Genomic DNA, 56834 nt, shown 5'->3' on the forward strand with positions numbered 1-56834 from the left:
GGGATGACGCGGGACGACCTGCGCTCGGCGATCGAGCAGCCGGCCCGGATGGCCGCGTTGACGGTCGAGCCCGGCCTCACCGATCTCGTAGTCAACGAGGTGGCAGATCAACCCGGCGCCCTGCCGTTGATGTCGCACGCGTTGGCGGAGACGTGGAAACGGCGAGAGGGCCGGACGCTCACGGTCGCCGGCTACAACGCCTCCGGCGGGATCCGCGGCGCGGTCGCGCAGTCGGCCGAGCAGATCTACGAGCAGACGCCGCCCGAGCAACGGACGGTACTGCGGGATCTCCTGCTCAGACTGGTCACGCCAGGACCGGACGGCGAGCCGATCCGCAGCCGGCTCCCACGCCGCGTTGTCATCACCGGCGCCGACGACGACGCGATGGTCGACCGGCTCGTCGCCTCGCGCCTTGTCACGAGCGACGACGGTGTCGTTGGCCTGGCCCACGAGTCGCTGGCCCGGGCCTGGCCGCGGTTGCGGGACTGGCTCGACGACGACCTCGAAGGCCAGCGCATCCTGCACCATCTCGCGGTCGCGGCCGACGCCTGGGACGACCTCGGCCGCCCGGACAGCGAGCTCTACCGCGGCAGCCGGCTCGCCAAGGCGACCGACTGGCAGGAGCACACGAGTTCGACCCTGACCACGACCGAGCAAGAGTTCCTGGCCGCGAGCCGGCGAGCGTCACAGGCCGAACTGCGCGCCGCCGAAGAACAGGCCCGCCACCAACTCAGCATCAACCGCCGCCTCCGCATCGCCCTCGCCACCGGCGCCCTCCTGCTCGTCGGAGCCCTCATCGCCGGCTTCATCGCCGCCGGCCAAGCCAACCGAGCCGACCAAGCCGCCACCAGCGAACTGGCCCGCCGACTGGGCGCCCGAGCCCAACTCACCGAAGGCATCAGCCACTCCCTCCTCCTGGCCACCCACGGCGCCCGCCTCCAGTCCAGCCCCGAGACCCGCGCCAACCTGGTTGCCGCCATCAACAAACGCCCCACCCTCCTCCGCTCCTGGCCCGCCCCCCACGGCCGGATCGAAAACCTCGAGGTCTCCCCGGACGGGCGCCGCATCGTCTCCGGCGACGACAAAGCCACCTTCCACCTGTACGACGCAAGCACCGGCCAGGTCCTGAAGTCGTACACCTTCGGCGCCATCCACGTCGACGAAGCCAAACTCACCACGCCCCGCTTCAGCCCGGACGGCCAACTGGTCGCCGCGATCTCGGCGAGCCAGATCGGGGAACCTCTCGACCCGCAGTGGCCGATCCGCCTGTTCCGGGCAGACACGCTGGAGCCCATCGACCGGCAACCTGTGCTGCCGGAACCAGGAGGGCTGGCCTTCCACAGCCTCGCCTTCAGTGCCGATGGCAACCATCTTGCGGCCGGCGTGACCTACGGCACCGGAGAGCCCGGTGACGCCGCCTTCGCCCTGGTCTGGAACCTCCGGACGACCGATCCGCCGCGTCGACTGTCGTTGCCGACTGGGTGGCAGGAGATCGCTCTCAACCCGAACGGCCAGGTCGTCTACAGTTCCTGGCCGCTCACGGCGTACGACGTACCGAGTGGACGGAAACTGTGGCAACGTGCGGACGTGGTCGGCGAAGGCAGTATCGAGGTCAGCTCGGGCGGCCGTCTTCTCGCGGCCCAGCAGTTGTCCTCGACCAGTGTCAGCCAGGCCGCAACCGTTCTGTTCGACGCCGCAACAGGCAAGACGGTCAGGGCACTGCACACCGAGGACGACTCCGCCAGGAATTTCGCCTTCTCTGCCGACGGATCGACGATCGCGACGGCGGAGCTCGGCGGGCAGGTCGTGGTCTGGGACGTGGCCACCGGCGCGCTGCTCGAACGGATCAAGACCGCCGAGGTGTCCTGGGCCGTCGACTTCAGCCCCGACGGCCGGACGTTGTACACCGGCGGGGACGAAGGGGTCGTGAGGTCCTACGACCGCACTGGTCAGCGGCAGTACCTCCGCCGAACGCCGTCCGCCCCTGCCCGCGACTACCTGCACGTCATCCCCTCCGACGACGGCCGGCGCACTGCTTACCTCTGGCGAGATGCCCGCGGCTCGTGGGCGAGCATCTCCGACACGGCCACCGGTCGCACGACGCCGCCGGCGAACCTCGGGTTCACCTTGAACGCAGGGTTCTACCGCCCACCTGCCGCCTGGCGTCCGGACGGCGCCCGCCTCGCGGTCTCCAACTCGACTGCGATCACGGTCCTCGACACCACCAGCGGGAAGGTGCTCGAGCAGGCCACGACCCCGCAGATCACGTCGATGGCGTACGTCGGGGACCAGTTGATGGTCGGCAGCTACCTGGGATACCGGTTGTTGGGCGCCGGGCTGGCGGACGAAGGGGTCGCGTTCGACCGGTACTCGGATTGCTGTACGGCGCCGGCGCCGGACGGGCAGACCGCCGTGATCTTCCAGGACACCGTCGATTTCGCCAGCGAGCAGTGGTGGCGGATCCGGGTCGCCACCGGCGAGATCCTCTCCGAGGGCGCCCTTCCGCTCGCCCTCAACCACGCGGCCTTCGCGCCGGACCGCAACGTCGTCGCGGTCACCGGCGGAAGCGGCGAGGTGATGCTCATCGACCTGGAGAAGAGCGAGGAGACGATCGCCCCGACGATCACCCACTCCGCCCGCGGTCTGTACGTCCGGTTCTCGCCGGACGGCTCCAAGCTGGTTTCCGGGGCCCAGGACGGGACGGTGAGTCTGTGGGACGCGCGGACGCTGGAGTTGCTCGGAACGGTGTCGATTGCGGATGGGGTGCATCCGCCGGTGGCTGCGATTCCGAGTTTCGTCCGGGGCAACGACGTGGTCCGGATCGCGGCGTACGACGGGAAGGTCTACGAGTGGGACACGCGGGTGGAGTACGCGATGGCGCGGGCGTGTGCGATGGCTGGGCGGGATTTGACGGCTGACGAGTGGAGTCAGGCGTTCGGGGATCGGCCGTACGAGAAGACCTGTTCCTGATCGAGCCAGTCGGTGATGGTGTTCAGGATGATCGGGTCGGTGGTGTCGTCGAGACCGCTGCTGCGGTGGTCCAGGTCGTTGAACTCGATGTACGTGCAGCCGATGCCTTCTAGGACTGGGCGGAGGCGGCGCAGGCGGTTGATGGCCTTGTCGGCGGTGCCGATGTAGATGAGCGTCGGGGCGTCGAGGGTGCGGAGCACGTGGTGCCAGTCGACGGCGACGTACGCGCGCCAGAACTTCAGGTTGGCGTGCGGGAGCCGAGGTTCGCGTTCCAGTCGGCGCATCTCGGCGTCGGTGGGGGAGCCGATCGGTGGGCGGCCACCCATCACGAGGGCGGTGGCTCGAGTGGTCTGGTGGGCGACCAGAGCAGCCATCGCGCCCGTCTGCGAGAAACCCCAGACGGCAAACCGGTCGACGCCCTCGTGGTCGCAAACCGCCAGCACCTGGTCGCCGATGCTGCCGAAGTCGTACTCGTCCGGCCGATCACTCGCCCCGAAGCCGACCGGATGAATCTGCAGGACCCGGAACCGTTGCGACAGGTCGGCCACCACGGGCAGATCCACCGGTCGCCGGTTGTTCCGCATCAGCACGATCGCCGGCCCGTCGCCACTGACCCGATACGCGATCCGCGCGCCGTCCAGGCTCAGCTCGCTCACGAGCGGCCGAAGACGCTCGTCAGCGTGGTGGTGAGGGTACGGCGGGCAGTCGCCGACAGACCCGCGGTCAGCGCCTCGATCCGACTCGTGAACGCGTCATGGGCATCGTGAGCCAAACTCAGGCCGGCGCTGGTGAGCTCGATCTGGAAGGCGCGGCGGTCGGTCGGGTTGGGGATCCGGGCGACCAGGTCGCGGCGTTCTAGGCGGTCGACCATGCTGGTCAGGCTGGAGCGCTCGATGCTCAGGATCCGGCTCAGATCGGTCATCCCGAGCGGTCCGGCCAGTAGGACGCAGAGCAGGTGCGCCTGCTGCGGGGTGAGGCCTAGTGGCCGGCTCGTCTCGGCGTACAGATCCTGCAGGACGTGCATCGTCTGGACGAGCGCGCCCGCCAGCCCGGTGTCGGTCGCCTGCGCTGTCGTGGTCGCCATACCTCCACTGTAGTCCGCAGCGCGGACAGTTTGCGTGCCTGATAGTTCGTAGGGCTACTATTTAGGTGTACGAAGCATCTGAAGGGGAGACCAGACCAATGAACGTACGTTTCGGCTACGGCTCACCCGACAAGGTCCGCGACGTCGACCGGATCCTCCGGCTGGCCGCGCAGGCCGACCGGGACGGCCTCGACCACGTCAGCCTGTCGGACCACCCGTACGTCGCCGACCTGCTGGACGGCTACGCCGCGATCGCCTTCGTCCTCGGCCGGACCGAGCGGCTGTCGGCGTTCGTCAACGTGACCAACCTGCCGCTGCGCCCGGCCCCGGTCCTGGCGCGTACGGCGTCCGCGCTGTCGGCACTGTCCGGCGGCCGGTTCATCCTCGGCCTCGGCGCCGGCGGCGCCTGGAACCACATCACCACGATGGGCGTGCCCGAGCTGCGCCCCGCGCAGGCGGTCCAGGCCTTCGAGGAGGCGATGCAGCTTGTCCGGTCCATGTCCGACGGCGGCCGGCCAACGCCGACCAAGCACTACCCGATCGGGCACCTCCAGCCGGCGAAGGTCGCCGCACCGCTGATCTGGACCGGGTCGAACGGCCCGAAGTCGCTCGCAGCGACCGGGCGGCAGGCCGACGGCTGGATCCCCGGCCACGCGGCGGACTGGCTGAGCGACCGCTACCGCTGGTCCCGCCCGATCATCGACGAGGCGGCCCTCGCGGTCGGCCGCAAACCGTCCGACATCGCCACCGTCTACAACTTCCCGGGCGCGATCACCTCGACGCCGGTACGCCGTACCCGAGACGACGACGGCCGCTGGATCGGCGGCTCCCCGGCTCAATGGGTCGAGGAGCTCACCGACGCCGTCCTGAACCACGGCGCAGCCGGCTTCACGCTGTTCCCAACGGGCCCGGACTCCTACGACGTCCAACTCGCCCGCTGGGGCCAGGAGATCGCGCCCGCGGTCCGCGCCGCGGTCAACTGACGGCAGTCACTCCTCGATGGCGCCGCGGACTGCGCGGAGGTGTTGGCGGAAGGTCAAACTCGGGTTGGTTGCGCGGGCGGTGAGGTAGGCGGCGAACTGCACTTGTTCGCGCAGGGACCGGCCGGAGCGGATCGCGGCGGCTTGGGTGTGCTCGGTGTCGCGGATGGACTCGGCAAGGTCGAACACCTCGTCGAGGCGGTCGGCCGGGACGAACACGACCCCGTCCTCATCACCCAGTACGACGTCGTCGCGGGTGACTGTCCAGTCGCCGATGGTTGCTGTGGACAACGCGTCGGCCGGTTGGGGGTCGAGTCGCAACGGCCCGGTCGGCAACGCGCCGAGGCTGAACACCGGCAACCCGATCGCGGTGATGTCCACGGTGTCGCGATGCAGTCCCCACACCACGAGCCCCGCGATCCCGGCTGCCTGGGCCTCCAGCGCGACCAGGTCGCCCACGCAGGCCTCGTCGCGCCGACCGCCGTTGTCGACGACCAGTACGTCGCCCTCGTCGGCCGACTCGAACGCCTCGAGGAAGACATCGACGCTGCCCACGTGCTGAGCCGGCAGCACCCGCCCGGCGACACGACCACCGGCGACGGCGGTCAGTGAAACGGTGCGTACCGGCACGCCGGCCCGGATGCAGGCGTCCGCGACGTGCGCGGTGGTGAGCTCCTCGAATCGCTTCATGCCTTGACTCTAGGCAGGCCCAGCGGTGCAGAAGTCAGCGCGACAGAAAGTTGAGGATTTCTGGCAGTGCCGGGTAGTAGACGTCGGTCGACGTGTCGACGGTGAGGGTCGGCACCGGCAGGTCGACCGACTGGAACGCGTTGTGCGTGCGGAGCCGGGCGTCGTCGTCGATCTGAGCGTCCTCGTGCGCGCGCCGGTTCGCGTCCGAGGCGGTCCGGGCGTGGATCCGGGCCAGCGCGAGGTCGGCCGGGATCACACAGTGGATGATCCGGACGTCGGCCTGGTTGAGCAACGGCGTCAGGCCGGGACTCCACAGCCGGTCCTGGAACGCGGCCTCGGCGACGATCGACGTACCGCGGCCGACCAGCAGGCCGATCACGTCGAAGAACGTCGACAGCGTTCGCATCGTCAGCGGATCGCCCGGCCCGGGGACGAAACCCGGGGTCGCGTGCGCCATCCCCTCCTTGATCTCGTCCCGGCAGATCGCCGGGCATCCGATCGCGGCCGCCACGCGGTGCGCCAGCGTCGTCTTCCCGGTCCCCGGCGGGCCGCTCACCACAACCACCATCGGCTTCGACTGCACCGCCGCACCCTAGCCACCACCCAGACCCAGTCGCTACCGAACGTAAGACCCACGTTCAGGCGACCTTCCGCGTCAACAAAGTGTGTCAACATACGAGATGATATGTCTCACGAAACAAGATTGCGGAGTAGCGTGGCAACTGTCGCCGAAGGGCAAAGGAGCCTTTGATGAGCAACGTGTACACGCACGGGCACCATGAGTCGGTGCTGCGGTCGCACACCTGGCGGACCGCGGAGAACTCGGCCGGCTACCTGCTTCCGCACCTGCGGCCCGGGATGTCGTTGCTCGACGTCGGCGCCGGCCCCGGGACTATCACCGCGGACCTGGCCCGGCTGGTCGATCCCGGGCGGGTGACCGCCCTCGAAGCGACCGAGGCCGCGCTCGACATCACCAAGGCGACGTTCGCCGAGCTCGACCTCCGCGTGCAGTTCGTGGTCGGCGACGTACACAAGCTGGACCTACCCGACGACACGTACGACGTCGTGCACGCGCATCAGGTCCTGCAACACGTGGCGGATCCAGTGCAGGCGCTGCGAGAGATGCGGCGGGTCTGCAAGCCGGGCGGGATCGTCGCGGTCCGGGACTCCGACTACCACGGCTTCACCTGGTACCCGGAGCTTCCCGAGCTGGACGAGTGGATGGATCTCTACCAGCGGATGGCGCGGGCCAATCAGGGCGAACCGGACGCCGGGCGACGGCTGTTGTCGTGGGCTGTTGAGGCCGGCTTCGAGAAGGTCGACGCGACCGCGAGCAACTGGGCGTTCGCCGATGAGGACTCGCGCGCGTTCTGGGGCGGCATGTGGGCGGACCGCGTCCTGCAGTCGGCGATGGCGGATCAGGCTCGCCGGGCCGGCGTACCCGAGGAAACCCTCGAACGGATCTCAGCCGCCTGGCGCACCTGGGCCGCCAGTCCCGACGGATGGATCTCCATCCTGCACGGCGAACTCCTCTGCACGGCCTGATCAAACGGACGCGAGCACGACCAGGTAGTCGTCCGGATCCCGCAGCCAGATCTCGTGATGGTCGGCGTTGGGGTTGTAGTGGATCTCGGTCTGGACGGTGGCGCCGAGTGCACGAGCTTGCTCGGCAGCCGCCTCCAGCCCGTCGGTCTCGAACCAGATCGCGACGCCGTTCCCCAGCGGATGCGCGCGATCCCCGAACCTCCCGTGGTGATGCTCGACCTCCAACTGATGCAGCTGCATCACGAGAACGCCGTCCACGACGAGCCTCTCGTAGTCCGGTCCGCCGTGACCGCTGGTCGCTCCGAGCACCTCGCAGTACCAGGCGCTGCTCTTCTCGACGTCGCTGACTGCGATCAAGGTTTGTGGTCTCATGCGAACGACGGTAGAAGCGCGGGACCTACCCAGTCTTGGATGAATGGGAACGCTGGCGGGAGATCTCGTAGCGGACGGCCGTCGCCGCGTTGGCGGCGCGCCCGGTGACGATCACGCCGTGCGCGCCGAAGGGCTGACCCGGGGCCGCCTGCTGCCTAGCATGTGAAGCGGGGAGGCGTCGGATGGAGCGACGGGTGATGGTGGGTCGGGCCGGGCCGCTGGCTGACCTCGGCCACCTGCTGGCGGCGGCCTTCGACGGTCGCGGCCGGTCCGCGGTCGTGCTGGGCGAGCCGGGGATGGGCAAGACGACGCTGGCCGAGGCGCTCGCGGACCAGGCGACGGACGCCGGTGCGACCGTTGCCTGGGGCTGGTGTTCGGCTGCCGGTGTGCCGCCGTTCTGGCCGTGGCGAACGATCTTCCGGGAGTTGGCGCCGCAGCATCGGCTTGCGGCCGAGCGGCAGGCCGGTACGGCGGCGGACGGGTTGGGCGTGTTGCGCGGTGACGCCGGAGCCCGCGCCCGCCTGTTCGTCACGGTCGTCGACACCTTGCAGCAGGTCTCCGCCGACCGGCCCGTCGTCATCGTCATGGAAGACCTCCAGTGGGTGGACAGCGCGTCCTTGTTGCTGCTCCGGCAGGTCGTCGACGCGTTGCCGGGGCTTCGTGTGCTGCTGGTCGCCACGTGTCGTGACGAGCCGGTCGAGAGCGGTGACGAGGTGCTGGCCGTCGTCCGTGAGCTCCCGACCGCGGTCCAGCGGATCCGGCTCGACGGTCTCGAGCTCGACGAGGTCGCGGAGCTCGTCGCGCGCGGACTCGGCCACGCGGCCACCGACGAGCTGGCCGCGATGGTGCACGGCCGGACCGGCGGCAACCCGTTCTTCGTCCGTGAGGTCTCCCGCTTGCTCGCGGCCCGGCCGCCGACGGCCGGCGTACCCGAGGGGGTGCGTGAGGTGCTGGCGCGGCGGATCGCGCGCGTCAGCCAGGACTGTCAGCGGGTCCTGGAGATCGCCGCGGTGGCTGGGAACGGCGCCGAGGTGACACTCGTCTCGGCCGTGTCCGAGGCTCCGGTCGGTGTCGAGCTGCTCGAAGAAGCGGCGACGGCGCGATTGCTGGCCGGTCCGCCGGTCGACGGCCGGATGTACTTCACGCACGACCTTGTCCGCGAGGTGCTGGACGCATCACTCGGTGCGGCACGACGAGCGGCGCTGCATCGAGCACTGGCCGAGCAGCTCGAGACGACCACCACGGACGAGGACGACGCGGCGGGTGAGATTGCCCGGCACTGGTCCGCCGCCTTCGGGCCGGACGCGACTGAACGGGCGGCGACCTGGGCGCTCCGAGCGGCACGGGCAGCGCGGTCGCGCATGGGGTACGAGCAGGCGGCCGACTCCTATCGGATCGCCTTGCGTGGCAAGGACATCGAGCGGACGAAGGTGATGCTCGAGCTGGGTGAGGCACAGATGTACGCCGGAGACCTGGACGGCGCCCGCCAGACGTTCGCGCAGACCGCGGACGTTGCCCGGCGCAACGGTCGGGCGAGCCACCTCGCCATGGCCGCGCTCGGGTTGGGCACCGGCCTCGGCGGCTTCGAGGTTCCGCAGTACGACGAGCTGCAGCTCGACCTGCTGTCGGAGGCCCTGGCGTCCTTGCCGGATCGTGACGGTGGACTGCGTGCGGCCGTGCTGGGACGGTTGTCGCTCGCCTACGCCGGGACGGACCGGGAGGGTGAGCGGCTCGAGCTGGCCCGGTCCGCGGTGGCGATGGCCGAACGCGTGGGCAATCCCTGTGTCGAGGCGGGCGCGTTGGCCGCGTACTGCGACGCCGTCGCCGGACCCGGTCAGGTCGACGAGCGGTCCGTCGCGGCCGGCCGGATGCTCGCAGTTGCCGAACGCGGCCACGACTCGCCGTGTCAGCTACTTGCCCGCCGGCTGCGCTTGATGGCGCTGATGGAACGCGGCGACTGGCCGGCCGTCGACGCGGAGATCGATGCGTTCTCGCGCACGTCGGACCGCGTGATGCTGCCGTTGTACGCCTGGTACGTCCCGCTCTGGCGTGGCGCGCGGGCGTTGATGTCCGGCGACTTCGAAACGGCGCTGCGGTACGCCGACGACGCCGAGGCGATCGGGCTCCGGGCCGGCAGCGCCAACGCTGTGCTCATGGTTTCCACCCTGCGCTTGTGGACCGACCGTACGGCGGGCGTGCTGCAGGCAAGTCACGTGGCCGCGGTCGAAGAGCTCATCCGGACCGCCTCCGAGTCGACGGTCGCCATGGCGATGGGGGCGAGCTATTTCGCGGCGGCAGGTGACCCGCAGAAGTCCCGGCGCTTCTTCGACCGGCTGATGGGCCGGGGCCTGGATGCGATCCCGGACGACTGTGAGTGGCTCGAGGGGATGTGGCATGCCGGTGATGCGGCCATCGCCCTCGATCGGGCCGACGTGGCGCAGGACGTGGTCCGGCGGCTGGCGCCGTACGAAGAGCTGTGGGTCGTCGACGGTATCGGGGGTGGTGTGATGGGCACGACCGCACACATCCTCGGGCGGCTGGCGGCGTACCTGGGGGACACCGGTGAGGCTCGTCGCCTGCTCGCCAACGCCGTCACGGCGTACGAAGGTGCCAACGCCGTGCCGTGGCGAACGATGGCGGAGAAGGACCTGGCGGCGATCGGCGTGGCGGTGCGACCGGCGACGAGAGTCGAGGGCATGTTCCGTCCGGACGGCCGGACCTGGCGGGTGCGCTGGCGGGACGGCGAGGCCAGCGTGCCGGACTCCAAGGGGATGCACGATTTGTCTGTCCTGCTGCGCCGACCCGGTGAGCCGGTGCATGTGCTCGACTTGGTCGCCGCCGCAGGCGGACCGGCGCGGACGGCGGCCGGTGGTGACACCGGTCCGATGCTCGACAGTACGGCGCGGGCGGCCTACAAGCGTCGAGTGGCCGAATTGGAGGAAGCCGTTGCGGAGGCGGAGCGGGAGGGCGCGTCCGACCGGGTCCCGACGCTGACCGAGGAGCGGGACTTCCTTGTCCGCGAACTCGCCGCGGCCTATGGCCTGGCCGGCCGCGTGCGGACAACCGGAGACCAGGGCGAGCGGGCCCGCAAGGCGGTGGCCATGCGCATCGCCACCGCGATCAAGGCGATCCGCGCCGTTCATCCGGCGCTCGCCCGCCATCTCGAGCTGGCCGTGTCGACTGGACGTTTCTGCGTCTACCGACCCGAGGAGAACGCGACCTGGCACACGTGACCGCGGGGTCGTGTGGCGATGCCACAGTCGACTTGGCGCCTCCCTGGTAGGGGCAGCGCACCGGGCGCTGCCGAACACCAGGGAGCACATCATGAGTACTTTGCTGGAAACCAGCGCACCGTCCGCGGCCGAGGAGCTGTCCGGTCGTCTCTTCCTGCAGACGTTAGGCGCCGTTGAGCTGCTCAACGTGTACTTCGGCGTCGAGCTGGGCTTGTACCGCTCGCTGTCCTTCGACGGCCCGGCGACGGCCGCGGTACTGGCGGAGCGAACCGGCCAGGACCTCCGCTACACGCAGGAATGGCTTGCACAACAGGCTGTTGCCGGGCTGCTGACGGTCGGTCCGGACGCGGAGTTCAGACTGGCCGACGGCGTCCGCGAAGCCTTGGTCGACGAGGTCAGCTCGTTCTACGTGGGCGGTATGGCCTACATCGTGCCGGCGATCGGCCGTGCCCTGCCCGCGCTGGTCTCGGCGTTCCGGACCGGGAACGGCGTGCCCTATCCGGCCTACGGCGCCGACGCGGTGACCGCGCAGGAGGCGCTGAACCGGCCCGCGTACGAGACCGCGCTGATCGAGGACTGGCTGCCGCAGATCCCGGACATCCAGGCCAGGCTCGCCGACAGCACCCGTCCGGCCAGGGTCGCGGACCTCGGCGCCGGGGTGGGCTGGGCAGCGATCCGGCTCGCGGAGGCGTTCCCGCAGGTCCGCGTCGACGGGTACGACCTGGACGAGGAGTCGATCGCACGCGGGCGCCGCTACGTCGCCGATCGCGGCGTGGCCGATCGGGTCGACCTGGCGGTCGCCGACATCACCGAACCGCTGCCGCACGACGGATACGACGTCGCGTTCTTCTTCGAGTGCTTGCACGACCTGCCGCACCCGGTGGCGGCGCTCGAGGCCGCCCGCCGGGCCGTTTCGCCGGGTGGCTCGGTGATCGTCATGGAGGAACGGGTCGCCGAGACCTTCACCGCACCGGGCGACGAGGTCGAGCGCTTCATGGCTGCGGCGGGCACGCTCTGGTGCGTCCCGCAAGGCCGCACCGACGCATCCTCGGACGTCATCGGCCCGCTGGGTATCCGGCCCGCGGTGATGCGGCACCTGGCTGAGTCCGCCGGTTTCCGGACGGTCGAGACGCTCGCCATCGACCACCCGTTCTGGCGCTTCTACCGGCTCGGCTGAGAGCGCTGGCGGGAGATCTCGTAGAGGACGGCTGTTGCTGCGTTGGCGGCGTTCAGGGAGCTGGCTGAGCCGGTGATGGGGATGCGGACCAAGGTGTCGGCGGCCTCTTTCCAGGCGGTGCTGAGGCCGGCGGTTTCGTTGCCGATCAGGAGTAGGGTCGGCTGGGTGAAGTCGTGGTCGTAGACGTCCACCGAGCCGTGCTCGTCGGTTCCCGCGATCACGATCGGTACGGCGGCCGAGCGCCGTACCCACTCGATCACTTCACGATGCGACGGCACGCGTACGGCGGGGACGCCGAAGAGGGACCCGGTCGTCGCCCGCACCGCCTTCGGGTCGTAGACGTCGGCGGCGTGCCCGGTGACGATCACGCCGTGCGCGCCGAAGGCGTCCGCGGACCGGATGATCGACCCGATGTTGCCCGGCCCGGTCGGCCGGTCGAAGACCACGCCGAGGAAGTCGGGCCGGACCGGGATCCGGTCCAGGTCGTCCGGCGGCATCTCAAGCACCGCGACCACCTCGGCGTCCTTCTCGCCGAGCTCGGCCAGCAACTCCGGCTCCATCGCCACCCGCTCGACCCCGGGCAGCCGCTGGTACAGCTCCTGGGCCCAGCGCGACAACGGCCGGGACGCGTCGTGGATCACCGTGTGCACCGGCCATCCGTTGTCGACGGCAACGGAAATCGGACGTACGCCCTGCACCAGGAACTCACCGGCCCGGTGCCGCTTGGTCCGGTTGGTCAGGTAGGACTGCCACACCTGGAACCGGGCGTTCCGAGTCGAGATCCGTTGCACTCGACCACACTACTCAGGCTGGTGGCGCTGCCGTCGACTCCCGGACGATGAGCTCCGGCCGGAACAGCAGCGACTGACCTTGCGTCGGCCCGGAGTCGTCCAGCCGTGCGCGCAGCTGACTGAACGCGGCCGCAGCCATCTCGCGCATCGGCTGCCGGACCGTCGTCAGCGTCGGCGCATACAGGTCGGCGAGCACGATGTCGTCGAACCCGACCACCGACACGTCCTTGCCGACCTCGAGTCCACCGTCGCGCAGTCCCCGGCACACCCCCAGCGCACACATGTCGTTGATGGCGACGATCGCGGTCGGCGGCTCGTCGAGGGCGACCAACTCAGCGGCGGCGGCACGCCCCAACTCGGAGGCCTCGACGTCACCGAAGTCGTCGGCTCCCGTGCCGGTCGGCGCCCGCAAAGCCTCGGCTGGATCGATCCCGGCTTGCTCGAGCCCGGCGACGAACCCGCGGTACCGCTCCTTGCGGTTCACGCTCGCCAGCGCCCCGGAGACGAACGCGAGCCGCCGGTGACCGAGGTCGGTCAGATGCTGCGTGGCGAGCTGGCTGCCGATCGCGTTGTCGACGCTGATGCTCACCAGCGACGCCGGATCGCCGGCTTGCGACGTCCGGTCGAACGCGACCAACTGCAGCCCACGCTCGACCAACGGCAGCACGTGTTCGAGCGACGGCAGCGACGAGCAGAGTACGACGCCGTGCACGCCGTCGGCCCAGAGTTCGTCGATGTAGTCGCGCTCGCGGCGTGGATCGCGCTCGGAGTTGCAGAGCAGCACGTGGTAGCCCTCGGCCAGCGCCGCGGACTCCAGGTGCCGGGCGAGCGCACCCCAGAACGGGTTGCCCACCGACGGGACGACGAGCCCGATCGTCGTATTGCGGCCGGTCCGCAACTGCCGGGCGGCCCGGTTCGGCCGGTAGCCGAGTTTGTCGATGGCGGTCTCGATCCGCTGCCGGGTCTCCGGCAGCATCCGGTGGTTCCGCCCGTTCAGCAGGTTCGACACCGTGCTCGGCGAGACTCCCGCCTCGGTCGCGACCTGCTGGATCGTCACCTCACCCATGCCCACCCGCGCATTCTTCCTCACCCTTCGCCCCGTACCCTGCCGTGTCGCAGTGCAACGATGCATCACTCGCGACTGAAAGTCCAGCAGAACTCCACCGGCGCCGACCTCTTGACTAGCGCGAGAATCCGTTCCTATTGTGCGGTGCATCGTTGCACCAGCCCGCATCAGCAGCGCCGCTCCGGCTGGTAGATCGTTGCACCACTCCACTTCCGCAGCACCACGAAAGGCGCGCCATGGAGTACACCCGTAGATCAGTCCTGTCGGCCCTCGGCCTCGGCGCGTTCGCCGCGGCCACCGGGTGTTCCGCGGCGCCGTCCGGCGACGGCCAGGCGGCCGCCGAGGGACCGGCCGAGGGCGAGATCACGCTGCTCACCCCGATCTTCGAGGGCAGCACCGGCAAGCAGTTGCTGGAGGGCAAGTTGCTGCCCGCGTTCAAGCAGCAGAACCCGAACGTCACGGTCAAGGTCGACTACACGACGTACGCCGCGCTGAACGAGAAGCTCACCACCGGCCTGGCCGGCGGCCTGATGCCGGACGTGGTGATGCTCGGCGTCGGCTGGATCCCGCCGTTCGCACACAAGAAGGTGCTCGCGCCGCTGCCGGACTCGCTGGCCACCCGCTTCGACTACGAGGACCGCGTCCTCGAGCCGTCCCGGTACGACGGCAAGCTGTACGCGCTCCCGTTGGTGCTGGACACCCGGATCGTCACCTACCGCAAAGACATGTTCGCCGAGGCCGGCATCAAGCAGCCGCCGAAGGACTGGGCCGAGCTGCGGGAGATCGCCAAGGAGCTGGCCCGGACGGACGGCTCCGGCAAGCTCACGCGGGTCGGGTTCGACCCGTTCTCGATCGACCTGCGGCAGTGCTGGGAGACGTTCCTGTTCGCCAACGACGGCAACCTGTTCGACGAGGCCGGCCAGGAGGTGCGGTTCAACGACGAGCGCGGGGTCGAGGCGTTGCAGCTGTTCCTGGACGTGCTCAAGGACAAGTCGGGCGACTACTCGTTCAAGACCGCGGCCGGTCAACCGAGCACGCTGGCGCAGGGCCGCTCGGCGATGATGATGTCCAACAACTCCCTGTGGGTGCAGTTGCAGCAGCAGAACCCGGAGCTGCTGAAGGAGGACAAGGTCGGCGCGTTCCTCCTGGCGAACCGGGTGCCCGCGATGCTGCAGGGCGGGACCCTGGTGGCCCGCTCCGCCTCGACCAAGCACGCCGCCGCGGCGCAGAAGCTGGTGGAGTTCATGGGCACGCCGGAGACGATCCTGCCGACTGCTCAGCAGCGCGGCTCGGTGCCGGGCGTCCAGGACCTGCGGACGTCGGACTACGTCAAGAACAACGGCTTCGTGAAGCTTGCCCTCGACAACATGAGCAAGGCCCGCTCTGAAGGCGGTACGGCGGCCTGGATGGAGATCCGGGAGAAGATCAAGACCACTCTGGAGACCGCTGTGGTCGGTCAGCGGACCGCGAAGGAAGCGATCGACGAACTGGCGAACCTGAGCAAGGAAGCGATCTCCCGACTGTGAGCGGAACGATTCTGTCGACGCCGGAGCGGGTGCGCGACGCCGTACCCGGTCCGGCCAACCGACCACCGAGCCCACGGCTGTCCCGGCGGTTGTCGCGCGGCCGGCGCCGGGCCGGCCTGCTGATGGTCGCCCCGGCCCTGCTGCACTCGCTGGTGTGGATCGGCATCCCGCTGGTCGCGGCGGTCGTGCTGAGCTTCACGTCGTACGACGTCCTGACGCCGCCGCGGTTCGTCGGCCTGGAGAACTTCCGCGACCTGCTCGGCGACGACGTGTTCCGGCGCGCGGTGCTGAACACCAGCGTGTACACGTTCTTCACCGTGCCGGTGGCGATGACGATCGCGCTGCTGATCGCGCTGATGCTGAACACGAAGCTGACCGGGCGGGCGATCTTCCGGACCGCGATCTTCATCCCGCAGGTGACCGCGACGATCGCGGTCGCGCTGGTCTGGCTGTGGATCTACGACCCGCGCAGCGGCCTGGCCAACGCGGTGCTGTCGTTCCTCGGCCTGTCCGGGCCGAACTGGCTGTCCTCGACGGACTGGGCGATGCCGGCGGTGATCGTGGTCGGCATCTGGCAGGGGATCGGGCTGAAGATGCTGATCTACCTGGCCGCGCTGCAGAACCTGCCGACCGAGCTCTACGAGGCGGCGTCGGTGGACGGCGCGTCGAAGGTCCGGCAGTTCTTCAGCCTGACCGTGCCGCTGCTGAAGCCGGCCACCTTCTTCGTCTTCGTCACCTCGGTGATCGGCGCCTTCCAGTCCTTCGACCAGGTGTACATCCTGACCGACGGCGGTCCGGCGAACAGCACCACGATGATGACCTACGAGATCTACAAGTCGGCGTTCCGGGAGTTCCGGATGGGGTACGCCTGCGCGCAGAGCCTGGTGCTGTTCGCGCTGCTGCTCGTCCTGACCCTGGCGAACCGGCGGATCACCGGAGGCGACCGTGCCGGCCGTTGACGCTGTCCGGCGGGTCCGGACCGGCCGGATCGCGCTGTACCTGACGCTCACCGCGATCTCGGTGGTGATGATCGTCCCGTTCGTCTGGATGCTGCTCACCTCGGTGAAGACCCCGGCCGACATCGCCGCCACCCCGGTCCGGCTGCTGCCGACGGAATGGGCCTTTGGCAACTATGCGGACGCGCTCGACGCCGCGCCGTTCGCGACGTACGCGCGGAACAGTTTCGTGATCGCGGCCAGTCACACGCTGCTGAACGTGGTGATCGCGTCGATGGCCGGGTACGCGCTGGCGCGGTTGCGGTTCCGCGGCAGCACGCTGATCTTCCTCGGCTTCGTCGGGGCGCTGATGATCCCGACGTACACGAAGATCCTGCCGGAGTTCCTGATCGTGCGGTTCATGCCGCTGTTCGGCGGCAACGACATCACCGGCCAGGGCGGCACCGGATGGCTGGACACCTGGTGGGCGCTGATCATCCCGGGCGCGGTCAGCCCGTTCTCGGTGTTCCTGTTCCGGCAGTTCTACCTCGACCTGCCGGTGGAGCTCGAGGAGGCGGCCCGGCTGGACGGCCTCGGTGAGCTGGGCATCTACGCCCGGATCATGACGCCGCTGGTGAAACCCGCGTTCATCACGGTCGCGCTGCTCACCTTCGAGGGGTCGTGGAACAACTTCCTCTGGCCGCTGCTGGTGACCAAGAGCGACAACCTGCGGGTGATCCAGGTCGGGCTGTCGGTGTTCCGGACCGAGAACGACACCCAATGGGCCTTCCTGATGGCCGGCACCACGCTGGCCACCGTGCCGATGGTGGTGCTGTTCCTGATCGGCCAGCGCTACTTCGTCCAAGGTTTCGCGACTGCGGGCATCAAATGACACTGTCGAAGGAGAGCAACACTATGACCGAGGAACTGCAGGGCACGCGGGCGCTGGTGACCGGGGCCGGACACGGCATCGGCCGCGGGATCGCGCTCGGCCTCGCGGCGGCCGGCGCGGACGTGGTGGTCCACTACGGCAAGTCCGCCGACGCTGCCGCGCAGACCGTCGCGGAGGTCGAGGCGCTCGGCCGGAAGGCGATCGCCGTCGGCGCCGACGTCACGAGTACGGCGGAGGTCGACCGGCTGCTGGACGAGACGATCGCGTTCCTCGGCGGGCTCGACGTCCTGGTGTGCAACGCCGGCCACCTGATCGGCCGGGTCAAGGTCGAGGAGATGACCGACGAGCACTTCCAGCAGGTCGTCGACGTCAACCTCGGCGCGACCTTCCGCACCACCCGGGCGGCGATCCCGCACCTCGCCCAGTCCGCCAATCCGCGGATCGTCACGATGGCCTCGCTGGCCGCGCACAACGGCGGCGGACCGGGGTCGGTGATCTACGCGGCGGCCAAGGCCGGGATCCGCGGCTTCACCAAGGGGCTGGCCAAGGAGCTCGGCGCACAAGGCATCACGGTCAACTCGGTCGCACCGGGGTACATCGCCGAGACGGCGTTCCACCAGACCTTCTCCACCGAGCAGGCGCAGGCGAACATGGTCGCCGCGACCCCGATCGGCCGCCCGGGTCAGGTCGAGGACGTGGCGAACGCGGTTCGCTTCCTCGCGCTGCCGTCGTCGGGCTACCTGACCGGGATCACCATCGACATCGACGGTGGCACATGGCCGCGTTGACCGGGCATCCGCCCACCGAGCGCGGTGGCTGGTGGCACGAGTACGTCTGCCCCGCGCACGGGGTCGAGCTCGAGCACGTCGGGTTCGAAACCGGTGAGTTTCCGGCGGACGGCGTACCGTGCGCGCACGGCTGCCGCGTCGACACCGAGGCGGTGCGCGGTGCCTGGCGGGTGCTTGCGCACCACTGGTGGGCGCGGCGGATCCGGCTGCTCTCGTACGACGGCGGTGGCGCCGAGCTACTGACGTCGTACGCGCGGCTCTACCTGGAACTCACCAAAGCCGGCGAGCACGAGCAGGCGCAAGGCTGGATGCAGCGCGGGCGGCTCTTCCACCAGGCGCTGACCGACGCGGTGTGGGGTGTGCCGATCTCACACGCCATCGCGAATCTCGCCGGTCGCGCCGACCTCGCGGAAACGCTGCCGATGCTCGACGACATGGTCGCCGGGGCGCGCCGGGCCCGCGACGCGATGGTTGCCCAGGACAAATTCTCGTCCAACTACACGGCGTGGTTCAACGCGCTGGGGACGACGGCGAGCCAGGCCGCGGCTGCTGTGCGGGGCGAGGACTGGGACGGCGAGAAGGAGTGGCTGACGGGGGAGCACGGCCAGTTCGCGCACCTCTATGTGTCGACCGGGGACGACGGCTGGGAGTGGGAGGCCAGCACGTACTACCACGGCTTCGTGCTCCGGGCTTACCTGCTGAGTCTTCGGGGCTTTGACCCCGCACAGGTGCCGGATCGCCTCGAAGCGATGATTGGTGCGCTCGCCGGGATTGCCACCGACGGCGGCATCCTGCCGGCGCTGCACGACGGCCCGTATCGCCGGGTGCCGCTCGCCCTCGAGTGGCTGGAGATCGTTGCCCTGGCGCGGCAGTTCACCACCAACCACGGGCTCGACGCAGTAGCTGACCGCGCGCTGGCGGAGGTGGGACCGTCGTACGACGGCCTCGAAGACAGGTTCACCGGATGGTTCGCCGGACCACCGCGAACGGGCCTGGTGCAGTCGCCGGCGCTGACCGGCTGCTACGCGGTGATCCGGACCGGTGGGATCCACGCGATCCTCGACCACGGTCCGCACGGCGGCTCGCACGGCCACCACGACAAGCTCGCGCTCTACCTGTACGGCGCGACGACACCGTGGCAGCCGGATCCGGGTCAGGTTCCGTACGGCCATGCGCAGTGGCGCCGGCACTACAAGTCCGTCGCGGCGCACCCCACGATCCGGATCGACGGTCTGGAACCTGCGGAAGCCACCGGCGTTGTGCGGACCGGGACGTCATCCGTGACCGCCGAGGTCAACGAGTGGTATCCCGGCGTACGGGCAGTGCGGCACATCGAGTCGGGTGACGGCTATCTGGTCGACGTCGTTCGGGTGACGGCGGATCGGGAGCGGGAGATCGTGCTGCAGTTCCGGCCCGATGTCGATCTCGACGTGCAGCTCGGGCCAGGCGTCGTCCGCACCACGTGGACAGGCGATGAGGTCCTACACGGCTACCACTTCGCGGACGCGGTCCCGGTGACGCGACCCGGTCCTGGTCCGGCGGACGACCCGCAGCGGACGCGGATCGCCCTGGATTGGACTGTCGTCGGCACTGACGCGACCTTCTGTTCCGTCTACTCGACCACGCCCGTCGACGTCGAGGTGACCGGCGACGTGATCACCGTCGACGGGCACGAGCATCGGATCGGAGGGCGCTGATGCTGATCGAGCATCGCCTCGACGACCTGCGGGACGGACTCGACGGCCGGCACGCGGCCCGGTGGCGCCGGTTGCGTGAGCAGTGCGACTGGTACCGCATCCAGACTCCGCCGACCGAGCACCCGTCGGCCAGCATCACCTACCTCGGCCCGGCAGCCGCGAACCTGGCCCTGGCCTACCGGCTGACCGGCAATCCCGGCTACCGGGCCGAGGCCGCTCGCTGGATCTCTGCCGCGATCGGCTTCCCGCACTGGGGCAAGGCGCACATGCCGGACCACGACCTCGACGCGGGCTGGCTGCTGCATGGGCTGTCGCTGGCCTCGACCTGGCTCGGTGACGACTTCGAGTACGCCGACCAATTGCGCGCGAAGCTGGAGCTGCAGGGCACCAGGCTGTACGAGTTCGCCGTCGAGTCCGAGGGCTCCTGGTGGAGTTCGTCGTACTGGCAGAACCACAACTGGATCTGCTACACCGGCCTGGCCGCCGTGGGGTATGCGCTCGGCCGGACCGAGTGGACCGAGCGCGCGAAGGCGAACTTCGCGACGGTGATCGACCTGCTGCCGGCCGACGGGTCGGACATGGAGGGCGTCGTCTACTGGCGGTACGGCGTCCCGTGGCTGGCGACGTACCTGGACCTGCTGCAGGACCAGGAGGGCCTGGACTGGTGGGATCGGTGCCGCTTCCTGGCGAACACGTTCTCCTACCGGTTGCAGCAGTGTGCGCCGCGCTTCGAGGAGAACATCGACCACGGCGACTGCCACGACCGCCGCAGCGGGCACAGCGTCGCTCTCTACTACAAGCTCGCATCCGCCTACCGGATCGGCGAAGCGCAATGGCTCGGCGAGTTGGTCGCCGACCGCTTCTTCTGGCGGGAGGCATACGCGAGTGGCGTGAAGCCCGGCGTCATGCCGGAGGCCTATCTGGAGCTGCTCTGGTACGACGAGTCCGTGCAGCCGGTGCCACCGGAGAAGAGCACCCCGCTGTCGGCGTACTTCCCGGACCTCGGCCTGGTGACCGCGCGGACCGGTTGGGACGACGACGCGACGATGGTGTCGTTCAAGGCATCCCCGGGTGGTGGGCACCAGGCCTGGGAGACCTCGCATCGGCTCGACGCCGAGCGTGGGTGGGACACGTTGAGTGCCGGACATCATCATCCGGACGCCGGGTCGTTCGTGCTTACCTCACGGGGCGCTTTCCTGGCTCTCGACGAGGGCTACAGCAACCGGAAGCGGGCCGGTGACCACAACCTGATCCTGGTCGACGGCCAAGGGTTCGCGGACGAGGATCGCTACCACGTCTACAAGTGCGCGCCGTACGAGCGCCAGGCGCGGATGGTCGACGTACTCGCGGCGGACGGCGTGGTGCACGCGACCGCGCAGATCGCCGCGATGTACCCGCCTGAGCTGGGCATCACGCGACTGGATCGCACTCTCGTATTCACGCCGGCCGGCCGATTGGTGCTGCTGGATCGCTGCGCCGCGGAGGAGCCGCGGGACTGGACGTTCCTGCTGCATGCGGACTGGCCGATCGAGTACGGCGACGACATCGTGCTGCGATCCGGATCCGCACAGGCCTGGGTCCGTCTGCACACACCGCTGACCGTCGAGTCCGCCGTGACGGAGGTCGAGGCGAACCCGACCTCGAGCACACCAAGCCTGCGGCTGACCCGAACTCTCCACACCCTCCGAGCCACCGCCGAACGCCGGACGACGGCGACGCTGCTCACCACGATCGAACCGACCTCGGCGCTCCGACCCGTGCCGCCGTCGGCTCGCCGGATCGACCTCACGCGCGGGTTCGGGATCGCGTTCGACGGGGAAACCGTTCTGTTGGCAGACGACGACGGGGTGATCGAAGGCGAGGGCTTCGCGGAGCAGGCGAAGGCCGTGATCCGGTCCGCGAACCTCAGGATCTCGGTATGACCCGGCGGGCGCTCGACTGGCTGGGCTGGCTGGCCAGTCCGGTGCTGGCGGGTGCGGCGTTCTCGATCCTCTGCCTCGGCGTGGTGACGTGGTTGCCCGCTCTGGCGGCGGTCGGGTTCGCGCTGAACCGCTGGCGGACCGACGGCGACACACGCTGCTTCACTGGAGTGTTCACCGGCTGGCGCAGGTACTGGCGTCCGCTGCTGCCGCACTCCGTCGCCGTGACCGTCGCGGCGTTGGTTGCCGCCTGCAACTTGTCGTTCCTGGCCGGCCGCTCCGGGCCGATTGTCCTTGTGTTGTTCATGATTCACCTCGGGCTGATCGCGGCCGCGACCACCTATCACCTGGCGCTGGCCGTCACTGCCGGGCGGGATCCCGGTGGCTCGGCGGCCGCCTGGCGTCGTACCGCGTTCCAGCTTGCTTTCACCTCGGTGCCTCGCGGCACCGCTCTGCTCGGTGCTGCCGTTGCCGCGCCGGTCTTCTCGCTCGTCGTCCCGGCGGGCCCACTACTCCTTGGCGCCACTGTTCCGGTCCTGGTCGGCCTGCTCGTCGCCGACCACGCCGAGCGCGTGGCGCCTAACTCCGCGCCTACTGCGCGGCACTCGGCACCTGCTCGCGACGGCGCGGAGTTAGGCGCCACGCGCTAGTCCGTCCCGCCTTACCGCCCCAACAAGGAGGACCATCATGTCCAGAGCTGTCCCGATCCTGCTGCTCGGCGCCGCGCTGGCGCTCCCCGCCGTACCGGCGCACGCCGCGACCGACTACTACGTCGCGCCCTCCGGCAGCGACTCCAACTCCGGTACGTCGTCCGGAGCGCCGTTCGCCACCATCCAGAAGGCCCTCGACACCGCGCCCCGGGGCGCGACCGTACACCTTGCCTCAGGCACCTATCGCCAGGATGCCGTGACCATCCGCTCCGGGGTCACGATCACCGGCCCGGCGAGCGCGGTGGTGAAGGGCGCAGGCAACTCGCGGATCTTCCAGGTCCGGCACGACGGGGTGACGCTCGACGGCTTCACCATCGACGGGCTGCACGGATCGTCGTCCAGCGCGTCCGGGTACCGGGACAAGTTGATCTACGTGATGAGCACGAGCCCGGGTGACGGGGTCGGCACGTTGACCATCCGCGACATGACGCTGAAGAACGCCGGCGGTGAGTGTGTGCGGCTCCGGTACCTGGTGACCAATGCCGACGTGCACGGCAACACCGTCGGGCCGTGCGGGATATTCGACTTCAAGTTCGCCGCCGGCGGCAAGAACGGCGAAGGCATCTACCTCGGTACGGCGCCCGAACAGCAAGGCGAGAACGGCGCGCCGGACGATCAGCCGGACCGGAGCCGGAACAACCGGATCCACCACAACACGATCGCGACCGCGGGCAACGAGTGCGTGGACGTGAAGGAGAACGCGACCGCGAACATCGTCGAGTACAACGACTGCTCCGGGCAGTTGGACCCGAGCTCGGGTGGGTTGGACGCCCGGGGGAGCGGCAACACCTTCCGCTACAACACGATCCACGGCAACACCGGCGCCGGCGTCCGCCTCGGCGGCGACACCGAGACCGACGGCATCGACAACGACGTCTACGGCAACACCATCACCGGAAACGCCGCCGGCGGCATCAAGTTCATGCGCTCACCGCAGGACGAGATCTGCGGCAACACCATGTCGGGCAACACCGGCGGCAACTCGGTCGGCACGTACGGCGCCGACTTCAACCCAACCGCGGCCTGCTGATGACCACCCCATCCCGCCGGGCAATCCTCGGTGGCGCACTCGGTGGGTTGGTCGGCGGGGCGGTCCTCGGCCAACCGACGGACGCGAGGGCGTCGACCGCCGACCTCACCGGGATGTCGACCGCCGACTTCGCCGAGTCGTCGTCCCGACGCCGGTGGGTCGCCAGTTGGGCGACTGCCCAGACTGCCCCGACTGCCACCGACGTCGACGCGATGGGAGGCTTCACCGACACCACGATCCACAACACCGTCCACCTGTCAGCCGGAACCGGATCGGCTGGACTGCGCTTGCGGTTCGCCAACCCGTTCGGCGTGCAGCCGATCGTGCTTGGTCCGGTGACGGCCAACGGTCAGGCGGTGTTGTTCGGCGGGCAGAAGGACGTGGTGGTGGCCGCCGGAGGGACCGTGGTGAGTGATCCCGTGGATGTGATGGTGCCGGACGGCGGTGACGTGCAAGTGAGCATGTACCTGCCCGGTCCGACCGGTCCGGTGAGCTTTCACCGGAACACGCACGCCACCGGCCTCATCGGGGATCGGCCGACCAAGTCGGTCTTCCTGCTCAACGGTGTCGACGTGCGAGCCGACGGCCGCCGATCGCTAGCGGTGCTCGGCGACTCGATCACCGAAGGCGTCGGCACCCCCGACGACGCGAACCTGCGCTGGCCGGATCAGTACGCCGCCCGCTTCCGCCGCCGCCCAGCGGTCGCGAACCTGGGCGTCAGCGGGAACCGGCTGCTGCTCGACGACGGACGCTTCGGGCCGAGTGGGCAGGCTCGCTTCGACCGGGACATCCTCGCCTTGCCGGGACTCCAAGCAGTGCTGGTGTTTCTGGGCATCAACGACATCCAGCAGCCACCGAGCCAGACCGACCCAGCGCGACTGCTGTCCGGCTACGAGCAGCTCGCCCGCCGTGCCCGCGACCACGACCTCGAGGTGCTCGGCGCGACCATCGGCCCGTTCAAGGGCTGGATCCGCTACACCGACGCCCTCGACCACGTCCGCAACCAGGTGAACGCCGTACTCCGATCCGGGCGCATCTTCGACCGGGTCGTCGACGTCGACGCCGTACTGCGGGATCCGTCCGACCCGGCCCGGTTGCGACCGGCCTTCAACAGCGGCGACGGCCTGCACCCGAACGCCGCCGGGGCGAACGCGATCGCCCTTTCCCTTTGAGAGGACTCCTATGTCAGACCTCACCCTCCGCCGACGCACCGTGCTCGGCGGGATGATCGGCTCGGCGGCGCTGTTCGCCGTACCGGCAACCTCCTGGGCAGCCGGCCCGACCGACGAACTGCGGCTGCGCTGGCACACCTTGCTCACCGGCGGCCCGACCGTCGACCCCGCCGACCCGGACCTCGCTGTCGCGATCGCCCGGATCGACAAGGACGCCCGCTCCGCCCTCACCACCCTCGACCGGTCCGCGACGCGTACGACGCTCTGGCCGGACCTCGCGAGTACGACGCTGTCCAACCACGTCGCCTCCAACTTCCGCCGGATCAAGCAGCTCGCGGTCGCGTGGGCCACGAACGGGTCGGCGTACGAAGGGAACGCGAGCGTCGCCGCGGACATCCTCGGCGCGCTCGAGTGGATGCACACGAACCGCTACAGCCCGACGCTGCCGCGGTACGACAACGACTACGACTGGGAGATCGGCGCGGCCGGCGCCTTCGCGGACACCCTCGTCCTGCTGTACGACGCGATGCCGGCCGACCTGCGGACGACGTACACGACCGCGATCAACCACTACACCCCGGACCCGAACCTCTGGCGGTTCAATCGGCAGATCGCAACCGGGGCCAACCGGGTCTGGATCGCCACCGTGGTCGCGGTCCGCGCGGTGCTGGACGGTGACGCCGCCGCGCTGACCCGCGTCCGGGACGCGATCAGCGATGTCGAGGGCGACGGCGCGAACAGCGTGCTCGCGTTCAACGACGCACCTGATCGGACGGACAACGGCACTGGCGAGGGCTTCTACAGCGACGGCTCGTTCCTGCAGCACTACAAGCACCCGTACAACGGCGGCTACGGCAAGGAACTGCTCGGCACGCTCTCGTCCTTGCTGTACCTGCTCGGCGGCACGCAGTGGACCGTGACCGACCCGGACCTCGACAACATCTACCACTGGATCGACGACGCGTTCGACCCGTTGATGGTGCGTGGCGACCTGATGGGCTCGGTCTGCGGCCGCGAGATCGCCCGGCCGAGCAAGCAGAACCACGCGCCGACCCAGACGATCATCGAGGGCACGCTCCGGCTGATCCCGGCCGCGCCGGCCGACCGCGCGGCCCGGCTCACCGCGCTGGTCAAGCAGTGGATCACCGAGGACACCTTCCGCGACTTCCTGACCGTCACCGACCCGGCCTCGCTGGTGGCGGCCCGGGCCGTCCTGGCGTCGGCCACCCCGGCGCGGGGTGCGCTCGTCGTACACAAGCAGTACCCGCGGATGGACAAGGTGGCGCATCACCGGCCGGCGTTCATCGTCGGGTTGAGCGCCTACTCGTCGCGGATCTACAACTACGAGTCGATCCAGACCGAGAACCTGCACGGCTGGCACCTGTCCGACGGGATGGTGCTGGTGTACGACGACGACCTCGGCCACTACTCGGGCGACTACTGGCCGACGGTCGATCCCTACCGGTTGCCGGGGACAACGGTCGACACGCGACGGCTGGCCGACTCGTACGGTTTCCGCACCACCAGTGACGCCGACTGGGTCGGAGGTACGGCGGTCCCCGTTCGGACGATCGGCGCCTACGGCATGGACCTGCGCGGATACGGGACCGGCCTTACCGCCCTGAAGAGCTGGTTCCTGATCGACGACGTCATGGTCTGCCTCGGCTCCGGTATCACCGGCGAGGGCGCGGTCGAGACGATCGTGGAGAACCGCAAGCTCCGGACCGGAGGCGAGACGTTCACCGCTGCACCCGGCTGGTGTCACCTGGCCGGGACCGGCGGCTACGTCTTCCCGGACCGGACACCGGTGCGCGCCCTCCGGGAGAACCGTACGGCGACCTGGCGCGAAATCAACCTCAAGTACGGCACCGACACGCCGGTGACCCGCCCGTACCAGACTGTCTGGATCGACCACGGCACTGCACCCGTTGCCCAGGGCTACTACTACGTGCAGTTGCCCACGGCCACGCTCGACGCGACCAAGACCTTCGCCAACCGGCTGCCAGTCACCCGGTTGCGCGCGGATGCGACGGCGCACGCGATCCGGCTGCGCAACGTGCTCGCGGCCAACTTCTGGACGGCCGGGACGGTCGCCGAGCTCACCACCGACGGCCCGGCGTCCGTCGTGGTGGCCGCAGGCAAGGTCGCGATCTCGGATCCGACCCAGCGGCGTTCGTCGGTCACCGTCGAGCTCGCCAAACCTGGTCTCCGCCTGGTGTCAGCCGACGACGGGGTCCAGGCGACCCGCATCGCGTCCGGCTGGCGCCTGGTTGTCGACACCGCGAACCGCCACGGCGAAACCCTGACCGCCACCTTCCACTGAGGAGAACCTGATGCTGGTTGACATGCCCCTGGACCGGTTGCGCGAGTACCGGCCGGAGCCGGAGGAGCCCGCGGACTTCGACGCGTTCTGGAAGCAGACGCTGACGGACGCGGCCGGCCGCCCGATCGACGCCAGGTTCGAGCCGTACGACGCGCGGCTGGCGACCGTGGACGTCCAGGACGTGACGTTCAGCGGCTGGGGCGGTCAACCGGTCAAGGCGTGGCTGCTCCTGCCGCGGCACCGCAGCGGACCGTTGCCTGCGGTCGTGCAGTACATCGGCTACAACGGCGGCCGTGGCATCCCCTACGAGTGGCTGACCTGGAGCGCGGCCGGATACGCGCACCTCGTGATGGACAATCGCGGCCAAGGCGGTGGCGGCAAGACCGTGGCGGACACTCCGGACATCGCGCCGGACGGCCACGGCTCGTCGTCACCCGGCTTCCTCACCCGAGGCATCGAGGATCCCCGCAAGCACTACTACCGACGGCTGATCACGGACGCCGTCCGGGCGGTCGACGCCGTGAAGAGCCATCCGGACGTCGACAGTTCTCGCGTCGCCGTTGTCGGTGGCAGCCAGGGCGGTGGACTTGCGCTGACGGTCGCCGGGCTGCGTGACGACCTGTCCGCCGCGATCGCCGACGTACCGTTCCTGTGTCACTACCGGCGCGCGTCGCAGATCACCGACAACGGGCCGTACGCCGAGATCGCCCGCTGGCTCAAGGGGCACCGCACCGGCATCGAGACCGCGATGAGCACGTTGTCGTACTTCGACGCGGTGAACTTCGCCGCCCGGGCAACCTGTCCGGCCTGGTTCTCGGTCGCGCTGATGGACAACATCTGTCCGCCGTCCACAGTCTTCGCGGCATACCACCGGTACGGCGGTCCGGCGCAACTGGAGGTGTTCACGTACAACGGGCACGAGGGTGGCGCGGAGTACGACCTGCCGCGCAAGCTCAGCGCGCTCGGCGGCTCCCTCGGGGCCCTCTGAACCGCACAGCAAGCCACAGGATCAGCGCCGGCAACCAGATCAGCAGCAACCACGGCACCCGCCACCAGCCGGAGTTGCCTCTCAACTCCGGCTGGTCGCTGCCCACGAGCGGTCGTGCGGACAGCGACCAGGCCAGGAAGGCGTCGCCGATCGGCACCTGGCCGAGGGCGTACCGCTTCGTCGTCGGGCCGCTGATCGGCACGCCGAGCAGGTCGCCTTCACGGGCGAGCCGGTCGGCGAACGGATCGTGCGCGACCCTGGCCGCGCCCATCGTGACCACGGTCGCGGACAGGCTGATCCCGAGGATCAGCGGGCCGGAGTCCACGTCACCCGGCCCGGCGACGCCCTTCGGGTACTCGCGAACCCCGAGGCCGGCGACGAACTTGTCCCGGAAGATCTCGTACTGCGCCCGCGCGAAAGCCGGATCGATCTCCACCAGGAACCGCTGGATCATGCTCTGCGACGTCGCCCGCGCCCCGACCGTCTCCGGCTCGACCTGATGCGGCAGTAGTCCGGTCGCCGGGTCGAGTTCGGTCTTCACCGCGGCCACCCAGCGATCCGTGGTCGAGCCGAACCGCGGTGCGACAAGTGCGTCGTACGCGCGCAACGACGCGATCGCGACGGTCGAGTCGACCGGCCACGCCTGGCCCGGGTACGCCGGCAGGAACGGCGTCTTGGCGGTCCGGAACGCGGTCGCGAGCTCCACCGAGGCCCGGGTGAACTCGTCGATCTCGGCCGCGTCGGCGTGCTTGAGAGCGATGAGTCCGCCGCGCAGGTAGTTCGTCCAGCCGGCATGGAAGACGCCGTACTTTGGTCGCAGAGACGCGTCGAAGACTGCGGTCCCGTTCGGGGACTCGAGCCGGTCGAGCGCCCAGCGGGCTTCGGTTGTCGCATCGACCGATTGCGCAGGATCGGCGAGCCCGACCTGGACCCAGGTCAGCCCGTAGAGGGCGTTGAGGAAGAAATAGCCCTCCGGGAACTGTTGCTGTGCGGCGTGGTCGGCGCCGCCCTCGATCTCAGCTCGCAGGAACGCGAGCTGCTTGACGACTCCGCCGGTGGGATCGGTTCGGGGCAGCACCAGGCGCGCGGTGCCCACCCCCGCCACCAGCGTGGCGATCACCGCGAGGCCGATCAGGAGCTTGCGCAGCACCCGGTGAATCTACCGAGTCCAGGCGGACAACGGCGGTCCGCCGAGCAACCATCTGGTGACTCAGGTCCCCAGGGTCGACTCACGGGTCACCAACCGGGTGGCCAGTTCCATCACCCCGGGCTGCGCCGACCCCGCGATCGCGTCGAGCAGGAGATTGGCGGTACGGCGGCCGAGCTCTTCCAACTCGAGATCGACAGTCGTCAGCGGCGGCCGGCTCGCGAGCGCCATCACGGACCAGTTGTCGTAGCCGGTGACCGCGATGTCGTCGGGAACGGACCGGCCGAGCTCGCGAAGCCGGTCGCACACCCCGCGGGCAATCTGGTCGCTGCCACAGGAGATCGCATCCACGTCGGCCGAGGTTCGCAGTAGTACGTCGACAGCGTGCCGGCCCCAGCGTTCACTCCACTCGCCGTGCAGCGGCTCGCCGACCAGGGCGTCACCGGCTGCCTTGACGGTCGCCGCGGCCCGGACCTCGGCGCTGTGGTGGGACGACGGCCCGGTGATGTGCGCGATCCGCCGGCGGCCAAGGCTGAGCAGGTGCTGCACGGTTGACGAAGCGCCGCCATCGTCGTCCACGATCACCGACGTGTCGGCCGGATCCGTGGACGGGCTGAAGGCGTAGACGACGGGAATCGGTACGTCGATCGGCACCCGCGGCTCGGTCCGTCGGCCGGTCACGATGATGCCGTCCACCCGCCGGGACACCAGCGAGCGCAGGTAGTGCTGCTCGCGCAGCGGGTCGTCCCGGGTGTCGCAGAGCAGCAGGCCCATCTCGCCCGCGCTGAGTGCGTCCTCGGCGCCGAGCATGATCGGGATGCTGAACCGTCCCGAGCTGTCGGTGGTGATCAGCCCGACCGTGAAGCTGCGCCCGGACGACAACGCCCGGCCGCGGCTGTCCGGCGTGAACCCGAGCTGCTCGGCGGCTCGCCGTACCCGCTGCCTGGTCTCCTCGCGGAGCTGGCCGGTGTCGTTGAGCGCCTTGGACGCCGTACTCGTGGAGACGCCTGCCAGTGCGGCCACATCGGTGATCCGGGGCAGCGAAGGACCACGTGACGCCATCCGGCAACTCCTTTCCGAACTTTCCGGAAACAGTACAGCACGAATCCCGGCTTGTCCGGATTTAGCCAGGTCTTGGGGGTTGACCAGGTCGCCTCGCGTCTCTAGCTTCGTCAAGGAAAACGTGTTCTGGATTTTCCGCGTTCCCTTCCGTGACCCCCTCAGGAGCTTCCCCCTATGAGTGCTTCCCCGGACGCAGTCACCACCTCCCGGAGTCCCGCCGCGAGCACGCGCGGCCGCTGGCAACCGCTCGGCCTGGGCCAGGCCACGATCACCGGCGGGTTCTGGGCGCCGCGCCAGGCCCGCAACGGCGCGAGCGCGATCCCGAGCGGCCAGGACCAGCTGGAGACGGCCGGCAACCTGCAGAACCTCCGGCTCGCCGCCGGCATCGGCGAGGGCGAGGCGATCGGCCCGGTGTTCGCCGACTCCGACGTCTACAAGTGGCTCGAGGCCGCCGCCTGGGAGTACGGCCGCCACCCGAGCGAGGAGCTGCTGAAGCGCCAGCGCGAGATCACCGCGATCGTGGCCGCCGCGCAACGCGAGGACGGCTACCTCGACTCGGTCGTCCAGCTCCGGTACGGCGACGAGGGTCGCTACAAGCAGCTCGTCTGGAGCCACGAGCACTACTGCGCCGGCCACCTGATCCAGGCGGCGGTCGCGCAGGTCCGCTGCACCGGCGACCGCGAACTGCTCGAGGTCGCGATCAAGATCGCCGACCACCTGGTCGCCACCTTCGGCGACGGGGCGGGACAGACGGTCGACGTCGACGGTCACCCGGTGATCGAGATGGCGCTCGTCGAGTTGTATCGAGAAACCGGTACGGCGGCTTACCTCGACCTGGCCAGGTGGTTCGTCGAGGCACGCGGCCACGGGATCATCAAGGAGCACGGCCACGAGCCGACGTACTTCTCCGACCGGCTCCCGGTCCGCGAGGCGACCACGGTCGAAGGACACTCGGTCCGCGCCGTCTACCTCGCCGCCGGCGCCGCGGACGTCGCGCTCGAGACCGGTGACACCGACCTGCTCGACGCGCTGAAGCGGCAGTTCGAGCACATGTGGTCGACGAAGACCTACGTGACCGGCGGCCTCGGCGCCCGCTGGGAGGGCGAGGCCTTCGGCGACGAGTACGAGCTGCCGCCGGACCGCGCGTACGCCGAGACCTGCGCGGCGATCGGTGGCATCCAGTGGGCCTGGCGGATGCTGCTCGCCACGGGTGAGGCGTCGTACGGCGATGCCATCGAGCGGATGCTCTACAACGGCTTCCTGGCCGGTGTCTCGCTCAAGGGGACCGAGTACTTCTACGTCAACCCGCTGCAGCTGCGCGGCGGGGCGCATCCCGACAACGGCCGCAGTCCGGCGCACGGGCGGCGTGGCTGGTTCGACTGCGCTTGCTGCCCGCCCAACATCATGCGCACCCTGGCCAGCCTCGACGGCTACTTGGCCAGCGCCGGCGACGGCGTGGTTCAGATCCACCAGTACGCCGCCGGTGTGCTCAAGGCTGGTGACGTTGAGCTTCAGGTGGAGACGGCCTATCCCTGGGACGGCGCTGTCCGGATCACGGCTGGTGGACCGGTTGCAGTTGAGCTGCGGATCCCGGCTTGGGCTTCGGGTGCGACCGTCAACGGGAAGCCTGTCGAGGCGGGCGCGTACGCTCGCGTCGAAGCTCAGGAGATCGACCTGCAGTTGCCGCTGGCAACTCGGGTGATCGGGGCCGATCCGCGCGTGGACGCCGTCCGCGGGTATGTCGCGCTGGAACGCGGACCGCTGGTCTACGCGGTCGAGCAGGTGGACAACGCGGCGAACGTCGACGACCTCCACCTGTTGCCGTCGGCATCGGTTGCCAGCAGCCACGAAGACGGTCTGCTGGACGGCGTCACCGTGCTCAAGGCGCGCGGTCAGGTGGGCACCGGTCATCAAGGCGGCTGGCCTTTCACTGGTGAGGCTGCGGATGCGACCGGCGATGAGGTCGACGTCGTCGCGGTGCCGTACTACGCCTGGGCCAACCGCGAGATCGGCGCCATGCGCGTCTGGCTGCCCAGGGCCTGATCATGCTGACCCGGCGGAAGTTCCTCGGTCTGACGGCTGCGGCCACCGCGGCCGCCAGCGTGCCGGGCTGCAGCTCCGTCCTGCCCGAACCCGACGTCCAGGCGGCGGGCTTCGGGCAGGACGCCACCGGCACCGTGCAGGTCTGGTGCCGGGCGGCCACCCAAACCGGTCTGACCGACCTGGTGAAGAAGTTCAACGCGTCCCAGGACCGGCTCACGGTCGAGCTCACTCCGGTGCTCGACGCGCAGTACGTGACCAAGCTGGCGACTGCGATCCGCGGCCGGGAGGTGCCGGACCTGGTCGACATCGACGACATCAACTCGATGCTGTTCATCTACCGGGACGCGTTCACCGATCTGACCGAACCCCTGCAGGCGCTGGACTACCGGGACAAGCTCAGCCCCGGCCACCTGCGGCTGGCAACCAAGGACGACCGGGCGTTCGGCGTGCCGTACCTGGCCGACAACTCGATGTTCTGGTTCAACACCGAGCTGTGCGACCGGGCGGACGTCGACCCGGACGAGGCGATCACGTCGTTCGACAGTCTGCTGGACGCGGCTCGGCGGCTGCGGAAGCTGGGCGACGACATCTACGCGTGGAGCTTCCCGGCGAACAGCCCCGGCGCACTCGGCTTCGTCGTACAGCCGATGATCTGGGCGGCCGACACCGACCTGATCAAGGGCGCGATCGGCGAGCAGTCCGGCGACATCGTCGGGAACGACGCGGTCCGGCAAATGCTCGAGCTGCACCGGCAGCTGTGGGTCGACGGGCTGGTGCCGCGGGCGAACTTCTCCGACGACGCGTCCCGCTGGGGGAGCGACTTCCGGGCCGGCAAGATCGGCATCTTCCCGTCCAACTACAGCGTGGTCGTGTCCGCCTCCGACGAGGCCTTCCACAAGAAGGTGGCTCCCCGGTTGCTGTCCGGTCCGGACGGTGGGGCGGCGTTCTTCGACGGCGGCGACAACATGTGCATCCCGCGCGGGGCCCGCAACGCCTCCGGTGCGTGGGAGTTCGTGCGGTTCGCGCTCGACCTGCCGCAGCAGGTCGAGCTGCCGGCCGGCGGCTACACGCCGGTCCGGTCGGACGCCCGGACACCTGAGTTCGCGGAGAAGTTCCCGCTCGCGACGCTGCCGCTCGAGCGGATCTCGGAGGGCTACGCGCCGACCACGCTGTCCTACAACCTGCTCTACAACCAGCCGGACGGCCCGTGGCTGCAGATGTTCCGCCGGGCAGTGTTCGACGGCGAGCTGGAGGCCGCCATGAAGGAAGCCCAAAGCAACTTCGACCGCATCCTGGCCCAGGGGCAAGCATGAACGAGCGAAGCGAGTTCATCATCAAGCACTGCGCACCTTGTGCCTCATCGGCGCCCGGAGCGAAGCGAGCACGCCGATGAGTACGGCGCTCCGGAGTTCGCATCGGCTTGACCCTGATGCTCGCAAAGCCAGTGCCGCCGCTCGTCGTCGGGTCGGGCAGGGGTCGCTGACCCATCCCTCGCGGACCGGGCTGCTGCTGGTGGCACCCGCCGTACTGTTCGTCGCGGTGTTCGTGCTGGTCCCGCTCGGGTTCGCGCTGGTGATCTCGCTGACCAACTGGCCGTTGATCGGCTCGGTGAAGTTCAGCGGGGTGAAGAACTACACCGCGATCGCGTCCGACGCCGCCTTCGCCAAGTCGGTCCTCTACACGCTGCTCTACACGGTCATCGTGACCGGGCCCATCCTGGTGCTCGGCTATGCACTGGCAGTCCTGGTACGGCGCAAGCGGCGCGGCTCGACCTTGTTGCGAACGATCTTCTTCCTCCCGTTCGTCGTCGGCTTGTCCACGCTGAGCTTCGTCACCGTGCTCGAAGCCCAACCGGACAGCGGCGCGATCAACATCGTGCTCCGCACCCTCGACATCACCGACGGCACGACAGCCTGGCTGGTGGACGGGCCGCTCGCGACCGGGCTCATCTGCGTGCTGGTGATCTGGGGTGTGTCCGGGCTGACCATGATGCTCCTGATGGCCGGCATGCAGGCGATCCCGCGCGAGTTCTACGAGTCGTCCGAGCTGGACGGGGCCACGTGGTGGCAGCAGGAGCGGGAGATCACCATCCCGGTGCTGCGCCGTACGATCGCGATGGCGGTGATCATCTCGGTGGTCGGCTCGCTGCTCGCGTTCACCCAGTTCTACATCCTGACCCGCGGCGGTCCGGGCACGGACACCACCACGGTCGTCCAGTACATCTACAACCGCGCGTTCGTGCAGCTCCAGCTCGGCGCCGCGACCGCACTGTCCATCGTGCTGGTGGTGGTCGTCGGCCTCGTCACCGCCTTCCAGTTCTGGCTGCTCCGCGAGAGGGACTGACCGATGAGGCTGAAGAACGTCCTGTACGTCGTCGGCGGTGGCGGTGCCTTCCTGGTGTTCGCCGTACCGTTGCTGTGGGCCCTTTTCCGATCGGTGCAGCCGAACGACGTGATCGTCGCGGCACCGGACCGGTCCACCTTCTTCCACCTGACTTGGGACAACTTCCGGACGCTGATCGAGGGGCCGGGCAACCTGATTCGTGCTGTGGGCAACAGTTTGGTGGTCGCGTTGAGCACGGCTGCGTTGACCGCCGTACTGGCGACGCTCGCGGGCTACGGCTTCGCGCGATTCCGGTTCCGGAGCGGGCCGTTGTTGTTCGCTTTGGTGGTGGTGTCGATGATGATCCCGTTCCAGGCGATCCTGACTCCGCTCTACCTGGAGCTGAACGTCCTCCGGCTGACCGACAGCCTGCTCGGCCTGGTGCTCTTCTACACCACGGTCAACCTCCCGTTCGGCGTCTTCGTGATGCGAAACTCGTTCGCCTCGGTCCCCGTCGAACTCGAGGACTCCGCCCACGTGGACGGCTGCAACACCCTCCGCATGATCGGCTCCGTCCTCCGCCCCCTCGTCACCCCCGGCGCCGCCACCGTCGCGTTGTATGCGTTCCTCGCCGCGTGGACCGAGTTCCTCGGCGCCCTCACCTTCCTCACCAAGGACGAGCTCTACACCCTCCCCGTGGCCCTCGTGAACGTCCAAGCCGGCGCCTACGGCGAAGTCAACTTCGGCTCGCTCGTCGCCGGCTCAGTCATCGCCATGATCCCCTGCGTAGTCCTCTACGTAGCCCTCCAACGCTTCTACGTCTCCGGCCTAGCCTCAGGCGCCGTCAAAGGCTGACTCCCCCACGCGTCACCAGCTTTCGGTTTGGGGCGCATTGTGCACCCGAACTGATCAGTCAGAGTCCCCAAGTCAGTCCGTAGACCAGCCGCCTAGGGTCGGCGGGCGTGCTTCACGAAGACGATGGCGTCGGTGCTGCTCAGGTGGGCTGGGTCGAGTGGGGAGTAGCCGTACCAAGGGGATACGCGGGGCGTGAGTGTTAGGTCAGCGAGGGCTGTGGAGTCGATGAGGTAGGTGTCTTCTGGGAGTGTGTAGAGGAGGCCTTCGAGAGTGTCTGGCGGTGGGGCGTCGACGCCTTGGTGGGGGATGGTGCCGAGGGCTGTGGCGAGGTAGGCGTAGTCGGTGCCCAGTTGGGCGCTGAGGATTGCGCCGGCGCTCCACCATTCCGGTGAGATGTCGCCCATGCGCATCGAACTCTTGTTGCGTTGGAGGTGGGCATTGTGGGCGCTGACGAGTGTGAGGCCTTGGTCTGCGATGGCCAACAGGTTGGCAGCCATCATCGAATCCCGTACGGCGAGCAGCCACGCCAACCTGCTCGGGGACGAGTCGGCCATCCATCGGTGGTAGCGCAGGAGCCCGGTGGCAGTGCGCGCGTACAGGAGTGCTCGTTCCCAGTCGGCCGGCGTGGATGCCGCGAGCAACTGAGGCGCCTGCGCATCGAGCAAGGCGACCAGGTCGTCGGCAAGCAGCCGCAGCTCCTTGGCCTCGGATGTCTGCCCGACGGATTGAGACGGGTCCCGCATCGCGCCGGGATTGGTCCACTGCTCATCGGCGCCGAGCAGGTGGTCGAGTGCTTCCGCCGTACAGGGCAGCAGGTCGGCATCACCCCAGGCAGCGAGGTAGGCGTGTAGTGCGGTGAGCGCCTGCCGAGGGCTCGCCGCGGCGGTGATCTCCAGCGGACCGTCGAAGCCGGCGAACCGCAGTTGCTCGCCCGCGGGCCGGCCGTCGTTGTACGAGCGCATCCACTTCACCAGCTCGCGGTTGCCCGGGAAGGCGCCCCACTCGTGGCTGAACCCGCGCGCCATGACGTCGTCGAGGGTGCCCCTGCCTGACCTCACGTACTCGTCCACAACCAGACCCATCAGACAGTCGCTCTCGAGCGCGAACGTCCGATAGTCCTCCTGCTCGACGAGCTGTCGAAACAACTCGTTCCGCAGTACAAGCAGAACCTCTTCGCCGTGGGTCGGCTCACCCAAGCCCAACAGCCGCGGCCTGTCTGGAAGCAACGCCATGACGGTGGCAGAGTCGACGGTGGTGGCGGCCTTTTCGATCCCAGCAGTCATACCTTCAACGGTATCGTTGAACCGTTCGATGAAGACTTGCCGTCGGCAGCACGCGGCAGCCAGGCTCAAACCCTCAATGCCGGGGTGAGATCCGTCCGGGTTGGGTCCTAGCATCTGGCCATGGATCAAGAGTTCAGCGGGGTGGTCTTCGAGTGGCGCGGCCCAGCGCCGTACTACTTCGTCTCCGTGCCGGAGCAGGAAGGTCTCGCGATACGGGCGGCGGCATCGGCCGCCAGCTACGGCTGGGGGATGCTCCCGATCCGCGCTCGGATCGGCAGCACCGAGTGGACGACCTCGCTGTGGCCGAAGGGCGGCGGGTATCTGCTCCCGCTGAAGGACGCCGTACGCAAGCCGCAAGGACTGGACGCAGGCGACGCGGTGCACGTACGGCTCACGTTCGACGCGCTCCCTCGTCAGCAGAAGCGGCCGGCGGCCAAGCGGGTGCCTGTTCCTCGTACGGCGGGATCGCGGGAGCCGGTCACCGTCGAGCAGCTCACGATCGTTCCGGCCAACCAGGCGGCTTGGGAGGACCTGCAGGCGATCTTCGGCACCGCCGGCGACACCGCACGATGCTGGTGCCAACGCTTTCGCATGCTACCCAAGGAGTCCTGGGCGTCCGAGGGACCCGAAGAACTCTCCGCCCGGCTCCGCGACCAGACCGCCTGCGGAAACCAGAAGGCGCAGTCGACGAGCGGCCTGGTCGCGTATCTCGACGGCGAGCCCGTCGGCTGGTGCGCCGTCGCGCCGCGCGCAGACCACCCGAGACTCCTCCGCGACTACCGCGTCCCCTGGCTTGGTCGCAATGAAGACAAGACCGACCCCACCGTCTGGTCCGTCACCTGCTTCGTCACCCGCGCCGGCTACCGCCGCCGAGGAATCAGCCACGCCCTGGCCCAAGCCACCGTCCCCTTCGCCCGCGACCATGGCGCCACCGCCATCGAGGGCTACCCCGACCTCGTAGACGGCGGCTCCGTCGGCACCCCCACCACATTCACCAACGCCGGCTACACCGAAGCATCCCGCCCCACCCACCGCCGAGCCGTCATGCGAATCGACTTCTAAGACTCGCTCCCGTTGGACCTATGGCGCCCGGTGTTCGGCGATGCGGATGACTCGTTTGCCTCGGCTGTGGCCGGTTTCGATTGATCGGTGGGCCTCAGCGATGGAGTCCAGTGGGTAGGTCTCGTCGACCACGCTGCGCAGGTCTCCGCGGACTACTGCGGCAGCGAGTTCGTCGAGGTCGGATCGCTTCGGCTTCATGATCGCCATCCGCACCCGCGGCCCGGGCAGTACGGACGACAGCAGCACGTATCCCATGCCCTTCGAGGCCAGCGAGATCATCCTCCCGCCGCCGGCGAGACGCCGGCGGTACTGCGCCGGTGCGGCGCCGTACAGGTCGATGATCGCGTCGAACTTGGGTGCGGCGGTGAGGCTGTCCAGCCGTTGATAGTCGTACGTCGCCTCGGCGCCGAGGCCGGCGCAGAACTCGGAGTTCCGGGCCGCAGCCACTGCGGAGACCCGAGCACCCGCGGCCCTGGCCAACTGGATCGCGACGCTGCCGATCCCACCACTTGCGCCAACGATCAGGACGCGACATCCCGCCCGTACCCGAACTTTGCGCAGGGCTGTCATCGCAGTGAGACCGACGGTCGGCAGTGCCGCGGCCGCGACCAGGTCGTAGCCGGCGGGCGCTTCCGCGGTGAGGGATTCCTTGACCTGGACGTACTCGGCGGCGGTGGCGCTGCCCAGGCCTAGCTTGGTTCCCCAGACCCGGCGTCCGACCGCGGAGGTATCGCCTCCCGTGCCGACGGCAACAATCTCGCCGGTGAAGTCCTGGCCGGTGCCCTTGGGGAACTTGACCCCACTCAGCGGCCGCATCCGACCGGCACGGACCTGAGCCTCGACCGGGTTGACGCTGGTCGCGCTCATCCGCACCAGGACCTCACCGACTCGCGGCTCGGGCACCGGCACCCGGTGGACCTCCAGCACATCCGGCGGCCCGTAGCGCTCGTACCGCACTGCTCGCATCTCGGTCATCCACGTCCTCGTCTCAGTTGACATGCCACATCCGGTGAGACACTCTGTCTCGATCGGGGCAAAGGGTCTCTCGTCCCGAGTGTCGTCAGGTCGCGGCGGTCGCGACAAGGATCGATTGGCCGCAGGCGTCCCGAGTGGGACAAGGAGCCCGAAATGTCGCAGTCGACGGACAACCTGCGGGTCCGGCGGACCCGCAAGCTGCTGCGGGAGGCACTGATCGAGCTCATCGACGAGCGCGACTTCGAACGGCTGACGGTTGGGGAGATCACCGAGCGGGCGATGGTCAGCCGGGCCGCCTTCTACCGGAACTACCGTGACAAGTACGAGTTGGTCGAGCAGATCTTCGACGAGGCGATGGATGCGGTGCTCGGGACGATGGCCGCCGGCACCGCGGATCCACCGCTGGATCGGTGGGTGGCGTTCTTCGAGCACACCGCCGAGTACCACCGGCTGTACGGCGCGCTGCTCGGCCGGCGGGGGAGCCCGTGGTTTGCGAACAGGATGCGCGCCACCCTCGCGGGGATGGTCAGCGAACACCTGGAGGTCCCGGATTCAGCACGGGGATCCGGGCGGGGCGCGACTGATGCCCTCGTGCCCACGGTGCTGGCCGCGATGTTCGTCCAGGCCATCACCTGGTGGCTGGATCAAGGTCGTCCCGTGCCACCCCGAGTGATCGCCACTCAGACCGCAAAACTCGCCGAAGCCGTCATCAACGAAGCCAACCACTGGAGCACGTAGCCCGGACGCTTGCCGGAGGCACCACGCAGCGTTTTGTGGGGTGAGGCGTCTTTCTTGGTGTTGATGTCGACATCAAGGAGTCGTCTGCATGCGTTTGATCCGCCCGATTGCCTTGCTCACCGGCCTGGCGCTGCTGTTGCCCGCATCACCCGGCGCCGGCGCGGGGCCGGTCCTGGAGCCACTCGAACAACCCACCCGATCAACCAGTACGGCGACGGTCACGCTGATTACCGGTGATCGGGTCGAAGTCGAGAGCAGTCCTGGCCAGCCCGAGCGCGTCAGTTTTCGCGGTGGTGGTGGCACCACGGCGGCGGTCATCTCGCGGACCGCCGAGCACACCTATGTCATCCCGACGGACGTGATGAGCGAGGTCGCCATGGGCCGTCTGGACCGGGCCCTGTTCGACGTCAAAGGGCTCATCCGGCAGGGCTACGACGACGCCCACCGCGAGACGCTGCCGGTGATCGTCCAGTACGCCGGAGCCCCGGCAGCCGCGCGTACTCAGGCCAAGACGGACTCGTTCGCCGGCACCACGAAATCCCGGCTCCTCTCCTCGATCGGCGCCCGGGCAGCCCACGTGTCCAAAGGCCCCGCGTTCTGGCGCTCCATCAGCGCCCCGGCTCCCGGGACCAAGAGCCAACTGGTCGAGCCCCAGATCCGCACCATCCGGCTGGACCGCCGGATGAAGGCCGCCCTCGACCAGAACGTCGCCCAGATCGGTGCGCCCGCCTCTTGGCAGCGCGGGTTCACGGGTAAGGGCGTCAAGGTCGCCGTCCTGGACACCGGCATCGACAAGACCCACCCCGATCTCCAAGGCCGGGTTGGTGCCGAGGGCAACTTCTCCGACAGTCCCGACACCGTCGACCGCGTCGGCCACGGCACGCACGTCGCGAGCACGATTGCGGGAACAGGCGCCGCCTCCCAGGGCAAGTACCGCGGCGTCGCCCCGGACACGACCCTGCTCAACGGCAAGGTCCTTGACGACGAAGGCTTCGGTACCGAATCCGGCCTCATCGCCGGCATGGAATGGGCCATCGCCCAGGGTGCGAAGGTGGTCAACCTCAGCCTCGGCGGCGATCCCACCGACGGCACCGACGCAGTGGCGCAGGCGGTCAATACCCTCAGCCGGCAGACCGGCGCACTGTTTGTGGCCGCCGCTGGAAACTGCTTCGACACCACACCTGGCCAGGTCGGCTCGCCTGCCTCTGCCGACGCCGCGCTCGCCGTGGCCAATCTGACCCGAGACGGCGGCGTCAACGAGACTTCCTGCCGCGGACCGCGGCACCGGGACGGTTCGCTCAAGCCCGAGATCTCCGCACCGGGGACCGGGATCGTCGCCGCCCGTGCCGCCGGCACCAGTCTCGGCGAGCCGGTCGACGACAACTACACAGCGGCCAGCGGTACGTCGATGGCGACGCCGCACGTGGCCGGTACCGCAGCACTCCTGGCCCAGCAACACCCTGACTGGAACGGCGAACAGCTCCGCAACCACCTCATCGCCACCGCCGACCCACAGACCGGCAGTAAGGTTCTCGACCAGGGTGCCGGTCGCGTCGACGCCGACCAGGTCACCGAGAGCACCCTGACCCTCGATACTCCGGAGCTGGACTACGGCTTCCTCTCCTGGCCACGCCCGAATCCGGCCCCGGTCACCAAGAAGCTCACCTACCGCAACACCGGCACCACTGCGATCTCCCTGAAGCTGGAGAGCAGAGCCGACGAGGGCAGCGCCCCGGTCCGGATCAGCGCCACCGACCTCCTAGTACCGGCCGGTGGTCAGGCGAGTGTCGACGTCACGGCCGAGTTCGGCGGAGCCAGCGGCTCGCACAGCGGGCGGGTAGTCGCCAGCCCGGCCAACGGCGGCGACCCGCTGATCAGCACCTACGGCTGGTACCTGGAACCGGAGATGTACGACGTCACCGTCACCGCGACCGGCCTCGACGGCAGGCCGACAGACTCGTACGTCCTGGTCGGGCGTCGAGGCGACGACTTCTCCGACATTTTCGACCTCCCAAACGGTAGGGGGACCTTCCGGCTGCCGGCCGGGAGCTATGCGATGTCCACGACAATCGTCCAAGCCGCCACCGACACCACGAGCGACATCGCCACACTGGCCGCGGAATCAAACGTCACCCTGTCCAGCGACCGCACCGTGGCACTGGACGCTCGCAAGGCCAAGCCGGTCCGGATCGAGGTCAAGGACACGCCGGGGCTGCGTCCGCACAATGTGGACATGGTCCTGACCATCAAGGATGCCAAGGGCAATTACCTCGGCCGGGATGGCTTCACTGCGCAGGGACAGTCGTGGGAGCTGCGGGCGACGCCGACGACAATGCCGACGACGGACCGGTCCACGTTCGCCGTCGGCGCTCCACTCGAGGCGCCGCCCTATCAGGTCCGCGTCGCCGCCACCGGTGACGAGGTTGCCGTCAGCGACTTTCTCTACGCGCCACGATTCTCCGGCACGAAGACGCTCGTACCGGTTGATGCCGGCACCGCCGCCGCGGGCGACCTGACCGGTGACCGAGTCAAGGGCAAGCTCGCGCTGGTGCGGCAATCGGTCGGTGCTGAGGCACAGCAGGCGCTCGCCGCCGAGCAATCTGGTGCCGCGGCGGTGATGTTCTTCAATCCGGAGCGGCCCGGTTTGGCCCGCGCGACCTTCCCGCTGCCGGCCGGAGTGACGATCCCAGTGCTCGCCACGGACCGGGTCACGGCCCAGCGGGTTCTCGAACATGCCGAGGCGCTGCGGATCACCGGTGTCGCGTTCGCGTCGTCCGTCTACCAGACTGCCGCGATCTGGCCGGGCCGGATCCCCGCCGATCCGTCCGTACGCAAGGCGCTCTCGGACTTCGCCGCCGTACAGGAAGACTTCGGCGCACAGACCGGTGACGGGAGGTTGCTCTCGAAGCGCATCGGCTACCGCGCGGACCAACTCGAGGGTGCCGTCGGCGAGAGCTGGGATCGGTTGCTCCCGGCACCCGGACGGCACACCACCTACCTGACCGGTGCGCTGACCTGGGTTCACAAGATCATTGCGACCGACCGGAAGTTCACGGGTGGTGCCCGCTGGTTCGGTGAACCGCGGCTCTACCAGGCCGGGGAACAACTGAAGGAGCGGTGGTTCGCACCGGTCGCGACCTCCGCCCTGCCTCGGCATCTGCCCGAGCAGATCCACGGCACCTCCTTCGTCGGCTGGGAGGGCGACATGCTGACCGTCGCGATCCCGCCGTTCGCCCACGGGGCGTCCCGCATCGAGGAGTGGCCGTACTCCGTCGGGGGACTCGTCGGCACCTACGACCTCGTCGTACGGCGCAACGGTTCCGAGATCGGCAGGTCCGACCAGCCGGCGTGGGCGTTCTTCGACGTCCCGACGGATGCGGCGGACTACCAGATCACGCTCGATGCCCAGCGGCAGGAAACCTGGTGGCAGTACTCCACCCGAGTCACCTCGGACTGGATCTTCCGTTCCCGCGGCGGCAATCCCGAATTCATGCCCCTGATCGTCGCCGACCTCGACGTGCCGGGCGCAGACCAGCGCAGCCAGGTCAAGGTGGGGCAGCCGACCCGCATCGATCTCGGTCTGCGCCACCAGACCCGGAGCCAAGGTTCCCGGTTCACGAAGGCCAAACTGGAGTTGTCGTACGACGGGAAGACCTGGGGCGAGCTCCCACTCCGTGCCGGGTCCAACAGCACCTACTCGGCCACAGTCACCCACCCGGCCGAACGAGCCGGCCAGGCTGTGCATCTCCGCCTCGAAGTAGCCGACACAAACGGCGGCCGCCTCACTCAACAGGTGACGCGTGCTTACGGGCTGACCAAGTAGCAAGACCCCATCGCCCGGGTGACGGCGTGCAGCCCCGGCTGCACGCCGTCACTGTCGGTCACCGGTGAACCCGGCCTGGTGATACACAGCGTTTCGGACTCTGGCGCGTCTCTAAGGGTGTGACGAATCTAGTGGTGAGCATCCGGCATCCGCACCGGGCTGCGGCCGCCGACGACGCGCGGACGGCCGTGTCCGAGCTCTACGGCCGGCACTGGCGCGGTCTCGTGCGCCTGGCGGTCCTGGTGATCGATGACAGACAGACAGCCGAAGACATAGTCCAGGAGGCGTTCTCCCAGCTCTACCGGCGGTGGCCACTGAAGGACTCCGACAAGGCCCTCGTGTACCTGCGGACGAGTGTGCTCAACGCGAGCCGCTCGTCCCTGCGGCGACGTAAGGTCTCGCGGCTCTACACTCCGCCGCATCAAGCGCCGCACGACTCCGCCGAGAGCACCGCCGTACTGAACGAGGAACGTCTCGAGGTGCAACGGGCGCTCCAGTCGCTGCCTACCCGGGCGCGCGAGGTCCTCGTACTGCGCTACTACCTCGACCTTCCGTTCGACGAGATCGCACAGATCCTCGGGATCAGCGCCTCCACCGCGCGGGCGACCGCGTCTCGCGGCCTGACGGCCCTGACCAAGAAGCTGAAGGAAGCCCGATGAACGACACCGAGAACCGCCTCCGCGACTACCTGCAGACCAAGGCCGACACGGTCCCGGACACGGCTCAGGGGCCGGGCCCGCAATTGGATGCCCCCAGCAAGCGTGGCTGGGTCCCGATCGCCTTGGCCGCCGCCGCCATCGGCGCCGTCCTGGTCCTGGCCGTCCCCTTCCTCACCCGCCTGACCGACGGGGAGCCCACTGTGGCCGGCTCTCCGGCCGCGCTGCCGACCGGCCCGGTCTCTGCCGGCGCTCCGCGGATCCCGTACGCCGTCACCGTCCACAACAACCCCGACAACCCGCTGGACACCTGGTGGGCCGTCATCCAGGACGGCAAGGAGAAGGTCGAGAATCCGGGCGTCAAGGGCGAGGTGCTGGCCCGGCTGGGCGGCGGCTGGCTGGTCATGACCGGCTACCCCGACCCGAAGACGTCCCAGGCCGCGATCGTCGACCCGAACGGCAACGTCACCCCACTCGGTCCGACCGGCGCCCACAGTCCCGTCATCTCTCCCGACGGTCGGCAGCTGGCCGTCGCGGCCTCGCCGTACGGCGCCAAGGAGAGCCGAGTGGTCGTGGTGAACGTTGACGGCGGCAACGAAACGGCCAGGCTCGACCTCTCGGTGCCGAGCATCAAGCTGATCGGCTGGAACAGGGACGGCATCTGGCTGACGCCGGAGTTGGGGGACTCCCGGCCGGTGTCCGTCTGGCAGCCCGGAGCGGGCCAGCCGCGTGAGGTCGAAGGGCTCGGCGGTGACCTGCAGGTGGTTCGGACCAGCGACGTGGTCGTTCAGCTGACCGCCAACGGCGGCGGCTACTGCGCCAAGGCAGTCACCCTCGGCACGAAGGGCCCCGAACTGAAGCGCGAGTACTGCTTCGAACCCGCCGAGTCGGACCAGGCCGCGGTGTACGTCGCCCTGTCACCGGACGGAAGGACGATGGTCCTCAGCACCCGGGTCGCCGTCGACATCCCCACCGGCAAGACCACCAACCTCGCAATCCCCGCCAGGTACAGCGGCTGGACCTGGAACAGCGCAGTCTTCGAAGACCCGGCAACCGTCATCGCGGTCACCGACACCCGAGGCGTCAAACCCCTGGACCAGAAGATGTTCCGCTGCAGCGTCACCACCGGCGAATGCAAAACCCTCCTGACCGCCAACCCCAACGAATCCCTCTCCCCGGTCCGCCCCTGACCAAGCCACACCTCTTGCAGCGGCGGCCAACCACCGGCTGCCGCTGCGCGGGGCTACAGGCTGGGACGGATTTCGTGTTCTGCGTGGGCGGCGGCGTGGGATTCGGCGGCTCGGCGGCAGAGGTCCATGAGGTCGGACTCGTTCTTGACTTGCTGGCGGGCTTCGGGGCCCAGGGCGATGATGTGGTCGCGGGCGGCCAGGAGGCGGACGAAGATGCGTTCGCGTTCGCCGGCGTCCATGGTGTACTCGGCGTCCAGGTAGGCGGCGGCGTCGCGGCGGATGTGGGCCATGGCCGTCTGGGTTCGGCCGCGGGTGCTGAGCAGGGAAGCCAGGACGGTGGTCACCAGCACGACCAGGATGACCACGAGCGACAGGCCGGTGCTGATCTCGGCCACGTCGACGTGTTCGCCGCCGTTCACGAACGGCAGGTTGTTCTCGTGCAGCGCGTGCAGGATCAGCTTGGCGCCGATGAAGGCGAGGATCGCGGCCAGGCCGAAGGACAGGTAGATCAGCCGGTCCAGCAGGCCGTCGAGCAGGAAGTAGAGCTGGCGGAGGCCGAGCAGGCTGAACGCGGTCGCGGTGAACACGATGAACACGTTCTGGGTCAGCCCGAAGATCGCCGGGATCGAGTCCAGGGCGAACATCAGGTCGGTGCCACCGATCGCGGCCATCACCAGCACCATCGGCGTCATCAGCCGGCGGCCGTCGATCGTGGTGAAGAGCCGGTCGCCGTCGAAGTCGTCGCTGGTGCGGAAGAACCGCCGGGCCAGCCGGACCACGATGTTCTGCGCCGAGTGCGACTCCTCGGTCTCGGGTTTCAGCATGTTTCCCGCGGTCACCAGCAGGGCGATCCCGAACAGGTAGAACACCCAGGAGAACGTGTTCAGCAGCGCGGAGCCGAGGAAGATGAACCCGGCCCGGGCGATCAGCGAGAAGACGATGCCGAACAGCAGCACCTTCTGCTGGTTCTCCCGCGGCACCCGGAAGCTGGTCATGATGATCAGGAACACGAACAGGTTGTCGACCGACAGCGCCTTCTCGGTGATGTACCCGGCGAAGTACTCCGAGCCCATCGCCGTACCGCCGAAAACGAGGCAGCCAAGGCCGAACAGCACCGCGATCCCGACGTACACCGCGGACCAGACCGCCGCCTCGCGCAGCGTCGGCACGTGCGCGGAGCGGACGTGGAAGAAGTAGTCGAACGCGAGCAGCGCCAGGATCGCGGCCAGCGTCAGGACCCAGACCAGCGGTGACACGGACATCGTTCCTCCGTACGGCGCGGGGCAATTGGGGTCAGCCAATCACGCCGGACCCGCCCGTGTCCTTCGGCAACTACGAACGGCCCTTGACCAGCGCGACCAGGTAGCGGCAGGGTGTGCCGGCCGGGTTGTGGAACGTGGTGGCCGACGGCGGGCCGAGTTGGAGGCAGTCGCCGGTGCGCAGGTCGTGGACGACCGGGCCCTCCTGGAAGCGCAGTTGGCCGTCGAGGATCCACAGTTGCTGGTACTTGAAGATGTAGGCGTCGGCCGGATACGAGACCGAGGCGCCGGGTGGGAGCTCGACCTCGACGAGTTCCAGCGGGCCGTCGGTGACCGGCGAGACCGCGCGTCGTTGGTAGCCGGTCGCCGGGTCGGTCCACACCGGCTGGTCGCCCTGGCGGCGGAGGAGGTCGCCGGTCGTCTCGGCGCGGGCGACCAGCTCGGACAGGGTCATCCCGAGGGCGCCGGACAGCCGGCCGAGCAGGACCGCGGTCGGCTGCGCCTCACCGCGCTCGATCTTGCCGATCATCGCCCGGGACACCCCGGAACGCTCGGCCAGCGCGTTCACGGACAGGTCCTGCGCGACCCGGGCGGCCTGCACGGTCGCGGCGAGCGAGGCGGACAGTTGATCCAACATGGTTGCCACTATAGCGGCACCTGTGGCTACTATCGTGGCATGGCAAAAGTCAGAGACGCTTCTCCGCTGGACGGCGAGGCCTGCGCGGCGATCTACGCGCCGTACGTCACCGACACCGCGATCACCTTCGAGATCGAGCCGCCGACCGCGGCCGAGATGGCTCAGCGGATCGCCGACGCCCAGACCACGCATGCCTGGCTGGTGCTCGAGGACGACGACGGCCGGGTGGTCGGCTACGCGTATGCGGGCCAGATGAAGCCGCGAGCGGCGTACCGCTGGTCCTGCGAGGTGAGCGTCTACCTCGAGCTCGGCAGGCGCCGGACCGGTGGCGGGCGGGCTCTGTACGAGGCGTTGTTCGAGCGGCTGGCCGAGCGTGGCTTCCGTACGGCGATCGCCGGTATGACGCTCCCGAACGACGCCAGCGTGGGTCTGCACACCGCGCTCGGCTTCGAGGAGATCGGCACCTATCGCAGGATCGGGTGGAAGCTCGACGCCTGGCACGACGTGCACTGGCGGCAGCGACCGCTCGCCGTACTGCCGGACCCGCCGGAGGAGACGCGTTAGCCCATCGGCGGGCACTTGTCGCCGGGCGTGGTGACCAGCTCGAAGTGCCAGATCTCGTGGGACAGCGTCTGGCACAGGCCGAACCGGGCGCCCTTGCGGATCAGCCAGTAGTCCGCGGCCGTCGGGCCGATGTCGACCGCGTCGCCGGTCACGTGGTGCGAGTCCTCAGGCGTGGCGACGTACTCGAGCGCCTTCTTCTTGCTGCCGTACTTGGCGATCGCGCGGGTGAGCAGTTCCTCCTGGTACTTCTTGCTTCGCCAGCCCGTGTTCACGTGCATGGTGATGCCGTCTTGCCGCATCGCCGTCTCGGCTTTCTGGACGGCGTTCAGCAACTCCGGGTCGAGCTTGGAGATGCCGGGCAGGTCGGTGTCGAAGGCCGAGGTCTTGTCCGGGAGTACGCCGTCAGCCGCGCCGGCCGGCCCGGTCGCCGCTGCCGACGAAGGCGGCTCGCTCTGGGCGTCGACCGACGTACAGGCCGCGACGGCGAACGTGGCCGTCGCGGCCGCGATTGCCAGGGTGCACCGTTTGAGCATGGCAACAGTTCATCCGGGTGCGTGTTGCCGGACCGTCTGCGTTTGCGCATACGTTTTCGATAGGTCCTGGCCCGCAGCGGACCGGACGCAGGACAAGTACTCGTTCCCCGAGGGCGAAGGCGTGCCAGACCGTGACGATCCGGTCGACGGGCAAGCGGTGCGAGGATCTGAGCATGCCTACGTATGTTGCGCCTGACGGGATCGAGCTGGTCTATCACCTGGTAGGGGAGGGGGAGCCGGTTGTTTGTGTGCCTGGCGGGATGTTGGGGAGTGCCTACCTGGGGGAGTTGGGTGGGCTCTCACAGCACCGGCAGTTGGTGATGGTGGATCTTCGGGGGACTGGCGAGTCCGGTGGGGGGAACTGGCGGTGCGATCAGTTGGTGGGGGATCTGGAGGCGTTGCGCGAGCACCTGGAGGTGGAACGGGTGACGCTGTTGGGGCATTCGGCGGGGGCGAGTTTGGTGACGCTGTACGCGGCGGCTTACCCGGAGCGGGTCGAGAAGTTGGTGTTGGCCACGCCGGGGACCCGGTCCTTGGGGATCGAGGTGACGGCGGAGCGGCGGCGGGCTGTGCTCGAGACGCGGAAGGGTGAGGACTGGTATCCCCAGGTGTCGGCGGCGTTCGAGGCGATTCAGACAGGCGAAGGCAGCGACTGGGCAGCGTTGAGTCCGATGGCGTACGCCCGGTGGGACGCCGAAGCGCAGGCGCAGCAGGAGCTGGAGGACGGGCTGGCCAACTACGAGGCGCTTGGCGTCTTCAACTCACCCGAGGCGTTCGACCCCGCGGCGACCAGGGCCGCCTTGAGCACCGTCGAAGCCCCGGCCTTGGTGGTGGCCGGGGCTCTCGACTGGGGTACTGACACTGTTGCGGCGGAGGAGTTCGCCGAGGCGTTCCCCAACGCGCAGTACGTCGTACTGCCTGGCGTCGCGCATCATCCGTGGCTGGACGACGCCGAGGCCTTCGTGACGACGGTGCTGCGGTTTGTCAGGGGTTGACGCCGTGGTCTCGGAGCCAGGGCTCGGGGTCGATTTGGGTTTCGCCGCCGCGGAGGACTTCGAAGTGGACGTGGGGGCCGGTGGTGTTGCCGGTCATGCCGATCGCGCCAACCTGTTCGCCGGCGGAGACCATGTCGCCGACGGAGACGTCGAACTCGGACATGTGGCTGTACGACGTGACCGTGCCGTCGGCGTGGCGGACCTTCACCTGGCGGCCGTAGGCGCCGGCGTACGCGGCCTGGATGACCTCGCCGGCCATCACCGAGCGGACCGGGGTGCCGATGGGGGCGGCGAAGTCGAGGCCGGTGTGGTCGCGGGCCCAGCGGCCGCCGGCCTGGCCGAAGTGGGCGGTCAGGTGGTAGCCGGTGGTCGGCAGGACGACCTTGTTGACGTTCGCCTTCGCGGCGGCCTTGGCCTTGGCGATCGCGGCCGCCTTCGCCGCGGCCAGCGCCCGGGCCTGAGCGGCGGCCTTCTGGGCGGCGGCCTTCTTGGCGGCGGCGAGCGCGGCGGCGCGGCGCTGCGTCAGGGTCGCGTTCGCGGCCAGGCGCGCGGCACGGGCCTGCGCCGCCTTCTCGGCAGCCGCCTTGCGGGTCGCCGCGAGGGACAGGTCGATCCGGGACGCGTCGCGCGACCCGAGGTCGCGCCGGTCGATCCGGGCCGCGGTCAGAGCGTCGGCCTGTGCGGGGCTCAGGCCGGTGCTCGCCGTCGACGGTCCGGAAGCGGAGGAGCTGACGCCGACCGCGGTGGTGCCGGCGGCGGCAGCCAGCGCGGCGGTGATGCCGATCAGTTGGGTACGGCGGTTGCTACTTCGGCGCTTCAGGCGATGTTTGGCGACCCGGCGCGGGGCAGCCGGGACGTCATGCTGAGGAGACACGGGGGAGGGCCTTCCGGGAGGGGCTACCGCTGCGAGGGGTACAGCGGCCCAACGACCATAACGAGGAGGTCACGGGCCTCTCAAACGCCGATTGCGCTCAGATCAACAAAATCGCACACATACGGTGAAGGCGTCCTGCCCCCGTGTAGACACTCAGGCGTGAATCCAACCCGCGGGTAGTTGAATCCACGCGTGACACAGATCACTCCGAAATTGGCGCGTCGCAGGCCTGCTGGACCGGTATAAGCCGTCCACATTATGAGAGGTTTGTCTACTTAGTTACTAACCTTTCACGGTCGACTCATACTGGAATCAGTCAGGGATTCAGGAGTCACTGAGGAGGATGCGAATGACGCGCGAACTGCCGTACTACCGCCTCCACATCGACCTGCTCCGGGTCTCCAGCGCGCTCTGTCTGCGCTGACGAATCCGCTGGCTACAGCACATTCCGTACGACGACGTCCGGCCACCGGACGTCCGCCGCGCCGTGCCCGCATCCACGCCGCCCGAGCGCTGCCGAAGCCTGCCCACCGCCAGGGAGAACTCGTGTCGACTACGTCGCTCACCTCCGCCCTCCTGCAAGTAGTTGCCTGGAGCTACATCTGGACGTTCCGGTCGATCCCGTTGCCGGTATGACCGTGGCTGACCTGAACCCGTGGAAGCAGCCGCCGGCGACTGTGGTGTTCGTCGGCGGCGGCCCGCGGACAGTCGGACTGCTGGAGCGGTTCACGGCCAACGCGGACGAGCTGCTCGGCAGTCGCGAGATGCACATCCACGTCGTGGATCCGTATCCGGCCGGCGGCGGACGGATCTGGCGTCGGGAACAGTCACGGCTGCTCTGGATGAACTCGATGACCTCGGACGTCACGATCTTCACCGACGAGTCGGTCGAGTGCGAAGGCCCGATCACGCCCGGCCCGGACCTCGCCACCTGGGTCGCCGGCGAGGGCGCCGTACGACTGGAGAAGGCTGGGCTGGACCTGCCCGGGCCGATGGACTTCCCGCCGCGACTGGTCCAGGCCGAATACCTCGCGTGGGTCTGGGAGCGTGTGCTCCGCGACCTTCCCGCGCCCGTCACCACTCATCTCGAACGGGCCGTCGAAGTGACCGACGACCGCGTGGTGCTTGCCTCAGGCAAGGAAATCGCGGCCGACGTCGTGGTCCTCGCCCTCGGCTACCTCGACCGGCTCCCGACGCCGGCCGAGGCCGCCTGGGCGACCGACGCGGCCGCGGCCGGCCTGACGTACATCCCACCCGGCTACACCGCCGACGTCGACCTGAGCGACCTGCGACCCGGCGAGGACGTGATCGTCCGCGGCTTCGGCCAGGCGTTCGTCGACCTGATGGTGCTGCTCACCGAAGGACGTGGCGGCTGGTACGACGCGTGCGACGGCCTGCTCAGTTACCGGCCCTGCGGCGACGAGCCGATCCTGTACGTCGGTTCGCGCCGAGGCGTGCCGTATCACGCGAAACTCGGGTACACCGTGGCCGGGACGAAGCCGGTGCCGACCCGCTACCTGACCAAGGCTGCGCTCGACGAACTCGGCGACGGGCTACTCGACTTCACCACCCAGGTGAGTCCGTTGATCGAGAAGGAGCTCACGTTCGCCCACTACCAGCAGCTGTTCACAGCGCATCCGGAGCGAACCCGGTGGTCCTGGCAGGACTTCGCCGAGGTCCTGGACCGGTGGTCGCCGTCGGAGTTCGAGGCCGCGGTGGCGGACGCCGTACCGGATCCTGCAGATCGGTTTGTGCGGGCGGAAGTGGATCGGCCATTGGCCGGGCGGTTCTTCGAGGATCGGGAGCGGTTCGAGGAGTTCCTCACCGGGCTGATCGAGACCGATCTGCTGCGTCGAGCGGATCCGGAGTACTCCGCGGATCTTGCGGTCTTCAACGCACTGCTGAGCGTCTACGGCGTGCTGTCGGTGGCGATCACCGAGGGACGGCTGTCCGACGAGGACCGGGTTCGGCACGTGGAGACCGAGTGGCACGGGTTCTTCTCGTTCGTGGCCAGCGGACCGCCGCCGCGCCGGTTGAAGAGCTGCTCGCACTGCATCGGGCCGGCATCGTCCGGTTCGCCGGCCCCGACCTTGACGTTGCCATTGACAACGATCAGTTCGTGGCCCGGAGCTCTGGCGTACCAGGGGAGGTGCGGGCCCGGGCGTTCGTCGAAGCCCGGTTGCCGCGTCCCGACGTACTCGCCGCCACCGACCCGTTGCTGCGCGGATCGCCGGCCTCCGGCGTCCTCGCCGCCGACGAACTGGTCGCCGCGGACGGGACGAGTCTCGGCGGCGGTCAGCTCAAGGCGGACTCGCAGTGCCGCGCGATTCGGGCCGACGGGACCGTGCACCCGGCGTTGTTCCTGCTCGGGCCGTCGGTGTCCGGCTCGGCCGGGTCGTCGGGGTTCTCCCGGCCGCACTTCAACGGCGCCGGGTTCCGGCAGAACGACGCGGTCGCCCGGCACCTGCTGACACTTCTCGCACCCACCGCACGGAAGGAAGAACGTCATGCCAGTTGAGTTCCTGGGCATCGCCGGAACCAACCCGGCCAGCGAGGTCACGCCGCGCACCGGCGGCCCGCTGGACCTGGACTACACCTCCAAGCTCGCCCGTGCGCACGAGGACAACGGGTGGGACCGGATCCTGTTCGCCTACCACTCCGGTTCGCCCGACCCTGCCCAGGTCGCGGCGTACGTCGCGGGCCGCACCGAGCGGATCAACCTCGTGGTGGCGCACCGGCCGAACGTCGCCTACCCGACCCTGACCGCGAAGACCTTCGCCACTCTCGACCACATCAGCGGCGGGCGCTTCGAGGTGCACGTGATCACCGGCGGCTCGACCGCGGATCAGACCGCCGAGGGTGACTTCCTGGCCAAGGACGACCGGTACGGGCGAACCCGCGAGTTCATCCAGATCCTCAAGCAGGCCTGGACCTCGGACGGGCGCTTCGACTTCGACGAAAAACTACCGGTTCGAGCAGTTCCTGGCCGACATCAAGCCGCTGCAGCAACCGCGACCGCGGATCTCGTTCGGTGGCTCGTCGGCTGCGGCGTACGCGGTGGGTGCGGCCGAGGCGGACATCTTCGCGCTCTGGGGTGAGCCGCTGGCCGGGACCCGGGACCAATTGGCGACCATCGACGCCGAAGCCGCCAAGGCCGGGCGGACCGACCGGCCGACGATCCAGATCGCCTTCCGGCCGATCATCGCGCCGACCGAGGAACTGGCCTGGCAGAAGGCGGACAGCATCCTCGGCCGGATCAAGAGCGTTGAGGCCGGCCGCGTCCGCTCGAGGAATCCGGAGAACGCCGGATCGCAGCGGTTGTTGAAGGCCGTCGAGGCCGGTGAGCGGCACGACCGGGCGCTCTGGACCGCGCCGACCGGGCTGACCGGTGGCGGCGGCAACTCCACCGCGCTGGTCGGTACGCCGGACACGGTGGCCGCGGCGTTGCTCGACTACTACGCCCTCGGAATCCGGATCTTCTCCGCCCGCGGCTACGACATCTACGACGACGCGATCGACTTCGGCCGGCAGGTGATCCCGCTGGTCCGGTCCGAGGTTGCGCACCACGAGCAGACCACCCGGAAGGACCTGGCCTCATGAGCATCACCGACGCCAAGCAGGACTTCGAGACCTGGCACGCCGCCCGCGAACAGGACCTCGGCACCGCGTACGGCTGGCTGTCCATCGTCGCCTTCGACTGGCTGCCGACGACAGCGATCGCGCTCCAAGGTCTGCCGGGTAAGTGGTGGGCCGACGACGAGCGTGCGTACGTGCGGGCCGAAGGCGAGCTGACGCTGGGCGGCGAGCCGGTGCATGGCGAGACCTCGGCAAGCGTGGCCGAGGCCGGTTCACTGAGCTGGCTGCTGTACGGCGACCGCCTCGCCGAACTGGTGTTGCGGGGAGGCCGGTACGCCGTTCGCCAGCGAGACCCACGTGCATCGACGCGACGTGGGTTCAGCGGCGTCCCGACGTACCCGGTGACGCCGGACTGGGTGGTGACGGCGTACTACACGCCGTACTCGCAGCCGAGTCGGGTCGAGGTGTCCACGGCCCGGTCCGACCTGCGTCAGCATGTCACTGCGGTCGGCACGGTCCACGTGGCGCTCGGTGGGTCGGCGTACGAGTTGGTGGCGACCGCTGCCGGAGGCGGGCGGCTCGCACTGTCCTTCCATGACAAGACGAACGGGGAGGAGACGGCTCCCTGGCGCACGGTGACCACGGGGGCGGTCGAAAAGGACGGATCGGTGCTGATCGACTTCAACCGGACCATCAACCTGCCGTTCGCGTTCACGGCGTACGGGACCTGCCCGGCGCCGGTCCACGGAAACCGGCTCGGCCTGCCGGTCACCGCGGGGGAGAAGAAGGTGCGATGACCGTCTGCTGAGCGCAGACGGCCCTGTGCCGACGGGGTTCGGGTCGGTAGGACTGGGTGCATGCGAATCGCGATTCTCGGTGGGACCCGGTTCATCGGGCGGGCAGTGGTCGAACGGCTGGCGGCGGAGGGCCACGAGTTGCTGGTCGTGCATCGCGGGGAGCATGAGCCCGCGGGGCTGCCGGCGGTCGAGCATGCGCACGTCGATCGGCACGACGGGCCTGCGCTGGCTGCTGCGTTGACGCCGTTCGGGGTCGAGGGGCTGGTCGACATCTCCGGGATGAACGCTGCGGCGGCCGACGCGGCGCTGGACGCGGTCGGGGCGTCGGTGAAGTTGGTGGCGATCTCGAGTGGGGACGTGTACCGCGCGTACGACGGTCTGCACTCCGAGCGGACCACGGACGGGGTGCCGCTGACGGAGGAGTCGCCGCTGCGGGAACGCCGGTTCGTGGATGGGCCGCAGTACGAGAACCTCGAGCTGGAGGAGCGGTACCTGCCACGGGGCGCGACGGTGCTGCGGCTGGGGGCGGTGTACGGCGAGCACGACTACCAGCGGCGGTTCGAGTTCGTGCTGCGGCGGGTGCGGGCCGGGCGGAAGCGGATCCCGGTCGGGTCGGGGCAGTTCCTGTTCAGCCGGGTGTACGTCGGGGACGTGGCGACCGCGGTGTCGCTGGCGCTGTCGGGGGACCACCGTGGTACGGCGTTCAACGTGGTCGAGCCGGTGACCGCGCCGTACCGGCTGTTCGCGGAGCAGATCCTGGCGGCGGCCGGCGCCTCGGATGTCGAGCTGGTGACGGTTCGGGACGACCTGCTGCCCGAGGACCTGTCGCTGACGGGTGCACTGAGCCAGCACCTGCTGATGGACTCGTCGAAGGCTCACGCTGTGCTGGGGTGGGCGCCGGCTGACGTGTCTGCGAGCCTGCGTCGGTCGGTGCGGTGGCACCTGGCGAACCCGCCGTCCGACGGCTCGGACGACTTTTCGGCGGATGACGCCGTACTCGACTGAAAATTGGTCAGAAGCACTCCGCGGAGACGGTATGCTTTCCGGGTCGGACTGAGGGGTGCGCAGGGTCCAGCCGGCTCGATTTCACATCGAGGCTGCGGACCGTGTAATCTCTCTCCTCGGCCCGCCCCTTTAGCTCAGTCGGCAGAGCGTCTCCATGGTAAGGAGAAGGTCTACGGTTCGATTCCGTAAAGGGGCTCTGAGAACGACATCTCACCCGGTCCGCCGGGTGGGGTGACGGACTCACCCGGCGGGGTAGCTCAGGTGGTTAGAGCACACGGCTCATAATCGTGGTGTCGCGGGTTCGACTCCCGCCCCCGCTACCCACCATGCAGTAGTTCGAGAGTGCGATCACCCAAGTTGCGTACTCATGAGAAGAAGAGGCAGCAGTGGCCAAGGCAACCGACATCCGCCCGAAGATCACGCTGGCGTGCACCGTCTGCAAGGAACGCAACTACATCACCAAGAAGAACCGGCGCAACGACCCGGACCGTCTTGAGCTGAAGAAGTACTGCTTCCGCTGCAACGACCACACCGCCCACCGCGAAACCCGCTGACCTTCAGCTTTCTTGGCGAGGGCCGCTTCGGATCCCCGAGGCGGCCCTTTCGCTGTGCCCCGAAACGGCCGTCCCCGCCGCGTCAGATCCACTTGTCCGGTCGGCGTCGTTCCGTTCGGGTCCTGCCGTCCCAGATGACCTCAGGCAGCTGGGACCGCCGCAGGGCCGTCTCGTTGATGTTGAACGACCCGAGATCGGTGAAGCGCTTGTGCGGCTTGGGGTTGCCCGGCGGCATGGCGAGGATCACATGCTGCTCCGGCCGCACGGATTTCACGGCGCGGATCGCCGGCGCGAAATCCGAGTCGGCGCTGACCAGCAGGGTGATGTCCGCCAGCCGACAAGCTGCGTCCGCGACCATCGCGGCCGCCAGCGCGACATCAGTCTCCTTCTCCTCGTAGAACCGGACCTTGCGAGGGCACTCGCAGAGCCAGTCCTCCTTGCATCGCTTGCAGGGAGCGAGCTTCTTCGGCTTGAACCAGCCGACCTGCACGTCGAGCAACGTGCCGCAGTGCGCTCGCAGGGTCTCCAGATAGTGGTTCTGCCGGGAGGCTGCATCCGGCTCGCCCTTCACCAGCGCTGTGTAGTACCGGACACTGACGACCTCATCATCCGGCCGGAGCCGTCGGACCAGCTCGACGACATCCAGCCAGAGGTACTTACGGGCGAACTTGCTCTTCATGCCGTAGTACAGGTTGAAGCCGTCGATGTACGCGGCCACGGTTGCCATGGGCGGGTCCCCCGTCGATCGACCGTGTCACGAACACGGTCTGTGTTAGCCTTGAGACACTCGATGCCGGTTCGGCCGGCTGGAATGGCCCCCTTGCGAGGGGGCCGTTTTTTTGCGCCGGGAAGCTTGACTCGAGGCATCCAGTTATACCCGCTGCAACCGACAGATTTCACACCGTCAGGATTGGGCGGCCGGCTTGGTAGGCGGTTAGGCGGTCGTTACGGGGAGTTAGGCAGCAGGAGCCGCAGAGGGTGTTGGGGGCGGATTCG

51 protein-coding genes and 2 tRNA genes (2 of these 53 running past the window's edge) are annotated in these 56834 nt (G+C 68.9%); 36 read left to right on the forward strand and 17 right to left on the reverse strand.

Annotated features, from left to right (window positions below; translation table 11 throughout):
- Nucleotides 1-2970: the 3' portion of a BTAD domain-containing putative transcriptional regulator gene (locus ACIBL3_RS13105; protein ID WP_396353520.1), read on the forward strand. It extends 1233 nt beyond the left edge of the window; only the last 2970 of its 4203 coding nucleotides appear in the window; the start codon falls outside the window, past its left edge; the stop codon is at nucleotides 2968-2970.
- On the opposite strand, the gene ACIBL3_RS13110 is transcribed toward ACIBL3_RS13105, so the two are convergent.
- Nucleotides 2928-3626, reverse strand: a complete 699-nt coding sequence (locus ACIBL3_RS13110; protein WP_396353521.1) for an alpha/beta fold hydrolase — start codon at nucleotides 3624-3626, stop codon at nucleotides 2928-2930. The two genes, ACIBL3_RS13105 and ACIBL3_RS13110, sit on opposite strands and share 43 nt — an antisense overlap.
- Nucleotides 3623-4054: a MarR family winged helix-turn-helix transcriptional regulator gene (locus ACIBL3_RS13115; protein WP_396353522.1), complete on the reverse strand. Its 432-nt coding sequence runs from the start codon at nucleotides 4052-4054 to the stop codon at nucleotides 3623-3625. The genes ACIBL3_RS13110 and ACIBL3_RS13115 overlap by 4 nt, the downstream gene beginning before the upstream one ends.
- Nucleotides 4055-4152: 98 nt before the next feature.
- On the opposite strand from ACIBL3_RS13115, the gene ACIBL3_RS13120 reads away from it, so the two are divergent.
- A complete protein-coding gene (locus ACIBL3_RS13120) occupies nucleotides 4153-5037 on the forward strand; it encodes an LLM class flavin-dependent oxidoreductase (protein ID WP_396353523.1) in 885 nt (294 codons plus the stop codon).
- 6 nt (nucleotides 5038-5043) lie between these two features.
- Here the strand turns inward: ACIBL3_RS13120 and ACIBL3_RS13125 are convergent, their stop codons facing one another.
- Together ACIBL3_RS13125 and ACIBL3_RS13130 are read right to left on the reverse strand one after the other, a co-directional pair.
- The gene (locus ACIBL3_RS13125; RefSeq protein WP_396353524.1) at nucleotides 5044-5724 is read right to left on the reverse strand and encodes an RraA family protein; all 681 of its coding nucleotides are present in this window, start codon (nucleotides 5722-5724) and stop codon (nucleotides 5044-5046) included.
- Nucleotides 5725-5758: 34 nt separating this feature from the next.
- Nucleotides 5759-6307 carry an AAA family ATPase gene (locus ACIBL3_RS13130; protein WP_396353525.1) on the reverse strand — a complete coding sequence of 183 codons (549 nt, stop codon included), beginning with the start codon at nucleotides 6305-6307 and terminating at the stop codon, nucleotides 5759-5761.
- A 167-nt stretch (nucleotides 6308-6474) separates the two neighbouring features.
- Between ACIBL3_RS13130 and ACIBL3_RS13135 the strand changes: the two genes are divergently transcribed.
- Nucleotides 6475-7269, forward strand: a complete 795-nt coding sequence (locus tag ACIBL3_RS13135; protein WP_396353526.1) for a class I SAM-dependent methyltransferase — start codon at nucleotides 6475-6477, stop codon at nucleotides 7267-7269.
- On the opposite strand, the gene ACIBL3_RS13140 is transcribed toward ACIBL3_RS13135, so the two are convergent.
- Complete coding sequence (locus ACIBL3_RS13140; protein WP_396353527.1) at nucleotides 7270-7641, reverse strand: VOC family protein; 372 nt, start codon at nucleotides 7639-7641, stop codon at nucleotides 7270-7272. It abuts the gene before it with no gap.
- Between the two features lie 182 nt (nucleotides 7642-7823).
- On the opposite strand from ACIBL3_RS13140, the gene ACIBL3_RS13145 reads away from it, so the two are divergent.
- Nucleotides 7824-10874 (forward strand): ATP-binding protein, encoded by a 3051-nt coding sequence (locus tag ACIBL3_RS13145; protein WP_396353528.1) that lies wholly within the window; start codon nucleotides 7824-7826, stop codon nucleotides 10872-10874.
- A gap of 91 nt (nucleotides 10875-10965) precedes the next feature.
- Nucleotides 10966-12051, forward strand: coding sequence for a class I SAM-dependent methyltransferase (locus ACIBL3_RS13150; RefSeq protein WP_396353529.1), 1086 nt, complete (start codon nucleotides 10966-10968; stop codon nucleotides 12049-12051).
- On the opposite strand, the gene ACIBL3_RS13155 is transcribed toward ACIBL3_RS13150, so the two are convergent.
- Together ACIBL3_RS13155 and ACIBL3_RS13160 are read right to left on the reverse strand one after the other, a co-directional pair.
- Complete coding sequence (locus ACIBL3_RS13155; RefSeq protein WP_396353530.1) at nucleotides 12036-12842, reverse strand: TrmH family RNA methyltransferase; 807 nt, start codon at nucleotides 12840-12842, stop codon at nucleotides 12036-12038. The two genes, ACIBL3_RS13150 and ACIBL3_RS13155, sit on opposite strands and share 16 nt — an antisense overlap.
- 13 nt (nucleotides 12843-12855) lie before the next feature.
- Nucleotides 12856-13932, reverse strand: a complete 1077-nt coding sequence (locus ACIBL3_RS13160; RefSeq protein ID WP_396353531.1) for a LacI family DNA-binding transcriptional regulator — start codon at nucleotides 13930-13932, stop codon at nucleotides 12856-12858.
- A 212-nt stretch (nucleotides 13933-14144) separates the two neighbouring features.
- On the opposite strand from ACIBL3_RS13160, the gene ACIBL3_RS13165 reads away from it, so the two are divergent.
- Genes ACIBL3_RS13165 through ACIBL3_RS13215 form a run of 11 tightly spaced genes read left to right on the forward strand, consistent with a single transcriptional unit; the run spans nucleotide 14145 to nucleotide 27888 of the window.
- Nucleotides 14145-15434, forward strand: coding sequence for an ABC transporter substrate-binding protein (locus ACIBL3_RS13165; RefSeq protein ID WP_396353532.1), 1290 nt, complete (start codon nucleotides 14145-14147; stop codon nucleotides 15432-15434).
- Nucleotides 15431-16393, forward strand: a complete 963-nt coding sequence (locus ACIBL3_RS13170; protein ID WP_396353533.1) for a carbohydrate ABC transporter permease — start codon at nucleotides 15431-15433, stop codon at nucleotides 16391-16393. The genes ACIBL3_RS13165 and ACIBL3_RS13170 overlap by 4 nt, the downstream gene beginning before the upstream one ends.
- Entirely contained in the window at nucleotides 16380-17261 is an 882-nt protein-coding gene (locus tag ACIBL3_RS13175; protein WP_396353534.1) for a carbohydrate ABC transporter permease, read from the forward strand. Before ACIBL3_RS13170 ends, ACIBL3_RS13175 begins: the two co-directional genes overlap by 14 nt.
- Before the next feature lie 23 nt (nucleotides 17262-17284).
- On the forward strand, nucleotides 17285-18049 hold the full coding sequence (locus ACIBL3_RS13180; protein WP_396353535.1) for an SDR family NAD(P)-dependent oxidoreductase: 765 nt from the start codon (nucleotides 17285-17287) through the stop codon (nucleotides 18047-18049).
- Entirely contained in the window at nucleotides 18037-19746 is a 1710-nt protein-coding gene (locus ACIBL3_RS13185) for a heparinase II/III family protein (RefSeq protein ID WP_396353536.1), read from the forward strand. Before ACIBL3_RS13180 ends, ACIBL3_RS13185 begins: the two co-directional genes overlap by 13 nt.
- Entirely contained in the window at nucleotides 19746-21668 is a 1923-nt protein-coding gene (locus ACIBL3_RS13190; protein WP_396353537.1) for a hypothetical protein, read from the forward strand. The genes ACIBL3_RS13185 and ACIBL3_RS13190 overlap by 1 nt, the downstream gene beginning before the upstream one ends.
- Nucleotides 21665-22315 (forward strand): hypothetical protein, encoded by a 651-nt coding sequence (locus tag ACIBL3_RS13195; RefSeq protein WP_396353538.1) that lies wholly within the window; start codon nucleotides 21665-21667, stop codon nucleotides 22313-22315. The genes ACIBL3_RS13190 and ACIBL3_RS13195 overlap by 4 nt, the downstream gene beginning before the upstream one ends.
- Nucleotides 22316-22352: 37 nt before the next feature.
- The gene (locus ACIBL3_RS13200) at nucleotides 22353-23405 is read left to right on the forward strand and encodes a nitrous oxide reductase family maturation protein NosD (protein ID WP_396353539.1); all 1053 of its coding nucleotides are present in this window, start codon (nucleotides 22353-22355) and stop codon (nucleotides 23403-23405) included.
- Nucleotides 23405-24577 carry a GDSL-type esterase/lipase family protein gene (locus ACIBL3_RS13205; protein WP_396353540.1) on the forward strand — a complete coding sequence of 391 codons (1173 nt, stop codon included), beginning with the start codon at nucleotides 23405-23407 and terminating at the stop codon, nucleotides 24575-24577. The genes ACIBL3_RS13200 and ACIBL3_RS13205 overlap by 1 nt, the downstream gene beginning before the upstream one ends.
- Nucleotides 24578-24587: 10 nt before the next feature.
- On the forward strand, nucleotides 24588-26900 hold the full coding sequence (locus tag ACIBL3_RS13210) for a polysaccharide lyase 8 family protein (protein WP_396353541.1): 2313 nt from the start codon (nucleotides 24588-24590) through the stop codon (nucleotides 26898-26900).
- Nucleotides 26901-26910: 10 nt separating this feature from the next.
- On the forward strand, nucleotides 26911-27888 hold the full coding sequence (locus ACIBL3_RS13215) for an acetylxylan esterase (protein ID WP_396353542.1): 978 nt from the start codon (nucleotides 26911-26913) through the stop codon (nucleotides 27886-27888).
- Here the strand turns inward: ACIBL3_RS13215 and ACIBL3_RS13220 are convergent.
- Nucleotides 27854-29038 (reverse strand): hypothetical protein, encoded by a 1185-nt coding sequence (locus ACIBL3_RS13220; RefSeq protein ID WP_396353543.1) that lies wholly within the window; start codon nucleotides 29036-29038, stop codon nucleotides 27854-27856. The two genes, ACIBL3_RS13215 and ACIBL3_RS13220, sit on opposite strands and share 35 nt — an antisense overlap.
- A 60-nt stretch (nucleotides 29039-29098) precedes the next feature.
- On the reverse strand, nucleotides 29099-30097 hold the full coding sequence (locus ACIBL3_RS13225) for a LacI family DNA-binding transcriptional regulator (RefSeq protein WP_396353544.1): 999 nt from the start codon (nucleotides 30095-30097) through the stop codon (nucleotides 29099-29101).
- Between the two features lie 174 nt (nucleotides 30098-30271).
- Between ACIBL3_RS13225 and ACIBL3_RS13230 the strand changes: the two genes are divergently transcribed.
- The 4 genes from ACIBL3_RS13230 to ACIBL3_RS13245 all read left to right on the forward strand — a co-directional run bounded on the left by ACIBL3_RS13230 (nucleotide 30272) and on the right by ACIBL3_RS13245 (nucleotide 35317).
- Nucleotides 30272-32140: a glycoside hydrolase family 127 protein gene (locus ACIBL3_RS13230; protein ID WP_396353545.1), complete on the forward strand. Its 1869-nt coding sequence runs from the start codon at nucleotides 30272-30274 to the stop codon at nucleotides 32138-32140.
- Between the two features lie 2 nt (nucleotides 32141-32142).
- Complete coding sequence (locus ACIBL3_RS13235) at nucleotides 32143-33453, forward strand: extracellular solute-binding protein (RefSeq protein ID WP_396353546.1); 1311 nt, start codon at nucleotides 32143-32145, stop codon at nucleotides 33451-33453.
- A 76-nt stretch (nucleotides 33454-33529) separates the two neighbouring features.
- The gene (locus ACIBL3_RS13240; RefSeq protein ID WP_396353547.1) at nucleotides 33530-34483 is read left to right on the forward strand and encodes a carbohydrate ABC transporter permease; all 954 of its coding nucleotides are present in this window, start codon (nucleotides 33530-33532) and stop codon (nucleotides 34481-34483) included.
- 3 nt (nucleotides 34484-34486) lie between these two features.
- On the forward strand, nucleotides 34487-35317 hold the full coding sequence (locus ACIBL3_RS13245) for a carbohydrate ABC transporter permease (protein WP_396353548.1): 831 nt from the start codon (nucleotides 34487-34489) through the stop codon (nucleotides 35315-35317).
- A gap of 92 nt (nucleotides 35318-35409) precedes the next feature.
- Here ACIBL3_RS13245 and ACIBL3_RS13250 read toward each other — a convergent pair whose 3' ends face one another.
- Nucleotides 35410-36600, reverse strand: coding sequence for an erythromycin esterase family protein (locus ACIBL3_RS13250; protein ID WP_396353549.1), 1191 nt, complete (start codon nucleotides 36598-36600; stop codon nucleotides 35410-35412).
- A 120-nt stretch (nucleotides 36601-36720) separates the two neighbouring features.
- Between ACIBL3_RS13250 and ACIBL3_RS13255 the strand changes: the two genes are divergently transcribed.
- The gene (locus tag ACIBL3_RS13255) at nucleotides 36721-37662 is read left to right on the forward strand and encodes a GNAT family N-acetyltransferase (RefSeq protein ID WP_396353550.1); all 942 of its coding nucleotides are present in this window, start codon (nucleotides 36721-36723) and stop codon (nucleotides 37660-37662) included.
- Nucleotides 37663-37680: 18 nt separating this feature from the next.
- On the opposite strand, the gene ACIBL3_RS13260 is transcribed toward ACIBL3_RS13255, so the two are convergent.
- On the reverse strand, nucleotides 37681-38637 hold the full coding sequence (locus ACIBL3_RS13260) for an NAD(P)-dependent alcohol dehydrogenase (RefSeq protein WP_396353551.1): 957 nt from the start codon (nucleotides 38635-38637) through the stop codon (nucleotides 37681-37683).
- Between the two features lie 153 nt (nucleotides 38638-38790).
- Between ACIBL3_RS13260 and ACIBL3_RS13265 the strand changes: the two genes are divergently transcribed.
- The 4 genes from ACIBL3_RS13265 (at nucleotide 38791) to ACIBL3_RS13280 (ending at nucleotide 45044) form a co-directional block, all read left to right on the forward strand.
- Nucleotides 38791-39375: a TetR/AcrR family transcriptional regulator gene (locus ACIBL3_RS13265; protein ID WP_396353552.1), complete on the forward strand. Its 585-nt coding sequence runs from the start codon at nucleotides 38791-38793 to the stop codon at nucleotides 39373-39375.
- An 88-nt stretch (nucleotides 39376-39463) separates the two neighbouring features.
- Nucleotides 39464-43198 (forward strand): S8 family serine peptidase, encoded by a 3735-nt coding sequence (locus tag ACIBL3_RS13270; RefSeq protein WP_396353553.1) that lies wholly within the window; start codon nucleotides 39464-39466, stop codon nucleotides 43196-43198.
- Between the two features lie 119 nt (nucleotides 43199-43317).
- Entirely contained in the window at nucleotides 43318-43857 is a 540-nt protein-coding gene (locus ACIBL3_RS13275) for an RNA polymerase sigma factor (protein ID WP_396353554.1), read from the forward strand.
- Entirely contained in the window at nucleotides 43854-45044 is a 1191-nt protein-coding gene (locus tag ACIBL3_RS13280) for a hypothetical protein (protein ID WP_396353555.1), read from the forward strand. Before ACIBL3_RS13275 ends, ACIBL3_RS13280 begins: the two co-directional genes overlap by 4 nt.
- Before the next feature lie 53 nt (nucleotides 45045-45097).
- On the opposite strand, the gene ACIBL3_RS13285 is transcribed toward ACIBL3_RS13280, so the two are convergent.
- Together ACIBL3_RS13285 and ACIBL3_RS13290 are read right to left on the reverse strand one after the other, a co-directional pair.
- Nucleotides 45098-46306, reverse strand: coding sequence for a TerC family protein (locus ACIBL3_RS13285; RefSeq protein ID WP_396353556.1), 1209 nt, complete (start codon nucleotides 46304-46306; stop codon nucleotides 45098-45100).
- 70 nt (nucleotides 46307-46376) lie between these two features.
- Nucleotides 46377-46940 carry a helix-turn-helix domain-containing protein gene (locus tag ACIBL3_RS13290; RefSeq protein WP_396353557.1) on the reverse strand — a complete coding sequence of 188 codons (564 nt, stop codon included), beginning with the start codon at nucleotides 46938-46940 and terminating at the stop codon, nucleotides 46377-46379.
- Between the two features lie 39 nt (nucleotides 46941-46979).
- Between ACIBL3_RS13290 and ACIBL3_RS13295 the strand changes: the two genes are divergently transcribed.
- Nucleotides 46980-47504, forward strand: a complete 525-nt coding sequence (locus tag ACIBL3_RS13295) for a GNAT family N-acetyltransferase (RefSeq protein ID WP_396353558.1) — start codon at nucleotides 46980-46982, stop codon at nucleotides 47502-47504.
- Here ACIBL3_RS13295 and ACIBL3_RS13300 read toward each other — a convergent pair.
- Entirely contained in the window at nucleotides 47501-48037 is a 537-nt protein-coding gene (locus ACIBL3_RS13300; RefSeq protein ID WP_396353559.1) for a M15 family metallopeptidase, read from the reverse strand. The genes ACIBL3_RS13295 and ACIBL3_RS13300 overlap by 4 nt on opposite strands.
- A 173-nt stretch (nucleotides 48038-48210) precedes the next feature.
- On the opposite strand from ACIBL3_RS13300, the gene ACIBL3_RS13305 reads away from it, so the two are divergent.
- Complete coding sequence (locus tag ACIBL3_RS13305; RefSeq protein WP_396353560.1) at nucleotides 48211-49032, forward strand: alpha/beta fold hydrolase; 822 nt, start codon at nucleotides 48211-48213, stop codon at nucleotides 49030-49032.
- Here the strand turns inward: ACIBL3_RS13305 and ACIBL3_RS13310 are convergent.
- Nucleotides 49022-49906, reverse strand: coding sequence for a M23 family metallopeptidase (locus tag ACIBL3_RS13310; RefSeq protein WP_396353561.1), 885 nt, complete (start codon nucleotides 49904-49906; stop codon nucleotides 49022-49024). The genes ACIBL3_RS13305 and ACIBL3_RS13310 overlap by 11 nt on opposite strands.
- 349 nt (nucleotides 49907-50255) lie before the next feature.
- On the opposite strand from ACIBL3_RS13310, the gene ACIBL3_RS13315 reads away from it, so the two are divergent.
- The 9 genes from ACIBL3_RS13315 to rpmG all read left to right on the forward strand — a co-directional run bounded on the left by ACIBL3_RS13315 (nucleotide 50256) and on the right by rpmG (nucleotide 55838).
- The gene (locus ACIBL3_RS13315) at nucleotides 50256-50330 is read left to right on the forward strand and encodes a putative leader peptide (RefSeq protein WP_370452436.1); all 75 of its coding nucleotides are present in this window, start codon (nucleotides 50256-50258) and stop codon (nucleotides 50328-50330) included.
- A 208-nt stretch (nucleotides 50331-50538) separates the two neighbouring features.
- Nucleotides 50539-52377: an FAD/NAD(P)-binding protein gene (locus ACIBL3_RS13320; RefSeq protein WP_396353562.1), complete on the forward strand. Its 1839-nt coding sequence runs from the start codon at nucleotides 50539-50541 to the stop codon at nucleotides 52375-52377.
- A gap of 36 nt (nucleotides 52378-52413) precedes the next feature.
- A complete protein-coding gene (locus ACIBL3_RS13325; RefSeq protein ID WP_396353563.1) occupies nucleotides 52414-53004 on the forward strand; it encodes an LLM class flavin-dependent oxidoreductase in 591 nt (196 codons plus the stop codon).
- Nucleotides 52928-53506, forward strand: a complete 579-nt coding sequence (locus tag ACIBL3_RS13330) for an LLM class flavin-dependent oxidoreductase (RefSeq protein ID WP_396353806.1) — start codon at nucleotides 52928-52930, stop codon at nucleotides 53504-53506. Before ACIBL3_RS13325 ends, ACIBL3_RS13330 begins: the two co-directional genes overlap by 77 nt.
- Nucleotides 53503-54279, forward strand: coding sequence for a DUF1684 domain-containing protein (locus tag ACIBL3_RS13335; RefSeq protein WP_396353564.1), 777 nt, complete (start codon nucleotides 53503-53505; stop codon nucleotides 54277-54279). The genes ACIBL3_RS13330 and ACIBL3_RS13335 overlap by 4 nt, the downstream gene beginning before the upstream one ends.
- 60 nt (nucleotides 54280-54339) lie before the next feature.
- A complete protein-coding gene (locus ACIBL3_RS13340) occupies nucleotides 54340-55284 on the forward strand; it encodes an NAD-dependent epimerase/dehydratase family protein (RefSeq protein WP_396353565.1) in 945 nt (314 codons plus the stop codon).
- 123 nt (nucleotides 55285-55407) lie between these two features.
- Nucleotides 55408-55480 (forward strand) — tRNA-Thr (locus tag ACIBL3_RS13345).
- Nucleotides 55481-55530: 50 nt separating this feature from the next.
- Nucleotides 55531-55604, forward strand: a tRNA-Met gene (locus ACIBL3_RS13350).
- Between the two features lie 66 nt (nucleotides 55605-55670).
- Nucleotides 55671-55838 (forward strand): 50S ribosomal protein L33, encoded by a 168-nt coding sequence (rpmG, locus tag ACIBL3_RS13355; RefSeq protein WP_360527563.1) that lies wholly within the window; start codon nucleotides 55671-55673, stop codon nucleotides 55836-55838.
- Between the two features lie 82 nt (nucleotides 55839-55920).
- On the opposite strand, the gene ACIBL3_RS13360 is transcribed toward rpmG, so the two are convergent.
- Nucleotides 55921-56565 carry an NYN domain-containing protein gene (locus ACIBL3_RS13360; RefSeq protein WP_396353566.1) on the reverse strand — a complete coding sequence of 215 codons (645 nt, stop codon included), beginning with the start codon at nucleotides 56563-56565 and terminating at the stop codon, nucleotides 55921-55923.
- A 169-nt stretch (nucleotides 56566-56734) separates the two neighbouring features.
- Nucleotides 56735-56834 carry the 3' end of a hypothetical protein gene (locus ACIBL3_RS13365; RefSeq protein WP_396353567.1) on the reverse strand. Its footprint extends 647 nt past the window's final position, so the window shows 100 of its 747 coding nt (coding positions 648-747); its start codon lies beyond the right edge, outside the window; its stop codon occupies nucleotides 56735-56737.

Source organism: Kribbella sp. NPDC050124, from assembly GCF_044460355.1.
In the GTDB taxonomy this organism is placed as follows: Bacteria; Actinomycetota; Actinomycetes; order Propionibacteriales; family Kribbellaceae; genus Kribbella.

Excerpts from the sequence above, each read along its gene's own strand:
- ACIBL3_RS13260 (WP_396353551.1), bottom strand. The coding sequence starts at position 38,637 with ATGACCGAGATGCGAGCAGTGCGGTACGAGCGCTACGGGCCGCCGGAT.
- ACIBL3_RS13300 (WP_396353559.1), bottom strand. The coding sequence starts at position 48,037 with ATGCTCAAACGGTGCACCCTGGCAATCGCGGCCGCGACGGCCACGTTC.
- ACIBL3_RS13270 (WP_396353553.1), top strand. The coding sequence starts at position 39,464 with ATGCGTTTGATCCGCCCGATTGCCTTGCTCACCGGCCTGGCGCTGCTG.
- ACIBL3_RS13200 (WP_396353539.1), top strand. The coding sequence starts at position 22,353 with ATGTCCAGAGCTGTCCCGATCCTGCTGCTCGGCGCCGCGCTGGCGCTC.
- ACIBL3_RS13360 (WP_396353566.1), bottom strand. The coding sequence starts at position 56,565 with ATGGCAACCGTGGCCGCGTACATCGACGGCTTCAACCTGTACTACGGC.
- ACIBL3_RS13295 (WP_396353558.1), top strand. The coding sequence starts at position 46,980 with ATGGCAAAAGTCAGAGACGCTTCTCCGCTGGACGGCGAGGCCTGCGCG.
- ACIBL3_RS13120 (WP_396353523.1), top strand. The coding sequence starts at position 4,153 with ATGAACGTACGTTTCGGCTACGGCTCACCCGACAAGGTCCGCGACGTC.
- ACIBL3_RS13215 (WP_396353542.1), top strand. The coding sequence starts at position 26,911 with ATGCTGGTTGACATGCCCCTGGACCGGTTGCGCGAGTACCGGCCGGAG.
- ACIBL3_RS13145 (WP_396353528.1), top strand. The coding sequence starts at position 7,824 with ATGGAGCGACGGGTGATGGTGGGTCGGGCCGGGCCGCTGGCTGACCTC.
- ACIBL3_RS13335 (WP_396353564.1), top strand. The coding sequence starts at position 53,503 with ATGAGCATCACCGACGCCAAGCAGGACTTCGAGACCTGGCACGCCGCC.
- ACIBL3_RS13290 (WP_396353557.1), bottom strand. The coding sequence starts at position 46,940 with ATGTTGGATCAACTGTCCGCCTCGCTCGCCGCGACCGTGCAGGCCGCC.
- ACIBL3_RS13280 (WP_396353555.1), top strand. The coding sequence starts at position 43,854 with ATGAACGACACCGAGAACCGCCTCCGCGACTACCTGCAGACCAAGGCC.
- ACIBL3_RS13140 (WP_396353527.1), bottom strand. The coding sequence starts at position 7,641 with ATGAGACCACAAACCTTGATCGCAGTCAGCGACGTCGAGAAGAGCAGC.
- ACIBL3_RS13235 (WP_396353546.1), top strand. The coding sequence starts at position 32,143 with ATGCTGACCCGGCGGAAGTTCCTCGGTCTGACGGCTGCGGCCACCGCG.
- ACIBL3_RS13285 (WP_396353556.1), bottom strand. The coding sequence starts at position 46,306 with ATGTCCGTGTCACCGCTGGTCTGGGTCCTGACGCTGGCCGCGATCCTG.
- ACIBL3_RS13125 (WP_396353524.1), bottom strand. The coding sequence starts at position 5,724 with ATGAAGCGATTCGAGGAGCTCACCACCGCGCACGTCGCGGACGCCTGC.
- ACIBL3_RS13185 (WP_396353536.1), top strand. The coding sequence starts at position 18,037 with ATGGCCGCGTTGACCGGGCATCCGCCCACCGAGCGCGGTGGCTGGTGG.
- ACIBL3_RS13305 (WP_396353560.1), top strand. The coding sequence starts at position 48,211 with ATGCCTACGTATGTTGCGCCTGACGGGATCGAGCTGGTCTATCACCTG.
- ACIBL3_RS13190 (WP_396353537.1), top strand. The coding sequence starts at position 19,746 with ATGCTGATCGAGCATCGCCTCGACGACCTGCGGGACGGACTCGACGGC.
- ACIBL3_RS13195 (WP_396353538.1), top strand. The coding sequence starts at position 21,665 with ATGACCCGGCGGGCGCTCGACTGGCTGGGCTGGCTGGCCAGTCCGGTG.
- ACIBL3_RS13265 (WP_396353552.1), top strand. The coding sequence starts at position 38,791 with ATGTCGCAGTCGACGGACAACCTGCGGGTCCGGCGGACCCGCAAGCTG.
- ACIBL3_RS13240 (WP_396353547.1), top strand. The coding sequence starts at position 33,530 with ATGAGTACGGCGCTCCGGAGTTCGCATCGGCTTGACCCTGATGCTCGC.
- ACIBL3_RS13115 (WP_396353522.1), bottom strand. The coding sequence starts at position 4,054 with ATGGCGACCACGACAGCGCAGGCGACCGACACCGGGCTGGCGGGCGCG.
- ACIBL3_RS13225 (WP_396353544.1), bottom strand. The coding sequence starts at position 30,097 with ATGGCGTCACGTGGTCCTTCGCTGCCCCGGATCACCGATGTGGCCGCA.
- ACIBL3_RS13165 (WP_396353532.1), top strand. The coding sequence starts at position 14,145 with ATGGAGTACACCCGTAGATCAGTCCTGTCGGCCCTCGGCCTCGGCGCG.
- ACIBL3_RS13135 (WP_396353526.1), top strand. The coding sequence starts at position 6,475 with ATGAGCAACGTGTACACGCACGGGCACCATGAGTCGGTGCTGCGGTCG.
- ACIBL3_RS13320 (WP_396353562.1), top strand. The coding sequence starts at position 50,539 with ATGACCGTGGCTGACCTGAACCCGTGGAAGCAGCCGCCGGCGACTGTG.
- ACIBL3_RS13340 (WP_396353565.1), top strand. The coding sequence starts at position 54,340 with ATGCGAATCGCGATTCTCGGTGGGACCCGGTTCATCGGGCGGGCAGTG.
- ACIBL3_RS13250 (WP_396353549.1), bottom strand. The coding sequence starts at position 36,600 with ATGACTGCTGGGATCGAAAAGGCCGCCACCACCGTCGACTCTGCCACC.
- ACIBL3_RS13210 (WP_396353541.1), top strand. The coding sequence starts at position 24,588 with ATGTCAGACCTCACCCTCCGCCGACGCACCGTGCTCGGCGGGATGATC.
- ACIBL3_RS13150 (WP_396353529.1), top strand. The coding sequence starts at position 10,966 with ATGAGTACTTTGCTGGAAACCAGCGCACCGTCCGCGGCCGAGGAGCTG.
- ACIBL3_RS13245 (WP_396353548.1), top strand. The coding sequence starts at position 34,487 with ATGAGGCTGAAGAACGTCCTGTACGTCGTCGGCGGTGGCGGTGCCTTC.
- ACIBL3_RS13230 (WP_396353545.1), top strand. The coding sequence starts at position 30,272 with ATGAGTGCTTCCCCGGACGCAGTCACCACCTCCCGGAGTCCCGCCGCG.
- ACIBL3_RS13255 (WP_396353550.1), top strand. The coding sequence starts at position 36,721 with ATGGATCAAGAGTTCAGCGGGGTGGTCTTCGAGTGGCGCGGCCCAGCG.
- ACIBL3_RS13205 (WP_396353540.1), top strand. The coding sequence starts at position 23,405 with ATGACCACCCCATCCCGCCGGGCAATCCTCGGTGGCGCACTCGGTGGG.
- ACIBL3_RS13325 (WP_396353563.1), top strand. The coding sequence starts at position 52,414 with ATGCCAGTTGAGTTCCTGGGCATCGCCGGAACCAACCCGGCCAGCGAG.
- ACIBL3_RS13180 (WP_396353535.1), top strand. The coding sequence starts at position 17,285 with ATGACCGAGGAACTGCAGGGCACGCGGGCGCTGGTGACCGGGGCCGGA.